At 61.1% G+C, this 56,508-nt stretch carries 51 protein-coding genes and 4 pseudogenes (1 of these 55 only partly in view); 37 read left to right on the top strand and 18 right to left on the bottom strand.

What is annotated here, in order from left to right:
* Positions 1-735: 735 nt before the first annotated feature.
* Positions 736-2,742, bottom strand: a pseudogene (locus Q7C33_RS24845) (type VI secretion system Vgr family protein); the annotation flags it as partial.
* 254 nt (positions 2,743-2,996) lie between these two features.
* Here Q7C33_RS24845 and Q7C33_RS24850 point away from each other — a divergent pair.
* Complete coding sequence (locus Q7C33_RS24850) at positions 2,997-3,497, top strand: DUF2165 family protein (protein WP_030140930.1); 501 nt, start codon at positions 2,997-2,999, stop codon at positions 3,495-3,497.
* A 75-nt stretch (positions 3,498-3,572) separates the two neighbouring features.
* Here the strand turns inward: Q7C33_RS24850 and putP are convergent, their stop codons facing one another.
* Positions 3,573-5,057 carry a sodium/proline symporter PutP gene (gene putP, locus Q7C33_RS24855; protein WP_030140931.1) on the bottom strand — a complete coding sequence of 495 codons (1,485 nt, stop codon included), beginning with the start codon at positions 5,055-5,057 and terminating at the stop codon, positions 3,573-3,575.
* 461 nt (positions 5,058-5,518) lie between these two features.
* Here putP and putA point away from each other — a divergent pair, with 461 nt between their 5' ends.
* Both putA and Q7C33_RS24865 read left to right on the top strand, forming a co-directional pair.
* Entirely contained in the window at positions 5,519-9,472 is a 3,954-nt protein-coding gene (gene putA, locus Q7C33_RS24860) for a trifunctional transcriptional regulator/proline dehydrogenase/L-glutamate gamma-semialdehyde dehydrogenase (protein ID WP_217861095.1), read from the top strand.
* A gap of 241 nt (positions 9,473-9,713) precedes the next feature.
* Positions 9,714-11,516, top strand: coding sequence for an acyl-CoA dehydrogenase (locus Q7C33_RS24865; RefSeq protein WP_407684304.1), 1,803 nt, complete (start codon positions 9,714-9,716; stop codon positions 11,514-11,516).
* 235 nt (positions 11,517-11,751) lie between these two features.
* Here Q7C33_RS24865 and Q7C33_RS24870 read toward each other — a convergent pair whose 3' ends face one another.
* Both Q7C33_RS24870 and Q7C33_RS24875 read right to left on the bottom strand, forming a co-directional pair.
* Positions 11,752-12,054: a cell division protein ZapA gene (locus Q7C33_RS24870; protein WP_030140934.1), complete on the bottom strand. Its 303-nt coding sequence runs from the start codon at positions 12,052-12,054 to the stop codon at positions 11,752-11,754.
* Complete coding sequence (locus Q7C33_RS24875; protein ID WP_030140935.1) at positions 12,051-12,281, bottom strand: hypothetical protein; 231 nt, start codon at positions 12,279-12,281, stop codon at positions 12,051-12,053. The genes Q7C33_RS24870 and Q7C33_RS24875 overlap by 4 nt, the downstream gene beginning before the upstream one ends.
* Before the next feature lie 320 nt (positions 12,282-12,601).
* On the opposite strand from Q7C33_RS24875, the pseudogene Q7C33_RS24880 reads away from it, so the two are divergent.
* From Q7C33_RS24880 to selO, 5 genes and pseudogenes are all read left to right on the top strand, one after another.
* Positions 12,602-13,258, top strand: a pseudogene (locus tag Q7C33_RS24880) (MCP four helix bundle domain-containing protein); the annotation flags it as partial.
* A gap of 303 nt (positions 13,259-13,561) precedes the next feature.
* Positions 13,562-14,161 (top strand): annotated as a pseudogene (locus tag Q7C33_RS24885) (methyl-accepting chemotaxis protein); the annotation flags it as partial.
* A gap of 348 nt (positions 14,162-14,509) precedes the next feature.
* Positions 14,510-16,252 (top strand): potassium/proton antiporter, encoded by a 1,743-nt coding sequence (locus Q7C33_RS24890; RefSeq protein WP_030140938.1) that lies wholly within the window; start codon positions 14,510-14,512, stop codon positions 16,250-16,252.
* A 35-nt stretch (positions 16,253-16,287) separates the two neighbouring features.
* Entirely contained in the window at positions 16,288-19,650 is a 3,363-nt protein-coding gene (gene mscK / locus Q7C33_RS24895) for a mechanosensitive channel MscK (RefSeq protein ID WP_323155250.1), read from the top strand.
* Positions 19,651-19,687: 37 nt separating this feature from the next.
* Positions 19,688-21,151, top strand: coding sequence for a protein adenylyltransferase SelO (gene selO / locus Q7C33_RS24900; RefSeq protein WP_198797424.1), 1,464 nt, complete (start codon positions 19,688-19,690; stop codon positions 21,149-21,151).
* 50 nt (positions 21,152-21,201) lie between these two features.
* Here selO and Q7C33_RS24905 read toward each other — a convergent pair whose 3' ends face one another.
* The 4 genes from Q7C33_RS24905 to Q7C33_RS24920 form a co-directional block, all read right to left on the bottom strand.
* On the bottom strand, positions 21,202-21,603 hold the full coding sequence (locus tag Q7C33_RS24905; RefSeq protein WP_030140941.1) for a helix-turn-helix domain-containing protein: 402 nt from the start codon (positions 21,601-21,603) through the stop codon (positions 21,202-21,204).
* Positions 21,600-21,896, bottom strand: a complete 297-nt coding sequence (locus Q7C33_RS24910) for a type II toxin-antitoxin system HigB family toxin (protein ID WP_030140942.1) — start codon at positions 21,894-21,896, stop codon at positions 21,600-21,602. Before Q7C33_RS24910 ends, Q7C33_RS24905 begins: the two co-directional genes overlap by 4 nt.
* Positions 21,897-22,062: 166 nt before the next feature.
* Positions 22,063-22,332, bottom strand: a complete 270-nt coding sequence (locus Q7C33_RS24915) for a hypothetical protein (protein ID WP_030140943.1) — start codon at positions 22,330-22,332, stop codon at positions 22,063-22,065.
* A 103-nt stretch (positions 22,333-22,435) separates the two neighbouring features.
* Positions 22,436-23,344 (bottom strand): LysR substrate-binding domain-containing protein, encoded by a 909-nt coding sequence (locus tag Q7C33_RS24920; protein ID WP_030140944.1) that lies wholly within the window; start codon positions 23,342-23,344, stop codon positions 22,436-22,438.
* Between the two features lie 202 nt (positions 23,345-23,546).
* Here Q7C33_RS24920 and ycaC point away from each other — a divergent pair, with 202 nt between their 5' ends.
* Positions 23,547-24,173 carry an isochorismate family cysteine hydrolase YcaC gene (ycaC, locus tag Q7C33_RS24925; protein ID WP_030140945.1) on the top strand — a complete coding sequence of 209 codons (627 nt, stop codon included), beginning with the start codon at positions 23,547-23,549 and terminating at the stop codon, positions 24,171-24,173.
* Positions 24,174-24,348: 175 nt separating this feature from the next.
* The gene (trxC, locus tag Q7C33_RS24930; protein WP_198797423.1) at positions 24,349-24,771 is read left to right on the top strand and encodes a thioredoxin TrxC; all 423 of its coding nucleotides are present in this window, start codon (positions 24,349-24,351) and stop codon (positions 24,769-24,771) included.
* Positions 24,772-24,892: 121 nt separating this feature from the next.
* Here trxC and Q7C33_RS24935 read toward each other — a convergent pair whose 3' ends face one another.
* Entirely contained in the window at positions 24,893-25,663 is a 771-nt protein-coding gene (locus Q7C33_RS24935; RefSeq protein WP_030140947.1) for a ParA family protein, read from the bottom strand.
* 348 nt (positions 25,664-26,011) lie between these two features.
* On the opposite strand from Q7C33_RS24935, the gene Q7C33_RS24940 reads away from it, so the two are divergent.
* The 21 genes from Q7C33_RS24940 (at position 26,012) to Q7C33_RS25040 (ending at position 44,643) form a co-directional block, all read left to right on the top strand.
* Positions 26,012-26,731 carry a beta-ketoacyl synthase chain length factor gene (locus Q7C33_RS24940; protein WP_030140948.1) on the top strand — a complete coding sequence of 240 codons (720 nt, stop codon included), beginning with the start codon at positions 26,012-26,014 and terminating at the stop codon, positions 26,729-26,731.
* Positions 26,707-27,516, top strand: a complete 810-nt coding sequence (locus Q7C33_RS24945; protein ID WP_030140949.1) for a lysophospholipid acyltransferase family protein — start codon at positions 26,707-26,709, stop codon at positions 27,514-27,516. Before Q7C33_RS24940 ends, Q7C33_RS24945 begins: the two co-directional genes overlap by 25 nt.
* The gene (locus Q7C33_RS24950; protein WP_030140950.1) at positions 27,497-27,754 is read left to right on the top strand and encodes a phosphopantetheine-binding protein; all 258 of its coding nucleotides are present in this window, start codon (positions 27,497-27,499) and stop codon (positions 27,752-27,754) included. The genes Q7C33_RS24945 and Q7C33_RS24950 overlap by 20 nt, the downstream gene beginning before the upstream one ends.
* Positions 27,755-27,762: 8 nt before the next feature.
* Positions 27,763-28,017 carry an acyl carrier protein gene (locus tag Q7C33_RS24955; RefSeq protein ID WP_030140951.1) on the top strand — a complete coding sequence of 85 codons (255 nt, stop codon included), beginning with the start codon at positions 27,763-27,765 and terminating at the stop codon, positions 28,015-28,017.
* Positions 28,014-28,559: a hypothetical protein gene (locus Q7C33_RS24960; protein WP_407684305.1), complete on the top strand. Its 546-nt coding sequence runs from the start codon at positions 28,014-28,016 to the stop codon at positions 28,557-28,559. Before Q7C33_RS24955 ends, Q7C33_RS24960 begins: the two co-directional genes overlap by 4 nt.
* Positions 28,556-30,235 carry an AMP-binding protein gene (locus Q7C33_RS24965; RefSeq protein ID WP_407684306.1) on the top strand — a complete coding sequence of 560 codons (1,680 nt, stop codon included), beginning with the start codon at positions 28,556-28,558 and terminating at the stop codon, positions 30,233-30,235. Before Q7C33_RS24960 ends, Q7C33_RS24965 begins: the two co-directional genes overlap by 4 nt.
* A gap of 191 nt (positions 30,236-30,426) precedes the next feature.
* A complete protein-coding gene (locus Q7C33_RS24970) occupies positions 30,427-31,161 on the top strand; it encodes a glycosyltransferase family 2 protein (protein WP_407684307.1) in 735 nt (244 codons plus the stop codon).
* Positions 31,158-32,096: an LpxL/LpxP family acyltransferase gene (locus Q7C33_RS24975; RefSeq protein WP_407684308.1), complete on the top strand. Its 939-nt coding sequence runs from the start codon at positions 31,158-31,160 to the stop codon at positions 32,094-32,096. The genes Q7C33_RS24970 and Q7C33_RS24975 overlap by 4 nt, the downstream gene beginning before the upstream one ends.
* On the top strand, positions 32,077-33,621 hold the full coding sequence (locus Q7C33_RS24980) for an HAL/PAL/TAL family ammonia-lyase (RefSeq protein ID WP_407684309.1): 1,545 nt from the start codon (positions 32,077-32,079) through the stop codon (positions 33,619-33,621). The genes Q7C33_RS24975 and Q7C33_RS24980 overlap by 20 nt, the downstream gene beginning before the upstream one ends.
* Entirely contained in the window at positions 33,614-34,039 is a 426-nt protein-coding gene (locus tag Q7C33_RS24985; RefSeq protein ID WP_186706050.1) for an acyl-CoA thioesterase, read from the top strand. The genes Q7C33_RS24980 and Q7C33_RS24985 overlap by 8 nt, the downstream gene beginning before the upstream one ends.
* The gene (locus Q7C33_RS24990; RefSeq protein ID WP_198797420.1) at positions 34,036-34,629 is read left to right on the top strand and encodes an outer membrane lipoprotein carrier protein LolA; all 594 of its coding nucleotides are present in this window, start codon (positions 34,036-34,038) and stop codon (positions 34,627-34,629) included. Before Q7C33_RS24985 ends, Q7C33_RS24990 begins: the two co-directional genes overlap by 4 nt.
* Positions 34,613-36,952 (top strand): MMPL family transporter, encoded by a 2,340-nt coding sequence (locus tag Q7C33_RS24995; protein ID WP_407684310.1) that lies wholly within the window; start codon positions 34,613-34,615, stop codon positions 36,950-36,952. The genes Q7C33_RS24990 and Q7C33_RS24995 overlap by 17 nt, the downstream gene beginning before the upstream one ends.
* Positions 36,949-38,106, top strand: a complete 1,158-nt coding sequence (locus Q7C33_RS25000) for a sodium:proton antiporter (RefSeq protein WP_030140960.1) — start codon at positions 36,949-36,951, stop codon at positions 38,104-38,106. Before Q7C33_RS24995 ends, Q7C33_RS25000 begins: the two co-directional genes overlap by 4 nt.
* On the top strand, positions 38,093-39,352 hold the full coding sequence (locus Q7C33_RS25005) for an NAD(P)/FAD-dependent oxidoreductase (protein WP_407684311.1): 1,260 nt from the start codon (positions 38,093-38,095) through the stop codon (positions 39,350-39,352). Before Q7C33_RS25000 ends, Q7C33_RS25005 begins: the two co-directional genes overlap by 14 nt.
* Complete coding sequence (locus Q7C33_RS25010) at positions 39,349-40,077, top strand: class I SAM-dependent methyltransferase (RefSeq protein WP_198797417.1); 729 nt, start codon at positions 39,349-39,351, stop codon at positions 40,075-40,077. The genes Q7C33_RS25005 and Q7C33_RS25010 overlap by 4 nt, the downstream gene beginning before the upstream one ends.
* A complete protein-coding gene (locus Q7C33_RS25015) occupies positions 40,074-40,556 on the top strand; it encodes a DUF3261 domain-containing protein (protein WP_334598697.1) in 483 nt (160 codons plus the stop codon). The genes Q7C33_RS25010 and Q7C33_RS25015 overlap by 4 nt, the downstream gene beginning before the upstream one ends.
* Positions 40,553-41,749: a beta-ketoacyl-[acyl-carrier-protein] synthase family protein gene (locus tag Q7C33_RS25020; RefSeq protein ID WP_198797415.1), complete on the top strand. Its 1,197-nt coding sequence runs from the start codon at positions 40,553-40,555 to the stop codon at positions 41,747-41,749. The genes Q7C33_RS25015 and Q7C33_RS25020 overlap by 4 nt, the downstream gene beginning before the upstream one ends.
* Entirely contained in the window at positions 41,746-42,213 is a 468-nt protein-coding gene (locus Q7C33_RS25025) for a hotdog family protein (RefSeq protein WP_030140965.1), read from the top strand. The genes Q7C33_RS25020 and Q7C33_RS25025 overlap by 4 nt, the downstream gene beginning before the upstream one ends.
* On the top strand, positions 42,210-42,938 hold the full coding sequence (gene fabG, locus Q7C33_RS25030; RefSeq protein WP_030140966.1) for a 3-oxoacyl-ACP reductase FabG: 729 nt from the start codon (positions 42,210-42,212) through the stop codon (positions 42,936-42,938). Before Q7C33_RS25025 ends, fabG begins: the two co-directional genes overlap by 4 nt.
* Entirely contained in the window at positions 42,938-44,164 is a 1,227-nt protein-coding gene (locus Q7C33_RS25035; RefSeq protein ID WP_334598696.1) for a beta-ketoacyl-ACP synthase, read from the top strand. The genes fabG and Q7C33_RS25035 overlap by 1 nt, the downstream gene beginning before the upstream one ends.
* 32 nt (positions 44,165-44,196) lie before the next feature.
* Entirely contained in the window at positions 44,197-44,643 is a 447-nt protein-coding gene (locus Q7C33_RS25040; protein WP_030140968.1) for a hypothetical protein, read from the top strand.
* A 93-nt stretch (positions 44,644-44,736) separates the two neighbouring features.
* On the opposite strand, the gene Q7C33_RS25045 is transcribed toward Q7C33_RS25040, so the two are convergent.
* A complete protein-coding gene (locus Q7C33_RS25045) occupies positions 44,737-45,615 on the bottom strand; it encodes a LysR family transcriptional regulator (RefSeq protein ID WP_030140969.1) in 879 nt (292 codons plus the stop codon).
* A gap of 85 nt (positions 45,616-45,700) precedes the next feature.
* On the opposite strand from Q7C33_RS25045, the gene Q7C33_RS25050 reads away from it, so the two are divergent.
* Together Q7C33_RS25050 and queC are read left to right on the top strand one after the other, a co-directional pair.
* Positions 45,701-46,630, top strand: coding sequence for a DMT family transporter (locus tag Q7C33_RS25050; protein WP_407684312.1), 930 nt, complete (start codon positions 45,701-45,703; stop codon positions 46,628-46,630).
* A gap of 87 nt (positions 46,631-46,717) precedes the next feature.
* Complete coding sequence (gene queC, locus Q7C33_RS25055) at positions 46,718-47,422, top strand: 7-cyano-7-deazaguanine synthase QueC (protein ID WP_030140971.1); 705 nt, start codon at positions 46,718-46,720, stop codon at positions 47,420-47,422.
* Positions 47,423-47,455: 33 nt separating this feature from the next.
* On the opposite strand, the gene Q7C33_RS25060 is transcribed toward queC, so the two are convergent.
* Together Q7C33_RS25060 and Q7C33_RS25065 are read right to left on the bottom strand one after the other, a co-directional pair.
* Positions 47,456-48,334 (bottom strand): queuosine precursor transporter, encoded by an 879-nt coding sequence (locus tag Q7C33_RS25060; protein ID WP_217861082.1) that lies wholly within the window; start codon positions 48,332-48,334, stop codon positions 47,456-47,458.
* Complete coding sequence (locus Q7C33_RS25065; RefSeq protein ID WP_258648751.1) at positions 48,324-48,923, bottom strand: helix-turn-helix transcriptional regulator; 600 nt, start codon at positions 48,921-48,923, stop codon at positions 48,324-48,326. The genes Q7C33_RS25060 and Q7C33_RS25065 overlap by 11 nt, the downstream gene beginning before the upstream one ends.
* 443 nt (positions 48,924-49,366) lie before the next feature.
* Between Q7C33_RS25065 and Q7C33_RS25070 the strand changes: the two are divergent.
* Both Q7C33_RS25070 and Q7C33_RS25075 read left to right on the top strand, forming a co-directional pair.
* Positions 49,367-49,612: pseudogene (locus tag Q7C33_RS25070) on the top strand (DUF6124 family protein); the annotation flags it as partial.
* 26 nt (positions 49,613-49,638) lie between these two features.
* Positions 49,639-49,890, top strand: a complete 252-nt coding sequence (locus Q7C33_RS25075) for a hypothetical protein (protein ID WP_030140975.1) — start codon at positions 49,639-49,641, stop codon at positions 49,888-49,890.
* 84 nt (positions 49,891-49,974) lie between these two features.
* Here Q7C33_RS25075 and Q7C33_RS25080 read toward each other — a convergent pair whose 3' ends face one another.
* Positions 49,975-50,493: a hypothetical protein gene (locus tag Q7C33_RS25080; protein ID WP_217861079.1), complete on the bottom strand. Its 519-nt coding sequence runs from the start codon at positions 50,491-50,493 to the stop codon at positions 49,975-49,977.
* Between the two features lie 389 nt (positions 50,494-50,882).
* Here Q7C33_RS25080 and Q7C33_RS25085 point away from each other — a divergent pair, with 389 nt between their 5' ends.
* On the top strand, positions 50,883-51,863 hold the full coding sequence (locus tag Q7C33_RS25085; RefSeq protein ID WP_407684313.1) for an alpha/beta fold hydrolase: 981 nt from the start codon (positions 50,883-50,885) through the stop codon (positions 51,861-51,863).
* A 101-nt stretch (positions 51,864-51,964) separates the two neighbouring features.
* On the opposite strand, the gene Q7C33_RS25090 is transcribed toward Q7C33_RS25085, so the two are convergent.
* From Q7C33_RS25090 to Q7C33_RS25100, 3 genes are read right to left on the bottom strand one after another with little or no spacing between them, the layout of a single operon-like run.
* Positions 51,965-52,252, bottom strand: a complete 288-nt coding sequence (locus Q7C33_RS25090) for an addiction module antidote protein (RefSeq protein ID WP_030140978.1) — start codon at positions 52,250-52,252, stop codon at positions 51,965-51,967.
* Complete coding sequence (locus Q7C33_RS25095) at positions 52,249-52,554, bottom strand: type II toxin-antitoxin system RelE/ParE family toxin (RefSeq protein ID WP_030140979.1); 306 nt, start codon at positions 52,552-52,554, stop codon at positions 52,249-52,251. Before Q7C33_RS25095 ends, Q7C33_RS25090 begins: the two co-directional genes overlap by 4 nt.
* Before the next feature lie 58 nt (positions 52,555-52,612).
* The gene (locus tag Q7C33_RS25100; protein WP_407684314.1) at positions 52,613-53,530 is read right to left on the bottom strand and encodes a LysR family transcriptional regulator; all 918 of its coding nucleotides are present in this window, start codon (positions 53,528-53,530) and stop codon (positions 52,613-52,615) included.
* 152 nt (positions 53,531-53,682) lie between these two features.
* On the opposite strand from Q7C33_RS25100, the gene Q7C33_RS25105 reads away from it, so the two are divergent.
* Positions 53,683-54,927 carry an MFS transporter gene (locus Q7C33_RS25105; RefSeq protein WP_442095326.1) on the top strand — a complete coding sequence of 415 codons (1,245 nt, stop codon included), beginning with the start codon at positions 53,683-53,685 and terminating at the stop codon, positions 54,925-54,927.
* Between the two features lie 189 nt (positions 54,928-55,116).
* On the opposite strand, the gene gspM is transcribed toward Q7C33_RS25105, so the two are convergent.
* The gene (gene gspM, locus Q7C33_RS25110; RefSeq protein WP_323155267.1) at positions 55,117-55,572 is read right to left on the bottom strand and encodes a type II secretion system protein GspM; all 456 of its coding nucleotides are present in this window, start codon (positions 55,570-55,572) and stop codon (positions 55,117-55,119) included.
* Positions 55,572-56,508: the 3' portion of a type II secretion system protein GspL gene (gene gspL, locus Q7C33_RS25115; RefSeq protein ID WP_323155268.1), read on the bottom strand. 167 nt of this gene lie beyond the right edge of the window; 937 of the gene's 1,104 nt are visible here — the last part of the coding sequence; its start codon lies off the right edge, out of view; its stop codon occupies positions 55,572-55,574. The genes gspM and gspL overlap by 1 nt, the downstream gene beginning before the upstream one ends.

A 56,508-nucleotide genomic window follows, 5' to 3' on the forward strand; every position in this document is an offset into this window, starting at 1 on the left:
CCACCCCCCAGCCTTGATGTACTTACTGGCCCGACTCACCCCCTCGATATGCGTTGCATACCCCGGAATCCCACCCGCCACCCCAGCCTTGCTCCAGTGATGCACCAGGCTGCGATTGGAAATCCCCAGCGCACTCTTGAGCTTTGGATGGCTGGGAATGCCCGTGCCCTTGCGCACCAACGGCCCGAGGCTGTTGTCGATTTGGCCCATCAGGCGTTTGCGTTCGGCGAAGAAGTCGGCGCCTTGCAACTTCCCGTGTTTGTCAAAGGTGCGCTGGTGCAGTTGTTCCAGCTCCACCATGTTGCTTTTCAAGCTGCCCAGGTGCTGGCCGAACATGGCTGCGCCGATGCCCACCGAGGTGGACCCTTTGGCGAGGAACGATTCGATTTCACCGTGGTGCTGCGCCATGAAATCCGCTTCGGCGTCGCTCATGGGCGCCAGCGCTTCGTTGACCTTCTGGGCGGCCTCCATCAGCAGCGCTTCTTCACGGGTGCATTGGGTGTTTTGTGGGTCGCTCAGGACGATGAGCTGACCGGGTTTGACCGCGTCGCCCAGTTGCGGATTCAAGCGGTTGAAGTTGGACGGGAGCGAGACACCTGACTCCATGAACAACCACCGCTCCAGTTCCGAGCGGGGCATGGCCCGTTCGACGATGTGGAAACCCGGTTCTACGCTTTTTGCCGAGTCCGGCGCTGGGGCCTGGCGCTTGGACTGCCCACCGGGCGGCGACAGGTCGCAGGCGCCATCCTTGCAGCACTCGCACTCCTCGCAGAACGGTGCGGGGCTTTTCAAGCTTTGGATCTGGGCGTGAGAGAGGCGCGGGGCTGGGGCCGCGGCGAGTTTTTCCGGGGCACCCGGCGCGACGGGGGTGGCGCCCGTTGCCACCATCGGCGCTCCGCCGACCTGGATCGGCACGCTGCTGAAGATTCCGCCCGGGCCGATGTTGATCCAGTGCCCGCCGGCCTGGACGGTCGCGCTGGCACCCGCCTCCAGCACGACTTGCTGACCAGCGCTGACACTGAATCCCCCGGCGGCGTTGAGGGCCTGGTTGGCGACGCGGATGTGCCGATCGCCGGTCACCATCAGGTGATCGTCCTGGCGAACTTCAACCTGGCGTCGACCTTCAGTGATGCGCTGCTCGCCGCCCTTGAGTTCGTGCCGGGACAAACCACTGACAACGATGCTGCGCTCATGATCGACCTGCACACGCTGGTCATGCAGCACATGCTGGGTCCAGTTGCGCTGCGCCCGCAGGTAGATTTCCTCGGCGCCCTTGCGGTCTTCGATGCGCAATTCGTTGTAGCCACCGCCGCCGGGGCTGCTCTGGCTGCGCAGAATGCTTCGGGTCTTGTCCGCCGGCAGGTCGAGGGGCACCGGGTTGGCACCGTTCGGCAAGCAGCCCACCACCAACGGTTTGTCGACGTCGCCGTCCATGAACCCGACAAGGACCTCCATCCCTACCCGAGGGATCATCACACTGCCATAGCGATCGTGCGCCCAACCGGTCGCCACGCGTAGCCAACAACTGGAATGCTCGTCGCGCTCGCCGTCACGGTCCCAGACCAGTTGCACCTTGACCCGCCCGAACTCATCGCAATGGATCTCGCTGTCCACCGGCCCCGTCACCACCGCCGGCTGGAAACCGTTGACGGACGGCTTCTTGTGCTGCAACGGCGGACGAAAGAAAACCTCCCACGGCGTTGCGAGGAAGGCGTTGCGGTAGCCTTGGAACTCATCCCGGCCGGCGGAGGCGGTTTCTTCCAGCACTTGCGGTTGTCGACCATGGTGATCGACCTGCGTCAGCAACCACAGGTCGTTCCATTGCGTGCGCGGGTGCTCTTTGATGCGCATGAAATGCCCACTGACAAAAGCGCTGTCATCGCAGTCGCCCTCTGCCAGGTGCCCGTCGGCGCCATGCCGTTCGAGGGTCCGCCGGACCGAATGCTTGCCATCGTCGCGGTCGGTGAACTGACCTGGGTAGTGATAGTTTTCCAGCGTCGGAAGTCTCTGGCTGTCAAGATTGGCCTGCAATAGCAGGCCAGGCTTGCGAAAGTCATAGTCGCGCAATGTCACGGCCGTGGTACCGGTCTGGAGCCGCACCGCCAAGCGCTTGATGGCCGGCTCGACGGCGGCCATGCCACTGCCAGGCAGATACAACGTGGATTCGGGCAAGCGCGAGAACACCGTCTGGTCATCACCGAACACCAGCAGATGGCCGTCAGGGCTGTGGCGGAAGTGGTAATGAATGCCGACTTCGGCGCAAAGACGCTCAATGAAAACCAGGTCGCTTTCGCCGTACTGCACGCAATATTCACGCTCGGGATATTGTCCGCCAAGGCTGAACTGGAAGGCATCGGCCAGGATGCCGTGGTCCTTCAGAACGAGGGCCACGATATCCGGCACGCTCAGGTGCTGGAAAATCCGTTGGTTGATGCGATGACGCAAGTACGCCAGGCGAGGCACCAGCGTGATTTGATAGCGGGTCAGCCGCTTGCCCGAGTCGCCTTGGGCCACAGCATAGACCTGGCCGTGAATGCCACCGCCCCGGTCATCGAAGCCCAGGAAAGCCTGGCGATGAAGCAGTTCCTCCAGCGGCAGGTCAGGCCGCTCGCTGACCAGCTCCAACTCGAAGCAGTAAGGCTGGCTGATGGCTTCCTTGCCTTTGAACTCAAGCACCTTGAGGTCGTTTGGCCCGCTGTCGAGCGTCAGCGTGAAACGCGGTAGGTTGGCAGGCGCGAACATCCGATGTGCCTCTGCGAAATAAAGGCGGGCGATTGTGCATGACTCATTGAGCGAGTTGACCGGATGTCATGAAAAACAGATTTCCCCTACATCCAAGAGGCTAAAAGCTGCGGAGCGCGTTGCAATTTCTGATAGACACGCCTGCCTAAAGTCTTCGTACGAAAGAATCAGCGGCTTCTTACAAGACAGCGGGCCTTGTATCGCGCAAAGCCGTGATAACGTCCCTCCGTCGTAAAAAGCCAAGGACGCACCCCATGACAATCCGCTACACGAAAATCGCAATGATCCTGGCACTTGCCGCTTTCGCCTTCCTGACTGTGTTCAACAATGTCACGGACTACAGCTCCAACTTCAATTTCGTCCAGCATGTGCTGAGCATGGACACCACCTTTCCCGACAATGCCGCCCGGTATCGCACCATCGACGAGCCCTGGATGTGGCACGGTGCTTATTGGCTGATCATCCTCGGCGAAGCGATGACCACGGTGTTGCTGGCCTACGGCGCGCTGAAACTCTGGCGGGCACGCAGGGCGGATGGCCTGGCTTTCAATCAAGCCAAGGGGTGCGCCGTCGTCGGGCTCACGGTGGGATTCTTCGTCTGGTTTTTCGGCTTCATGGTCGTCGGCGGCGAGTGGTTCCTGATGTGGCAATCCGAGACCTGGAATGGCCAGGATGCTGCGTTCAGGTTCTACATGGCGCTGTTGGGCGTGCTGATCTTTCTCAACCAACCCGATACCTCGGACCGTCAGCCATAAAAAACGGCCCGTTTCCAATGGAGACGGGCCGTTTTTCAGTGCCTTGGGCGAACCATTACAGGCTCGCCAAGAGCCTTACTGATTCAAGCGGAAATCTTTCTCGGCCGCTTCGAAGCGCTGCAGCATGCCGGTGGTAGGCGTGCCCATCTTGCTGACGAAATAGATGGCCAGGCTGGCGAAGATAAAGCCCGGGATAATTTCGTACAGGCCCAGCAGCTCGAAATGCTTCCAGACGACGACGGTGATTGCACCGACCAGAATACCGGCCAGGGCACCGTTGCGCGTCATGTTCTTCCAGATCACGGAGATCAGGACCACCGGACCGAAGGCCGCACCGAAACCAGCCCAGGCGTAGCTCACCAGGCCCAGTACGCGGTTTTGTGGATTGGCGGCCAGGGCGATGGCGATCAGCGCCACCAACAGCACCATGGCGCGACCGACCCAGACCAACTCGACTTGGGAGGCACTCTTGCGCAAGAAGGTCTTGTAGAAGTCTTCGGTCAGTGCGCTGGAGCACACCAGCAACTGGCAGCTCAGGGTGCTCATGACGGCAGCCAGGATGGCGGACAGCAGCACGCCGGCAACCCATGGGTTGAACAGGATTTTCGCCAGTTCGATGAACACGCGCTCAGGGTTTTCGGTCACAGGACCGGCCAGTTCAGGATGCGCCGAGAAATACGCGATACCGAAGAAGCCGACGGCCACGGTGCCGCCCAGACACAGGATCATCCAGGTCATGGAGATGCGACGCGCCTTGGCGATCGACTTGACCGAGTCTGCCGCCATGAAGCGCGCCAGGATGTGCGGTTGGCCGAAGTAGCCCAGGCCCCAGCCCATCAGCGAGATGATCCCGATGAAGGTGGTGTTTTTCAGCATGTCGAACGAAGTCGGATCTTTCGCTTCGATGGCCAGGAAAGTGGTATCAACGCCGCCAGTGGCCAGCAGCACGATGATCGGGGTGAGGATCAAGGCGAAGATCATCAGCGTGGCTTGTACGGTATCCGTCCAGCTCACCGCCAGGAAACCACCGATGAAGGTGTAGGCAATGGTCGCAGCGGCACCGGCCCACAACGCGGTCTCGTAGGACAGGCCGAAGGTGCTTTCGAACAAACGGGCACCGGCCACGATGCCGGACGCGCAATAGATGGTGAAGAACACCAGGATCACCACCGCAGAGATGATCCGCAGCAGGCCGCTGGTATCTTCAAAACGGCTGGAGAAATAGTCCGGCAGCGTCAGCGCATCACCGTTGTGCTCGGTCTGGACCCGCAGGCGACCGGCGACGAACAGCCAGTTCAGGTAGGCACCGATGATCAGGCCGATGGCGATCCAGCTTTCCGACAGGCCGGACATGTAGATTGCGCCAGGCAAACCCATCAACAACCAGCCGCTCATGTCGGAAGCGCCGGCAGAAAGCGCCGTCACGACACTGCCAAGGCTGCGACCGCCGAGGATGTAATCGGAAAGGTTGTTGGTGGAGCGATAAGCCATCAGGCCGATCAGGACCATGGCTGCGATATAGATCACGAAGGTGATCAGGGTAGGATTGCTAACACTCATGAGTTACGCCCTGGCTTTGTTTTTATGGTGCGGTGGCAGTTGAAAGCGCCGACAACGCGAACGTTGTACTGACGTTTTGTGGACCCGCGAATTTATGACTGATGTTTCCCCAGGAAAGCCATCAGCCGATGCACCCCGACCCGAGCCGGTTGCACCTTGGCCGCGAATGCTATTCAACAAATCAAATTAGGTGCAACCAGTTTCGTTGAAATAAGTTGCACCCAGTCGGAATCTCCTTACAAACGTCGCGCTTTGCTCTCTTTTGGTGCAAAAACGCTTCACCTTTCAAACCAAGACGCACCAAGCAAGTGCAGGCATAGAGTCGCGCCCTATGCTTCCTGATGAGCTGCTCATTATTTCAACAAAAAACCGGTTGCACCCGGTTGCACCTCATTCATCCCACAGCTAATCTTGCCGCCAGCTGATGCCACGCGGTACGTGGCAAACATGAGGATAAAAATATGGCTACCACCACCCTTGGGGTCAAACTCGACGACCCGACCCGCGAACGCCTCAAGGCGGCCGCAACCTCGATTGATCGCACGCCGCACTGGCTGATCAAACAGGCGATTTTCAATTACCTGGAAAAACTCGAGGGTGGTGCAACCCTGACCGAGCTGAACGGTTCCCCTCGCGCCGACAGCGATGACGCTGGCGACGTGCAGGTCGACCACGCTCACCAATGCTTCCTCGAATTTGCCGAGAGCATCCTGCCGCAATCGGTCTTGCGCGCTTCCATCACCGCCGCTTACCGTCGCCCGGAGCCGGAAGTGGTGCCGATGCTGATCGAGCAGGCCCGCCTGCCGGCCGAGATGGCCGAAGCCACCAACAAGCTGGCGGCTTCCATTGCAGAAAAACTGCGTAACCAGAAAAGTGCCGGCGGTCGTGCCGGTATTGTTCAGGGCTTGCTGCAGGAATTTTCCCTGTCGTCCCAGGAAGGCGTGGCCCTGATGTGCCTGGCCGAGGCGCTGCTGCGCATTCCGGACAAAGGCACCCGCGATGCGCTGATTCGCGACAAGATCAGTACCGGCAATTGGCAGCCGCACTTGGGTAACAGCCCATCGCTGTTCGTCAACGCCGCCACCTGGGGCCTGCTGCTGACCGGCAAGCTGGTCGCCACCCATAATGAAGCGGGCCTGACCTCTTCCCTGAGCCGCATCATCGGCAAGAGTGGCGAGCCGATGATCCGCAAGGGCGTCGACATGGCCATGCGCCTGATGGGCGAGCAGTTCGTCACCGGCGAAACCATCGCCGAGGCCCTGGCCAACGCGAGCAAGTTCGAAGCCAAGGGCTTCCGCTATTCCTACGACATGCTCGGTGAAGCCGCACTCACCGAACATGACGCCCAGAAGTACCTGGCCTCGTACGAACAAGCCATCCACTCCATCGGCAAAGCGTCCCACGGTCGTGGGATCTATGAAGGCCCGGGCATTTCCATCAAGCTCTCGGCCCTGCACCCGCGCTACAGCCGCGCCCAGTACGAACGTGTGATGGACGAGCTGTACCCGCGCCTGCTGTCGCTGACCCTGCTGGCCAAGCAATACGACATCGGCCTCAACATCGATGCCGAAGAGGCCGACCGCCTCGAACTGTCCCTGGACCTGCTGGAGCGCCTGTGCTTCGAGCCGCAACTGACCGGCTGGAACGGCATCGGCTTCGTGATCCAGGCGTACCAGAAGCGTTGCCCGTACGTGATCGATTATGTGATCGACCTCGCTCGTCGCAGCCGCCACCGCCTGATGATTCGCCTGGTAAAAGGCGCGTACTGGGACAGCGAGATCAAGCGCGCCCAGGTCGAAGGCCTGGAGGGCTACCCGGTCTACACCCGCAAGGTGTACACCGACGTTTCCTACATCGCTTGCGCCCGCAAGTTGCTGTCGGTACCGGAAGTCATCTACCCGCAATTCGCCACGCACAATGCCCACACTTTGTCGGCCATCTACCATATCGCTGGTCAGAACTATTACCCGGGCCAGTACGAATTCCAGTGCCTGCACGGCATGGGTGAACCGCTGTACGAACAGGTTGTAGGCAAGGTTTCCGAGGGCAAGCTGAACCGTCCGTGCCGCGTGTACGCTCCGGTCGGCACCCACGAAACGCTGCTGGCCTACTTGGTGCGTCGCCTGCTGGAAAATGGCGCCAACACCTCGTTCGTCAACCGCATCGCCGACCAGTCGATTTCCATCCAGGAACTGGTGGCCGATCCGGTGGCAAGCATCGAACAGATGGCAACACTGGAAGGCGGCTTCGGCCTGCCGCATCCGCGCATCCCGTTGCCGCGCGACCTGTACGGCAGCGAACGCGCCAACTCCAGCGGCATCGACCTGGCCAACGAACATCGCCTGGCCTCGTTGTCCTGCGCCCTGCTCGCCACCGCCCATAACGACTGGAAAGCCGCGCCGATACTCGGTTGCGCCGCCAGCGAAGAAACCCCGGCAGCGGTGCTGAACCCGTCCGATCACCGCGATGTGGTCGGCCATGTGCAGGAAGCCACGGTCGAGGACGTGGACAACGCGATCCAGTGCGCCCTCAACGCCGCACCGATCTGGCAGGCCACGCCGCCGGCCGAACGTGCCGCGATCCTGGAGCGTGCCGCCGACCTGATGGAAGGCGAGATCCAGCCGCTGATGGGCCTGCTGGCCCGCGAGGCTGGCAAGACCTTCGCCAACGCCATCGCCGAAGTGCGTGAAGCCGTGGACTTCCTGCGCTACTACGCGGTGCAGGCCCGCAACGATTTCACCAACGATGCCCACCGCCCACTGGGCCCGGTGGTCTGCATCAGCCCGTGGAACTTCCCGCTGGCAATTTTCAGCGGCCAAGTCGCCGCCGCACTGGCCGCCGGCAACCCGGTCCTGGCCAAGCCCGCCGAACAGACCCCATTGGTCGCGGCCCAGGCTGTGCGCCTGATGCTCGAAGCCGGTATTCCGGAAGGCGTCCTGCAACTGCTGCCGGGCCGCGGCGAAACCGTCGGTGCCCGCCTGGTGGGTGATGATCGCGTCAAAGGCGTGATGTTCACCGGCTCCACCGAAGTCGCTCGCCTGCTGCAACGCAACATCGCCGGACGCCTGGACAACCAGGGCCGTCCGATCCCGCTGATCGCCGAAACCGGCGGCCAGAACGCGATGATCGTCGACTCCTCGGCCCTGACCGAACAAGTGGTCATCGACGTGGTGTCTTCGGCCTTCGACAGCGCCGGCCAGCGTTGCTCGGCCCTGCGTGTGTTGTGCCTGCAGGAAGATTCCGCCGACCGCGTCATCGAAATGCTCAAGGGCGCCATGGCCGAATCGCGCCTCGGCAACCCGGAGCGCCTGTCCGTTGATATCGGCCCGGTAATCGACGCCGAGGCCAAGGCCGGCATCGAGAAACACATCCAGGCCATGCGCGACAAAGGTCGCACCGTGTACCAGATGGCGATTGCCGACAGCGACGAATGCAAGCGCGGCACCTTCGTGATGCCGACGCTGATCGAGCTGGAAAGCTTCGATGAGCTGCAGCGCGAGATCTTCGGCCCGGTGCTGCACGTGGTTCGCTACAAGCGCAAGGAACTGGACCAATTGATCAACCAGATCAACGCTTCCGGCTACGGCCTGACGTTGGGCGTGCACACCCGCATCGACGAGACCATCGCCAAGGTCATCGACAATGTGCATGCCGGTAACGTCTACGTGAACCGCAACATCGTCGGCGCCGTGGTCGGTGTGCAGCCGTTCGGTGGCGAAGGCCTGTCGGGCACCGGTCCGAAGGCCGGCGGTCCGCTGTACCTGTACCGCCTGCTGTCGACCCGTCCTACCGATGCGATCCAGCAATCCTTCGTCCGTGGCGATGCTTTGGCCGCGCCGGACCTGCGTTTGCGCGACGCCATGAGCAAGCCGCTGACCGCCCTGCAAACCTGGGCCGACAGCCAGAAGCTCGCCGAACTGAGCGCCCTGTGCGTGCAGTTCGCCGCCCAATCGCAAAGCGGCATCACCCGCCAGCTCACCGGCCCGACCGGCGAACGCAACAGCTACGCCATCCTGCCGCGCGAGCATGTGCTGTGCCTGGCGGACGTGGAAGGCGACCTGCTCACGCAACTGGCGGCCGTCCTGGCCGTGGGCGGCTCGGCCGTATGGCCGGAAACCGATACCAGCAAGGCCGTGTTCGCACGCTTGCCGAAGGACATCCAGGCGCGCATCCAGCGCGTTGCCGATTGGACCAAGGACGACGTGCTGTTCGACGCAGTCCTGCATCACGGCGATTCGGATCAACTGCGCGGTGTCTGCCAGCAGGTCGCCAAGCGCGCCGGGGCGATCGTCGGGGTGCATGGCTTGTCTCAAGGTGAAACCAACATCGCGTTGGAGCGCCTGGTGATCGAACGCGCGCTGAGCGTCAACACTGCTGCGGCGGGTGGTAACGCCAGCCTGATGACCATCGGCTAAACGCTGTAAGCCAGGCACCTGCAATAGGTGCCTGGTAACCGAATCCCCTGTGGGAGCGAGCTTGCTCGCGATAGCGGTGGGTCAGTCAGGAATGTTGGACTGGTACACCGCTATCGCGAGCAAGCTCGCTCCCACTTGGGATTAGTGTCGCCCGCACCTCTGCATCACTAGCATCAATCATCCTGTTCAGCCTCCATTCCCAGACCTAGACTCGGCCCATTCCAAGAAAAGGTAGGCCGCCATGTCCGAGACGCTGCTCAGTTCCCGCAATCTGGCTTTCGAGCTGTATGAAGTCCTTGATGCCGAGGGCCTGACCCAGCGCGAACGGTTTGCCGAGCACAACCGCGAAACCTTCGACGCGGCCATCGGCACGGCGCGCAGCATCGCCGAAAAATACTTCGCACCCCACAACCGCAAGAACGACGAAAACGAACCACGCTACGAAAACGGCCAGGCCATCCTGATCCCGGAAGTGAAGCCAGCGGTGGATGCCTTCCTCGAGGCAGGTTTCCTCAATGCCGCGCGCAGCTTCGAGGCCGGCGGCATGCAATTGCCGACGTTGTTGTCCCAGGCTTGCTTTGCGCATTTCCAGGCGGCCAACGCCGCTTCGACGTCTTATCCGTTCCTGACCATGGGCGCCGCGAACCTGATCGAAAGCTTCGGCAGCGAGGAGCAGAAACAACGCTTCCTGCAGCCGATGATCGACGGTCGCTTCTTCGGCACCATGGCCCTGACCGAACCTCACGCGGGCTCATCACTGTCGGATATTCGTACACGCGCAGAGCCGGCGTCCGACGGCACCTATCGGCTCAAGGGCAACAAGATTTTTATCTCCGGCGGCGACCATCCGCTATCGGAAAACATCGTCCACATGGTCTTGGCGAAACTGCCCGATGCGCCACCCGGCGTGAAGGGCATCTCGCTGTTTATCGTGCCCAAGTTCCTGGTCAACGACGACGGCAGCCTCGGGCTGCGTAACGACGTGCTCTTGACCGGGTTGTTTCACAAGATGGGCTGGCGTGGCACCACGTCCACAGCGCTGAACTTCGGCGACAACGGCGAATGTGTCGGTTACCTCGTAGGAAAACCGCACCACGGCCTGAGCTACATGTTCCAGATGATGAACGAGGCGCGGATTGGCGTCGGCATGGGCGCGGTGATGCTGGGTTACGCCGGCTATTTATATTCCCTTGAGTACGCCCGCGAACGCCCGCAGGGCCGGGTGCCCGACAGCAAGGACCCGACCACCGCGCCGGTGCCGATCATCCAGCACGCCGACGTGCGCCGCATGTTGCTGACGCAAAAGGCGTATGTGGAAGGTTCGTTCGACCTCGGCCTGTACGCGGCCCGGCTGTTCGACGACACCACCACGCTGGAAAGCGAAGCCGAGCGCCGGCGCGCCCATGAATTGCTCGACCTGCTCACGCCGATCGTCAAGTCATGGCCGTCGGAGTTCTGCCTGAAGGCCAACGAACTGGCAATCCAGATCCTCGGCGGCCACGGTTATACCCGCGAATACCCGGTGGAGCAGTATTACCGCGACAACCGCCTGAACCCGATCCATGAGGGCACCCACGGCATCCAGTCCCTGGACTTGCTGGGACGCAAACTGGCGCAGAACGGCGGCGCCGGGCTCAAGCAACTGATTCGGCTGGTGGCCGACACCACCGAGCGCGCCCAAGCGTACGAATCGTTAACGCCCTTGCGTCAGCCGCTGGAAGCCTTGGTAGCGCGCCTGCAAACAGTCACCCTCGGCCTGCTGACCGACCTGGCCCAAGGCAAGGTCAACAGCAGCCTCGCCAATTCGGCGCTGTACTTGAAGGTATTCGGGCACATGGTGATCGGCTGGCGCTGGCTGGAACAGGCGATTCGTGCCGAGGATGGCTTGGCCAAGGGGAACGCGGCGGATGTCGATTTCTATAAAGGCAAGTTGCAGGCAGCGCGCTATTTCCTGACTTGGGAAGTGCCGGGTTGCCAACATGAACTGGCAATTCTTGAGGCGCGGGATGATACGTGTCTGGGGATGCGGGATGAGTGGTTCTGAGCCGGGTCTTGTGGCGCGGCTGATATCCAATCGCGAGCAAGCTCGCTCCCACAGAGGCTGCGACTGAACACAAAATCGGCGTACCCCGCCGGTTCACTGTGGGAGCGAGCTTGCTCGCGAAAGGGGTACGTCAGTTGCCAATGATTTGCCTGACCCACCGCTTTCGCGAGCAAGTCGGATCGCCGCACCGCCGCTCCCACAACGAGATCACCACCATCCTTGGCCTTCATAATCTTCAAGCCTGCTGAATCGTCTTGGCAATCACCTCGACCGTCGCGCTGACCTGCTCCTGGCACCGATCAAGCTCCGCTCGGTGCTGCTTCTGCATTTCGATCTGCTGCGAACACAGGTTCATGGCCGCCAGCACCAGCAGGCGGTCGCCGATCAATGTCGGGTATTTGCGCTTGGTGTCGGCCAGGGCTGCCTTGAGCATCGAAGCGGCGTCCAGCAACGCCTGCTCCTGCCCGGCCGGCGCCTTGATCGAATAGTCCTCCCCCAGGATCGAGACGACCGTCACTCCGTCGGCGACGTGCTTCATGCGCCAACCGTTGCGCTGCTGGCGCGTTCGATCAGGGTCTGGATGCGGGCAGCGGTGCTGCCATGCAATTCTTCCTGCTCCATCAGGTTCAGTTGCAGGCTTTCGTTTTCATCCTTGGCCTTGGCCAGTTCGGCGCTCAGGGTTTCGTTCAGGCCGGTGAGGTGACGGTTCTGTTGCACCAGGTCGGTGACCAGTTGCTCCAGTTGGCTCAGGGATGCTTCCAACATATTGATTTCCAGGCTTTTTCAAGGGGCGCGTACGATAAAGAAAAGTCACCGCGGATGCCACGACTTAGGCTGCGGTGCTTCGCTCGCGAGTTTTAGAGACTATGAGCCAGGAATCTGGTTCCTACCCTTCGTCGCCCCGTCGCGCAGCCGTGCGACAAAAACACGCACCGCCCTCAAGACTTGGATAGCCAGACCGATAATTCAGTGAAACCAGTCACAGTCCCGCACGGACGCGCATCTTCACGGTACCTCCAATGTCCTTACGTAATATGAACATCGCGCCGCGGGCGTTCCTGGGGTTTGCCTTGATCGGCGCCCTGATGCTGGCCCTGGGCGTGTTTGCCTTGAGCCAGATGAGCAAGATCCGCACGTCCGGCGAAAACATCGTCGAAAACAGCGTGCCGAGCATCAAGGCCCTGAACGAATTCACCCAACTGACCCTGCGCCTGCGCGTGCTGTCGTATCGCTTGCTGACCAACCGCGAAGCGGACACCCAGCAAAAAACCTTCGATTTGTTCGAGCAACGCAACCAGCAGATCCGCACGGCTCAAAGTAACTATGAAAAGCTCATCAGCGCTCCGGAAGAACGGGCCGCCTATGATCAATACGTGCAGTTGCTGAATCAGTACCGTCAACTTGAAGAACGCATGAAGACCCTTTCACGCAATAACCAGGTCGACGAACTGCGGACCCTGCTCGGTAACGACCTGCAGACCAATTCGGAAGCCGTCAACGCGGTCCTGGCTCGCCTGACCGAGATCAACGACCTGCAAGCAGAAGCCTTCAATAAAAGCGCGGCGCAGCAGTACTCGACGGCTTTCACCTGGGTCGTGACAATGTTGATCGTCGCCACTGGCCTGACCCTGCTCTTCGCCTGGCTGCTGACCAACAGCATCACCAAGCCGATCGCCAACGCGTTGGACGCCGCCGAGGAAATCGCCAAGGGCAACCTGACCCGGCCGATCACCGTCGACGGCAGCGACGAAGCCGGCCGCCTGCTGCGCGCCATGGCGACCATGCAGGACAAGCTGCGTGACACCTTGCAGCGCATTTCCGGCTCGGCCACGCAATTGGCTTCCGCCGCCGAAGAGCTCAACAGCGTCACCGACGAAAGCGCCCGTGGCCTGACCCAGCAGAACAACGAAATCGAACAAGCCGCCACCGCGGTCAACGAAATGACCAGCGCCGTGGAAGAAGTTGCCCGCAACGCGGTCAGCACCTCGGAAGCGTCGAGGAACGCCACGACTTCGGCAGGCGACGGCCGTGATCTGGTACAGGAAACCGTCGGTGCCATCGAACGCATGAGCGCCGATGTACAGAGCACCGCCACGCTGATCGGCAACCTGGCCGATGAATCCCGCGACATCGGCAAGGTGCTCGACGTCATCCGAGGCCTGGCCGACCAGACCAACCTGCTCGCCCTGAACGCCGCCATCGAAGCCGCCCGTGCCGGTGAAGCCGGTCGTGGTTTCGCCGTGGTCGCCGACGAAGTCCGCGCCCTCGCCCACCGCACCCAGCAGTCGACCAGCGAGATCGAACGCATGATCGGCAGCATCCAGAGCGGCACCGAACAGGCCGTGGATTCGATGCGCAACAGCACCGAACGCGCCGAATCGACGCTGAACATCGCCCGCGGTGCCGGCATGTCCCTCGACACCATCAACAGCGCCATCGTCGAGATCAACGAACGCAACCTGGTGATCGCCAGCGCCGCCGAAGAACAGGCCCAAGTGGCCCGCGAAGTGGACCGCAACCTGGTGAACATCCGCGACCTGTCGGTGCAATCGGCCACCGGCGCAAACCAGACCAGCGCCGCGAGCGCCGAACTGTCGCGCCTGGCGGTGGATTTGAACAGCATGGTTGGGCGGTTCAGCCTTTAACCCGCGTAAGGGATGATAGTGAGCAATCATCTGCCTGGCTTTTGTGGCGAGGGAGCTTGCTCCCGTTGGGCCGCGTAGCGGCCCTTGTCTCTCATCGCCGACAACCCTTGTGGCGAGGGGATTTATCCCCGCTCGAGTGCAAAGCGCTCGCCTTCCGACTGCATGGCAGTACAGCAGTGGGGCTGCTTCGCAGCCCAGCGGGGATAAATCCCCTCGCCACAAGGCTGTGCCCAGCCCCCCTAGCCCCAAACCTTTTTTGACAGCATCACATTTCAACAGGTTAGAATCGCTGGCACGCAGACTGCATGGTCAGTTTGTGCCTGTCCCTTGATTCCCGGAGTACTGCCTTTGACCGCGACGACCATCAACAGCCTGTTCTTGATCGGCGCGTTGCTGGTGGGTGCGAGCATCCTGGTGAGTTCTCTTTCGTCCCGCCTGGGCATCCCGATCCTGGTGATCATCCTGGCCGTGGGTATGGTCGCCGGTGTCGACGGCGCCGGTATTCTTTTCGACAACTACGCAACGGCCTATCTGGTCGGCAACCTGGCACTGGCGGTCATCCTGCTGGACGGTGGCTTGCGCACGCGGGTCTCGAGTTTTCGCGTGGCGTTGTGGCCGGCGTTGTCGCTGGCGACGGTGGGTGTTTTGATCACCACGGGGCTGACCGGCATGGCGGCGGCGTGGCTGTTCAACCTCAACTTGATCCAGGGCTTGCTGATCGGCGCGATTGTCGGCTCCACCGACGCCGCGGCGGTGTTCTCGCTGCTCGGCGGCAAAGGCTTGAACGAGCGGGTCAGCGCCACGCTGGAAATCGAGTCCGGCAGCAACGACCCCATGGCGGTGTTCCTGACCGTGACGCTGATCGGCATGCTTGCCAGCGGTGAAACCGGCCTGCACTGGAGCCTGCTCGGGCATCTGGTGCGCGAGTTCGGTATTGGTGCGCTGCTCGGCCTGGGCGGCGGTTGGTTGATGTTGCAGTTGGTCAATCGCATCAACCTGGCCAACGGTCTCTACCCGATCCTGGTCATCAGCGGCGGCCTGGCCGTGTTCGCGCTGACCAACGCCCTGCACGGCAGTGGTTTCCTGGCGGTGTACCTCTGCGGCCTGGTGCTGGGCAATCGCCCGGTGCGCAGCCGCCACGGCATCCTTCACATGCTCGATGGCATGGCCTGGCTGGCGCAGATCGGCATGTTCCTGGTCCTGGGCCTGCTGGTCACGCCCCATGACCTGCTGCCCATCGCCCTGCCCGCCCTCGGCCTGGCCTTGTGGATGATCCTGTTCGCTCGCCCGCTGTCGGTCATGGTCGGGCTGTTGCCGTTCAAGGCGTTCCACGGTCGTGAAAAAGCCTTCATTTCCTGGGTCGGCCTGCGTGGCGCGGTGCCGATCATTCTTGCGGTGTTCCCCCTGATGGCCGGTTTGCCCCACGCGCAGCTTTATTTCAACCTGGCCTTCTTTATCGTGCTGGTCTCGCTGCTGGTGCAGGGGACGAGCCTGCCGTGGGTCGCCAAGCTGTTGCATGTGACCGTCCCGCCGGAACCCTTGCCGATTTCCCGGGCGGCGCTGGAAGTCCATGTCACCAGCGAGTGGGAACTGTTCATTTATCGCCTCGGTGCCGAGAAATGGTGCATCGGTTCACCTTTGCGCGACCTGAAAATGCCCGACGGAACGCGCATCGCGGCCCTGTTTCGTGGTCAGCAGTTGCTCCATCCGTCGGGTAGTACGGTGTTGGAAGTCGATGATTTGCTGTGTGTTATCGGCCATGAACACGACTTGCCAGCCCTTGGAAAACTGTTCAGCCAGGCACCGCAACGAGGTCTGGATTTGCGCTTCTTCGGCGACTTCGTGCTCGAAGGAGACGCCCAGTTGGCCGCGGTCGCAGCCCTCTACGGGTTGAAGCTGGACGGCATCGATCCGGACATGACCCTGGGCCGTTTCATTGCCCAGAAAGTTGGCGGTGCGCCAGTAGTCGGCGACCAGGTGGACTGGAACAACACCCTGTGGACCGTCGCGGTCATGGACGGGAACAAGATCGGCAAAGTGGGCGTCAGATTCCCCGAAGGAAGTCGCCCGGGTCCCGGCTTGTTCCTCTAAACTGCTCCCCATTCTCACTTGCTTGACCGGTCTCTATGCCTACCCTGCGCTCCTTTCTTGCCGTCGCCCTGCTGGGCCTGAGTCTTTCCATCTGCACGGTGCACGCCGCTGAACCGCCCACCAGCGCCTCAGTCCAGGCGAGCCTGGACAAGATCGCCGATCGCAAACTGCCGGAGGCCGACCAGAAGGCCCTGCAGGCCGTCTTGCAGAACACCCTGGCCCAGCTCAGCAACAAAGCCGACTACGAACAGAAACTGGTTGCCCTCAAGCAACAGTTGGCCAGCGCACCCAAGCAGAACATCGAAAACCAGCGCGAGCTGACACGACTCAAGAACTCTAATGCGGTGCCGGTGGCGCAGCGCTACGCCAACCTGCCGATTCCCCAGCTCGAACAGATGCTGACGGAGCGCTCCACCCAGCAGAGCGACCTGCAAAAAGCCCTGGCCGATGCCAACAGCCTGGTCATCACCGCCCAGACCCGCCCCGAGCGCGCCCAGGCGGAAATCGCCAGCAGCCAGACCCGGATCCAGCAGATCAACGCCACCCTCAAGAGCGGCAGGGATGCGGGCAAAGCCTTGAGCGCCGAGCAGCGCGACCAACTCAACGCCGAGCTGGCGGCACTCAACGCGCTGATCCCCTTGCGTCGCCAGGAACTGGCCGGCAACAGCCAGTTGCAAGACCTGGGCAACAGCCAGCACGACCTGCTGAGCGAAAAGATTGATCGCATGGAGCAGGAAATCCAGGACCTGCAAAACCTGATCAACCAGAAACGCCTGGCCCAGTCCCAGGAGACGGTGACGCAGCAGTCCATCGAAGCGCAGAAGGCCGGCGGCAGCAGCCTGCTGGCGACCGAAAGCACAAACAACCTGAAACTCTCCGACTACCTGCTCAAAAGCACCGATCGGCTCAACGAAGTCACCCAGCAGAACCTGCAGACCAAGCAATTGCTGGACAGCGTCACCCAGACCGATGCCGCGCTGGACGAGCAGATCAGCGTGCTCAAGGGCAGCCTGCTGCTCTCCAAGATTCTCTACAAACAGCGCCAGACCTTGCCGCGCTTGAAGCTCGACCAGAACCTGGCCGACCAGATCGCCGACATTCGCCTGTACCAGTTCGAAGTCAGCCAGCAACGGGAGCTGCTGAACAACCCTGGGGCTTACGTCGACAGCCTGCTGGCGTCCCAACCGTCCGAGCAAGCCACTCCGCAACTGCGCAAGGCCTTGCTTGAACTGGCCCTGACCCGGGTCGACCTGCTGGACCGCCTGAACCGCGAATTGAGCGCGGTGCTCAACGAATCCATCACGTTGCAGCTCAACCAGAAACAATTGCTCAGCACTGCCCAGAGCCTGCGGGCCACCCTTGAAGAACAGATGTTCTGGATCCCCAGCAACAAACCGCTGGATTTCGAATGGATGCGCGGCGTGCCGGCTCGCCTGGAAAAACAGGTCGACTCGCTGCCCTGGGCCTCGAGCCTGAGTGAACTGGCCGATGGCCTGACCCAGCGGCCCTTGCTGTTCCTGCCCCTGGTGCTGCTGATCGGCGTGCTGCTGTGGCGGCGCAAGAATCTGTATGCGCGCCTGAACAAAGTCCACCAGGATGTCGGCCACTTCAAGCGCGACAGCCAATGGCACACGCCCCAGGCGATCCTGATCAACATCCTGTTGGCGATGCCGGTGGCGCTGGCGCTGGCTTTGTGCGGCTACGCCTTGCAGATCGACGCCCGCGGCCAGAACACCAACCTCGGCGCGGCCCTGCTGCAGATCGGGCAGGCTTGGCTGGTGTTCTACACCGCCTATCGAATCCTCTCCCCGGGCGGCGTGGCGGAACTGCATTTCCGGTGGGAAAAACCCCAGGTCGAATTCCTCCAGGGCTGGATCCGTCGGCTCGGGCTGGTGGTCCTGGCCTTGGTGGCCGTGGTGGCGGTGGCGGAATTGCAGCCCTCGGCCTTGGCCGATGACGTGCTCGGCATGCCGGTGGTGCTGACCTGCTACGCCTCGATGGCCTGGCTGCTCAGCCGACTGCTGCTCAGCAGCCCGACGCACCAGAACACCTCGCTGTTCCGCAAGGCCGTCGGCGTGCTGTTCACCGCGTTGCCGATCGCGTTGTTCGTCGCCGTCTGCTTCGGCTATTACTACACCGCGCTGAAACTCAGTGATCGCTTGATCAACACGCTGTACTTGCTGATGTTCTGGCTGGTGATCGAGGCCACCTTCGTGCGCGGTCTCTCGGTTGCGGCGCGGCGCCTGGCCTACCAGCGCGCCCTGGCCAAGCGCCAGGCGGCCAAGGAGGCCGGCGATGGCGAAGCGGTGGTCGAGGAGCCGACCCTGGACATCGAAAAGGTCAACGAGCAATCCCTGCGCCTGATCCGTCTCGCCTTGCTGGGCGGCTTCATGGCCGCCCTGTACTGGGTCTGGTCGGACCTGATCAGTGTGTTCTCGTACCTGGACAACATCACCCTCTACGAATACACCAGCGGCACCGGCGTCAACATGAGCATGGTGCCCATCAGCATCGGCGACATGCTCGGCGCGCTGATCATCATCGGCATCACCTTCGCCCTGGCGCGCAACCTGCCGGGCCTGCTGGAAGTGTTCGTGCTGTCGAAGCTGAACCTGGCCCAGGGCAGCGCCTACGCAACCACCACGCTGCTGTCCTACGTGATCGCCGGCGTCGGTTTCGTCACCACGCTGTCCACCCTCGGCGTGAGCTGGGACAAGTTGCAATGGCTGGTGGCCGCGCTGTCGGTGGGCCTGGGCTTCGGCATGCAGGAGATTTTCGCGAATTTCATCTCCGGCATCATGATCCTGTTCGAGCGTCCGGTGCGTATCGGCGACACCATCACCATCGGCAACCTGTCGGGCACGGTGAGCAAGATCCGCATCCGTGCGACGACCATCACCGACTTCGACCGCAAGGACATCATCGTCCCGAACAAGACGTTCATCACCGGGCAGTTGATCAACTGGTCGCTCACCGACACCGTCACCCGGGTCACCTTGAAACTCGGCGTGGACTACGGATCGGACCTCGACCGGGTCCGCGAGCTGCTGCTCAAGGCCGCGCGTGACAATCCGCGCGTCCTGAAGGAGCCGGAGCCGATCGTGTATTTCCTGAACTTCGGTGAAAGCACCCTGGACCATGAGCTGCGCATGCACGTGCGCGACCTCGGCGACCGTAACCCGGTGCTGGACGAGATCAACCGTTTCATCAATCGGGAATTCAAGAAGGAGCACATCAACATCTCCTTCCGGCAGATGGAAATCTATCTGAAGAATCTGCAAGGCCAGGAATACAAACTGGTGCCTGCCGAGCCCGACAAAAAGACCATTACACCCGTGCCTTCGGCGGTCGCCAGCATCAAGCCGGTGCCCGAGCCGCCGCAGGACGCGCTCGACTGATAACGGGGAGCCTGCGGGCGTCCCGCCGGAGACGGCCATGAAAACGCTGGAAACGCTGACCTTCGATAACCGTTTCGCCTGCCTGGGCGACGGTTTCTCGGCCCACGTGCTGCCCGAACCCATCGACAACCCGCGCCTGGTGGTTGCCAGCCCGGCGGCCATGGCGTTGCTGGACCTGGAGCCGGTAGAAGCCGAGACACCGCTGTTCGCAGAGATCTTCGGCGGCCATAAGCTCTGGGCTGAAACCGAGCCGCGGGCGATGGTGTATTCGGGGCATCAGTTCGGTCACTACAACCCGCAATTGGGCGATGGCCGTGGGTTGCTGCTGGGCGAGGTGTACAACGAGGCCGGCGAGCATTGGGACCTGCACCTCAAGGGCGCCGGCCAGACGCCGTTTTCGCGAATGGGCGACGGACGCGCGGTGCTGCGCTCCTCGATCCGCGAATTCCTCGCCTCCGAAGCCCTGCATGCACTGGGGATCCCTACGACGCGCGCGTTGTGCGTGATCGGCTCGGACACGCCGGTGTGGCGGGAAAAACAGGAGCGTGCCGCCATGGTGCTGCGCCTGGCGCCGAGCCATGTGCGCTTCGGGCATTTCGAATATTTCTACTACACCAAGAAGCCGGAGCTGCAGGCCACCCTGGCCGAGCATGTACTGAACCTGCACTTCGCCGAATGCAGGGAGCAGCCGGAACCGTACCTGGCGATGTACCGTGAAATCGTCGAGCGCAACGCCGAGCTGATTGCCAAGTGGCAGGCCTATGGTTTCTGCCACGGCGTGATGAACACCGACAACATGTCGATCCTGGGCATCACCTTCGACTTCGGGCCGTTCGCCTTCCTCGACGATTTCGACGCCAACTTCATCTGCAACCACTCCGATGACCAGGGTCGCTACTCGTTCAGCAACCAAGTGCCCATCGGCCAGTGGAACCTCAGCGCCCTGGCCCAGGCCCTGACGCCTTTCATCAGCGTCGAAGCCCTGCGCGAGACCCTCGGCTTGTACTTGCCGCTGTACCAGGCCCATTACCTGGACCTGATGCGCCGCCGCCTCGGCCTGACCGTCGCCGAAGAGGAGGACCAGAAACTGGTGGAACGCCTGCTGCAACTGATGCAGAACAGCGGCGTCGACTACAGCCTGTTCTTCCGCCGCCTGGGCGAGCAATCGCCGGAGCAAGCCGTCGCCACCTTGCGCGATGACTTCGTCGACCTGAAGGGTTTCGATGCCTGGGCCGAGTTGTATGTCGCCCGGGTCAACCGGGAAGGCCCCGTCGATCAAGACCAGCGCCGCGCTCGCATGCATGCGGTCAATCCGCTGTACGTGCTGCGCAATTACCTGGCACAAAAAGCCATCGACGCCGCCGAGTCAGGCGACTACGAAGAAGTCCGCCGCCTGCACACCGTGCTGAGCAACCCGTTTGAAGAACAACCGGGGATGGACAGCTACGCCGAGCGGCCGCCGGAATGGGGCAAGCATCTGGAGATCAGTTGCTCGTCGTAACCCTGTGGCGAGGGAGCTTGCTCCCTTGCCACAGTGAGTGCGCCAAGCTTTCAAATAAAGGTCTCAACCGATACGCCAAAGCGCTCCGACAACCAGCGAATCTGCCTTAAATTCAGCTGGCGTTTGCCACTCAATATCTCCGACACCACCGACTGGGCGCCTATACCCGGCAAATCGCTCTGGCTCAAACCGTGCTCACGCATCAGATAACGAAGGGTTTCAACGCCAGTTGCCTTGGGCATCGGCCGGTGTTGATGGTCCCAGGCCTCGATCCATTCACCGATGATGTCAACCAGGCTCATCAGTGGATGGGCTTCATCTTCGCCAACCAATTCCAACAGTTCATCGAGCGCTCCGACCAAGCGGTCGTAATCGTCTTCGTCCCTGGGCTTGCGCAACAGGGGCGACACAAACTCCCAATGAGCGGCGACTTGTTCAATCAGTGCACTCATCCCTTCTCCTCCTTCCATTTGCCTCTATCGTATTCCCGATGGTCGAGCACGCATTTGATATAGAGGCGTTGGGGTCGATATCGAATCACCGCTATCAGCCGCAACTTGTTTCCTCCGATGTCAAACACGTGTAGCGGACCGACCTTATCAGTTGCCGGAAATATGGATTTCATCGCCGCGTAATCCGCCGGGCTGTTGCGCTTGATCAGCCGATACCATTGATCCAGCGCATTGGCAGAATGCGGCCATTTCTCCTTGGCCTCCCAAATGCGCTTCTCAGTGATCACATGCATGCAACATCCTTATCGCATTTTGCTATAGGGGAGTTAAACACAAAACTGGCGCATCGCAAATTGCGATAACGCCAGTCAGATAGACGGGTTGATTTGCAGAATTTCAGCCTAGTCGCCGAAGGCTCTGATCATTTGGAAGAAATGTGAGCAGGTATGAGCCATGTGCTTACCCCGCCTTATCATTCCCCTGTTCGGGCGTCTCGATCCCTGATTCCGCTTCTTCGCCAGCCGGCTCTTTCGGCGGCTTCTCCTCCGGATAACCGGGCATGCCGCGGGCGTCTTCCGGGGTCAATTCATCGCGATCATGGCGACTGTCGGTGGCATAGGCCGGGGCCGCGTTGGGGTCTTCGTCGCGGCCGGCGGTGCCGAGGACAAAGCCGTCGTCATTGGGGTTGTCCAGTGCCTGGGGGGTGGTTGGGTCTTGAGGGTTGCTCATGGGACCTCCTGGTTGTGAACAGGTATGACTTTTGAGGGCGCCGCGCGCCTACAGTGCGGCGCATCTGATGAATGGCAACCCGGAGAAGGCAACGTCCAGCGCCCTACGCCATATCGCTGTGACTGAATTCCTCGGCCAGGAAATCAATCAACGTACGCACCGACGGCAGCAACCCGCGCCGTGAAGCAAAGATCGCATGGACAATGCCGCACTTCGGCGTCCAGCCCGGTACCAGCTCCACCAGCCGTCCGGCAGCAATGTCCTCGCGCACCACCACGCTGGGCAAATGGGCGACGCCAATGCCTGCCAGCACCGCATGCCGCAGCGCCAACAGGTCATCAGTGACCATGCGCGGCTCATGGCGGATCAATGCGCGGGCGCCGTCCGGGCCGAACAATTCCCACTGGTATTCCCGCTGCGCACCGCCCCAATGCACGCTCGGCAAGCCGTTGAGGTCCGCCGGGGACGTCGGTGAAGACAGATGCTGCACAAATGCCGGGCTGCCCACCAGGCATTGAGTGCTGTTGCTCAGCACTTTCATGACCATGTCGGTGTTTTCCAGCGGCGGAAAGCGCACCCGCAGAGCGATATCGAAACCTTCATGGATCAGGTCGACCCGGCGGTTGGTGCTCTCGATGAACAGCTCCACCCGCGGATATTTGAGCATGTAGCGAGTCAGCATCGGCCCGACCCAGCTGTTGAGCAGCGCTGTCGGACAGCTGATGCGCACCAGCCCCTGGGGTTCGGAGCGGTTGCGCTCGATCACTTCGGCGGCGCTCTCGGCCTCGACCCGCATGGCCAGGCAACGCTGGTAATAGGCCTGGCCGATCTCGGTCAACGTGCAATGGCGGCTGGTGCGATGAAGCAAACGCACCCCCAGCCGCTCCTCCAATAGGGCGATACGCCGGCTCAGCTTGGATTTGGGCATGTCCAGCGCCCGGCCCGCCGCAGCGAATCCACGGTGCTCAACCACTTGGGTGAAGTAGTACAGCGTGTTGAGGTCTTCGATGATCGTTCTCCAAATAGAACGCTAAGGCTGATTTTCGCAGTCTAGCGCATCAAAGGTGCCAGTTTTAATCTACACACATCGAAACGCAACACGGATTGAAACCGGCGCTTCGGCCAGATGAGTCACCGATCAATCGCTGCACCGGCATTAAAAACCTTAACCACGCCGAAACCTTCGGCAACCAAAACTTAATGAGGGCTACGCCATGACTACTTCCTACAACCGTCTCGACAAAGATAACGCCGCCGTTCTGCTGGTCGATCACCAGGCTGGCCTGCTGTCGCTGGTACGCGACATCGACCCGGACCGTTTCAAGAACAACGTGCTGGCCCTGGCTGACCTGGCGAAGTACTTCCAACTGCCGACCATCCTCACCACCAGCTTCGAAACCGGCCCCAACGGCCCGCTGATGCCAGAACTCAAGACCTTGTTCCCGGACGCTCCGTACATCGCTCGCCCTGGTCAGATCAACGCTTGGGACAACGAAGACTTCGTCAAGGCAATCAAGGCCACCGGCAAGAAACAACTGATCATCGCTGGCGTCGTGACTGAAGTCTGCGTCGCCTTCCCGGCCCTGTCGGCCCTGGCCGAAGGTTTCGAAGTATTCGTGGTCACCGACGCTTCCGGCACGTTCAACGAACTGACCCGTCAATCGGCCTGGGACCGCATGTCGTCGTCGGGTGCACAGCTGATGACCTGGTTCGGCCTGGCCTGCGAACTGCACCGCGACTGGCGCAACGACGTGGAAGGCCTGGCGACCCTGTTCTCCAACCACATCCCGGACTACCGCAACCTGATGACCAGCTACAACACGCTGACCAACGGCAAATAATCAGCAACACCAATACCCCTGTGGGAGCGAGCTTGCTCGCGATAGCGCCCTGACAGTCGATGCAATATTGGCTGACACACCGCCATCGCGAGCAAGCTCGCTCCCACAAGGTTTTGTGGCGGCTTCTATATAGTGTTCAATCCATGCCTAATGATTTTCCGTGGAGACTGACCCGATGCTGATCCCCTGCCCCCACTGCAACGGACTCAACCGCATCCCCGCCGAACGCCTCGGCGACCAGCCCAAGTGCGGTCGCTGCAAGGCGCAATTGCTGTTGAACACACCCTTCGAACTCAAGCAAGGCGACTACGCCAGCCAGATCAAGGGCGACCTGCCGTTGCTGGTGGACGTCTGGGCGGACTGGTGCGGACCGTGCAAATCCTTCGCGCCGGTGTTCGAACAGGCCGCCGCGCAGTTGGCGGGCAAATGCCGGTTGGCCAAGCTCGACAGCGAGGCCAATCAGCAGTTGTCGGCGCAGCTGGGGATCCGTTCGATTCCCAGCTTGATTCTGTTCAAGGATGGCCGGGAGGTTGCGCGCCAGAGCGGGGCGTTTCCGTTGCCGCAGTTGATGAGTTGGCTGCGCAGCCAGGGGATTTGAAGCCATGGGATAAGCGTGGGAGCGGGCTTGCTCGCGAATGCGGCGTGTCAGTCGACATTTATGTGCCTGAAACACCGCATTCGCGAGCAAGCCCGCTCCCACATGGGATTTGCATGATCAGTCAGGCGCTTTCCAGCAGGCTATGCAACTCCACGAACTGCTGGGTCAGTTTATGCCGCGGGTCCAGGTGGATCAGTGGCAGGCTGGCCTGGTGCGATTCACGCATGCGCACCGAACTGCTCAGGTACACCGGCAACACCGGCAGGCCTTCGGCGATCAGCTCATCGAGAATCTGTTGCGGCAGGCTGGCGCGGGCCTGGAACTGGTTGACGACAATTCCTTCCACTTCCAACGCTTCGTTATGGTCGTCCTTGAGTTCCTCGATTTCCGCCATCAGGCCATACAGCGCCTGGCGCGAAAAACTGTCGCAGTCGAAGGGGATCAATACGCGATCAGCGGCGATCAACGCTGAAACTGCATAGAAATTCAACGCTGGCGGGGTGTCCAGGTAAATCCGGTCGTAATCCTCGTCCAGCTCTTCGAGCAGCTTGCGCAGCTTGTTGATCTTGTGTTTCGCCTCGAGCTTGGGCTGCAGGTCCGTCAGCTCCGCCGTGGCGGTGATGACGTGCAGGTTGTCGAAAGGCGTTTCGTAGATATCGACCTTGTTCTTTTTCGAAAAGGGCCCCGATGAGAGGGTCTGCTTGAAAAAGTCGGCGATGCCCATGGGAATATCATCGCCCGTCAGGCCGGTCAGGTATTGAGTGGAGTTGGCCTGGGCGTCCAGGTCGACCAATAGCGTGCGATAACCCTCGCTGGCGCTCACGGCCGCCAGATTGCAGGCGATGCTGGACTTGCCCACGCCACCCTTCTGATTGAACACCACACGCCGCATGTCAAAACCTCCGTGCATCAAAGATGACCGAGTGTAGTTGCCCAAGACACCGCTTCGCTACCTTGCACACGGATGGATTACCGCATTGGTGGCTTTTTCAGACAACCAAGCGTCAATTACCCCAGCGATTGCCGGAAGGAACTGACAGACACAATCGCAACAATGTGCGTGCCGGAGCCGAACCTGACCAACCGACGGATTACCCCGGACAAAATGTAACCAGTATTTGCTACAAGCCAACCGCACCGGGATAATGCGCGCCACTTGGGTCGCAAGGCCATGCAGGGTTGGACGCGGGTCAAACCACTGAACCGTGACAATAAAAGCCCGCAGGGGTGGGATGAGTTTGTGATCAATTTCAATATCGCCCAATGGCGCGCATGGGCCCCTGGGCTCGAAAGCGTGGACGATTGGCAGGCATGGAGCCGACAACCGGTCGCGCTGGCCGCCAGCGACGCGGCCCCTGACGTGTCGTTCCTGCCCGCCATGCAGCGCCGCCGCCTGAGCCGCCTGGCGCGCATGGCCTTCAGTGTCGCCTGGCCACTGGCCGAGGGGCGACCGGACCTACCGTTGGTCTTTATTTCTCGTCACGGCGAAACCCCGCGCACTTTTGAGATTCTCAAGGACCTGGCCGCCGACCAGCCCTTGTCCCCGACCCAATTCAGTTTGTCGGTGCACAACGCAGTCATTGGCCTGTGGTCGATCATGCGCGGCGAAACCAGCGAGATGACCGCCCTGGCAGCCACGGGTGACGGCCTGGAGCACGGCATGCTGGAAGCCGTCGCGCTATTGAATGAAGGTGCGCCAGCGGTGCTGCTGGTCATCACCGAAGAACAACCACCCCAGGTCTATGCCCCCTGGGTCGACGACGTACCGTTTCCCTATGCGGTGGGACTGTTGCTGACTTGCGGTGACGACTGGCAACTGGACCTGTCCAGCGCACCAGCACCAATGGCCGGCAGCGACTGGCCCCACGCCCTGGATCTATTGCGTACGCTGCTGAGCAACGACACCACCTGCCAACATGCCTGGAAGAATCGTCTATGGACCTGGCAACGCAACCGGTGACCGGTAAACATCGCGACGCCTACTACTGGCGCCTGTTCGCGACCGCTGCAAGCTTCGCCCTCTTCGGGTTGGGCGGGCTGTGCCTGCGGTTGCTGGTGTTTCCCCTGCTCAATGCGTTGCCCGCCGATCCACAGACTCGTCGCCAGCGGGCTCGCCGCACGGTTGGACGCCTGTTCTGGTTCTTTATCCGGTTCATGGCCCGTACCGGTGTGCTCACCTATCAGATCGACGGCGCGGAGAAACTCGGCCGCCCGGGGCAAATGATCATCGCCAATCATCCCTCGTTGATCGACGTGGTCTTCCTGATCGGGCTGGTTCGCGACGCCAACTGCGTGGTCAAGCAAAGCCTGTGGGACAACCCTTTCACCCATGGCCCGCTGCGCTCGACCCAATACATCAGCAACGACGGCAGCATGGACATGCTCGACGCCGCCAGCGACGCCCTGCGGGACGGCCAATGCCTGATTGTCTTCCCCGAGGGCACGCGCACCCAGCCAGGCCATGCGCCGGCCTTTCATCGCGGCGCCGCGGCCATCGCCCTGCGAGGGGCCAAGGTCCTCACACCGGTCACGATCAAGGTCAGCCCCACCACGCTGACCAAGGCCGAACCGTGGTATCGCATCCCCCATCGCCGCGTGCACTTCAGTTTTCACGTTGGGGCCGATATAGACCCACAGGCTTTCGCCGCGCTGGGCCCTGCACCGCAGGCGTCACGCCGGCTCAACGATTTTCTGCATCACTATTTCATCAAGGAGCTCGCCGAAGATGAGCGATCTGCACCGTGACATCAAACAGCTGATCATCGACGCCCTCGGCCTGGAGGACATCGGTATCGACGACATCGGCGACGATCAGACCCTGTTCGGCGAAGGTCTGGGCCTGGACTCAGTGGATGCCCTGGAGCTCGGCCTGGCGATCCAGAAAAAATATGGCATCAAGATCGACGCCGATGCCAAGGACACCCGTAACCATTTCAGCAACGTGGCAAGCCTTGCGGCCTTCGTCACTGCAAAAAGCGCCTGAGACCGACCATGCAAACTCGTGACGATATCTTCAACACCCTGCGCGATGCCCTGGTCGAGCTCTTCGAACTGGACCCTGAGCGTGTAACGCTGGAATCGAACCTGTACCAGGACCTGGAAATCGACAGCATTGATGCGGTGGACCTGATCGACCACATCAAGCGCCAGACCGGCAAGAAAATCGCCGCCGAAGAATTCAAGTCGGTGCGCACGGTCAACGACGTGGTCGAGGCGGTCTATCGACTGGTCCAACCGGCCGCATGAGCCGGCTGATTGGCCTTGGCCTGCTGCTCGCGGGCCTGTTGTACCCTTTTGCAGTGTATTTCGGCATGGAGCACTTCGCGCCATGGCAATTCGGGCTGCTATTGGGCTGCCTGTGGCTGGCCCGGGCATTGCTCGGCAAGGGCGGGACCGGCAGTCGTTGGATGGCGGTCACGGCGATCATCTTCTGCGTATTGCTTGCAGTGTTCGACAGCCCGCTCCTGCTGCGCTGGTACCCGGTGTTGATCAGCACGTTCATGCTTGGCCTGTTCACCCTGAGCCTGAAATATGGCCCACCGATGGTCGAACGCCTGGCCCGCCTGCGCGAACCGCAGTTGCCGGCCAAGGCAGTGGTGTATACCCGCCAGGTCACGGTGGCCTGGTGTGTGTTTTTCCTGTGTAACGGTTTGCTCGCTGCCGCCCTGACCCTCTGGGCGCCGCTGAGCTGGTGGATGTTGTACACCGGCCTGATTTCCTACGGATTGATGGGGCTGATGTTTGCCATTGAATGGCTCATACGACAACGGGTAAGAGGCCGCCCATGAATTGGATGACACTTGAGCAGATGTTGCTCGAGGCCCTGCCGGACCGCGCTGTAGCCGTGGAACCGGCGTTGAATCACGCACAACTGCGCGATGACGCGCTGTGCCTGGCCGCCGGCCTGCGGGCCCGAGGCGTGCGGCATATTGCGGTGCACCTCGAAGATGCCGCCGACCTGGCGACCGCGCTGCTCGCTGCCTGGCGCGCCGGGGTGCGCGTGCTGCTGCCCGCCGACCTGCAGGCGCAGACGCGCCAGCGCTGGTCGGCTGACGTCGATCTGTGGCTGACCGACCTGCCCGGCGACACCCAAGCAGGTGACCTCCGGCAGGCTCCGCTGGAAGCGGCCGAGCTGGACCTTGATCACTGCTGGCTGAGCCTGTGCACTTCCGGCTCCAGTGGCGAGCCCAAGCGCATCGAGAAAACCCTGCGTCAGTTGAGCAACGAAGTCCAGGCACTGGAACGGCTATGGGGTGCGGACCTCGGTCCGGCCTGCGTGATCGGCAGCGTCGCCGCCCAACACATCTACGGGTTGTTGTTCCGGGTCCTCTGGCCGCTGTGCGCCGGACGCCCTTTTGTTCGTCGTCAGCTGCCCTTCCCGGAAGACATGCAGCGCGCCAGTCGCGAGCACCCGGCGTTCGCCTGGGTCGCCAGCCCCGCGTTGCTCAAGCGCATGGGTGACAATCTCGACTGGCCGGCCCTGAGCAGTGTGCGCCGGGTCTTTTCCTCCGGCGGTGCCTTGCCTGCCGAGGCGGCGCAGAGCCTCGAACAGCGCCTGGGACAATGGCCGACGGAAATTTTCGGCAGCTCGGAAACCGGTGGCATCGCCTGGCGCCAGGGCGGCGACTTGTGGCACCCCTTCGCCGACGTCGAGCTGAGCCAGGACAGCGACGGCGCCTTGCTGATTGCCTCGCCTTATCTGCCGGCCGGTCATGTGGAACATACCGCCGACGCGGTGCGGATCGCCGCAGACGGGCGTTTTGAATTGCTCGGTCGCTTGGATCGCATCGTCAAGCTCGAAGAGAAACGCATCTCACTGCCGATGCTGGAACAGGCGCTGACGGCCCACGAATGGGTCAGCGAAGCCCGGCTAGGCGTCGTGCAGGAAAATCGTGCCTCCCTCGGTGCCCTGCTGGTGCTCAGCGAAACCGGCCTGCTCGCCCTGCGCAATCTGGGCCGGCGGGCCGTGACCCAAGCCTTGCGCCAACACCTGAGCGGGCATTGTGAAACCTTGGCCCTGCCCCGACGCTGGCGTTGGCTGCGACAGCTGCCGCTGAACGCACAAGGCAAGCTGCCCCAGGCCGACGTCGAAGCCGTGCTGACGGCGCCGCGCCCGAAAGCTCCCGAGGTGCTTGAACAGATTGAAACCGACGGCGAATGGAACCTACGCCTGACGGTGCCGCCCGACCTTGCCTATTTCAGCGGTCACTTTCCCACGGCGCCGGTCTTGCCCGGCGTGGTGCAAGTGGACTGGGCCATGAACCTGGGCCGCCAATTGCTGGACCTGCCGCCACGCTTCGTTGGCATGGAAGTGCTCAAGTTCCAGCAACTGGTGCGCCCCGGCGATGAAATCCAGCTGCACCTGCGCTTCGACCGTGAGCGCGGCAAGTTGTATTTCGCCTATCGCAATGACACGGCGGCCTGTTCAAGTGGGCGGATTGTGTTGGGGATGGCCGATGAATAATGCACGTGTAGCCGCCACTCCCCTGTGGCGAGGGGATTTAGCGAAACGTCGCACCGCCCCGCTCCAGTGCGAAGCGCTCGCCATCAATCTGTGGCGCAGCACAGAATTTGGGGTCGCTGCGCAACCCAGCGGGGATAAATCCCCTCGCCACAGGAAGGTTGTGCACAGTGAAACCGTGGAGGGAGCAGAATATGCATAACCCCTGCGCCGTCATCCCGGTCTACAACCACGAAACCGCCATCGCGACGGTGGTCCAGACGCTGCTCGGAAACGGCTTGCCCTGCGTGCTGGTGGACGACGCCAGCAGCCCGGCCTGCGCGGCGGTGCTCGAACAATTGGCTGAAAACGAACGGGTTCACCTGGTCCGGCTGGCAGTCAACCAGGGCAAGGGCGGGGCGGTGATGACCGGGCTGCGGGAAGCTTCGCGCCTGGGTTTCAGCCACGCCTTGCAGGTCGACGCCGACGGGCAGCACGACCTTGGTGATGTGCGCACCTTCATCGAACAATCCCGAGCCCACCCGGACGCGCTGATCTGCGGCTACCCGCTGTACGACGCCAGCGTACCGAAAGGCCGCCTGTACGCGCGCTACCTGACCCACGTCATGGTCTGGATCAACAGCCTGTCCCTGCAAATCCGCGACTCAATGTGCGGTTTCCGCTTCTATCCCCTGGCGCCGACGCTGGCACTGATCGACTCGGCAAACATCGGCAAGCGCATGGATTTCGATTCCGACATCCTCGTGCGCCTGGCCTGGCGCAACCAGCCGATGCGCTGGCTGCAGACTCGTGTGCATTACCCGTTGGACGGCGTTTCGCACTTTCGCCTGTTCCACGACAACGTGCTGATCTCCCGCATGCACACCCGGTTGTTCTTCGGCATGCTGGTGCGCTTGCCAATGATTCTCTGGCAACGGTGGCGCCGATGAGCACAGACAAACAGCACTGGGCGGATCGCCAGGAACGCGGCAGTTTCTGGCTGATGAAACTCACCGCGGTTGCCGCCAAGGTGTTGGGCCGTCGGCTGCTGACCCCGGTGCTGTACGGCATCGTCCTGTACTTCTTCGTGTTCGGTCGCAGCGCTCGACACGCGGCCTGGCAATACCAGCAGCGCCTCGCCGATTGGAGCGACCGCCCCGAACTGCGTCCGTCCCACCGGCGCGTCTTCGGCCAGTTCATGGCTTTTGCCGATTCCCTGCTGGACAAGCTTGACGTCTGGAATGGCAAGCTGAGCATCGAGCAGATCGAAATCGTCGACACGGCCTTGCTGCGCAATCACCTGCGCGACGCACGCGGGCAGATGCTGGTGGGCGCGCACCTGGGCAACCTGGAAATGTGCCGGGCCCTGGCCGAGCTGGGCGAAAAGGTCACCATGAACGTGCTGGTGCACACCAAGCACGCCGAGCAGTTCAACCGTCTGTTGGGCGAGGCCGGCGCCACGCACCTGCGACTGATCCAGGTCAGCGAGCTGGATCCGGTGATCATGCTGCAACTGAGCGAACGCCTGGAGCGCGGCGAGTGGCTGGCGATCGCGGGCGACCGCGTCCCGCTGCATGGCGGGCGCAGCGTGACCGTGGACTTCATGGGCTACCCGGCCGCCTTCCCGCAAGGCCCCTGGCTGCTGGCCGGGCTGCTGAAATGCCCGGTCAACCTGCTGATGTGTCTCAAGCACGAGGGACGTTATCGCGTCACCCTCGAACCCTTCGCCGATGCGGTGACATGGAAGCGCAACGACCGCGAGCAAGTGATCGCCCACTGGGCCGCTCGCTATGCAGAGCGCCTGGCGCAGTATTGCCTCCAAGGCCCGCAACAGTGGTTCAACTTTTACCCTTTCTGGAAGACCGATGACGATGCCCACTCTTGAGCCGGTAACCTTCGGCGAACGCCCCCTGCGCATTGAAGATGTATTGGCCCTGGCCAACCGTCAGGCACCGACGCAGTTGCAGGATGACCCGGCGTTCCGCCAGCGCATCGCCAAGGGTGCGCAATTCCTCGATTCCCTGCTGGACAAGGAAGGCGTCATCTACGGCGTGACCACCGGCTACGGTGATTCCTGCGTGGTGGCCGTGCCGTTGCACCACGTCGAAGCCCTGCCTCGTCACCTGTACACCTTCCACGGCTGCGGCCTCGGCAAACTGCTCGACGCCCAGGCGACCCGGGCCGTGCTGGCGGCGCGTTTGCAGTCGCTGTGCCACGGCGTATCGGGGGTGCGAGTGGAGCTGCTGGAACGACTCCAGGCCTTTCTCGAACACGACATCCTGCCGCTGATTCCGGAAGAAGGCTCGGTGGGCGCCAGCGGCGACCTGACGCCGCTGTCCTACGTCGCCGCCACGTTGTCCGGTGAACGGGAAGTCATGTTCCGTGGCGAACGCCGCCTGGCCGCCGACGTGCATCGCGAACTGGGCTGGACGCCGCTGGTGCTGCGGCCCAAGGAAGCCTTGGCGTTGATGAACGGCACCGCCGTGATGACCGGCCTCGCCTGCCTGGCCTTCGCCCGCGCCGACTATCTGCTGCAACTGGCGACCCGCATCACCGCGCTGAACGTCGTCGCCCTGCAAGGCAATCCGGAACACTTCGACGAGCGCCTGTTCGCCGCCAAGCCACACCCGGGGCAAATGCAAGTCGCCGCGTGGCTGCGCAAGGACCTGGCGATCGACGCGCCGACCGCGCCGCTGCACCGCCTGCAGGATCGCTATTCGCTGCGCTGCGCGCCCCATGTGCTCGGGGTCTTGGCTGACAGCCTGGGCTGGCTGCGCGGGTTCATCGAAACCGAACTCAACAGCGCCAACGACAACCCGATCATCGACGCCGAAGCCGAGCGCGTGCTCCATGGCGGACACTTCTACGGCGGGCATATCGCCTTCGCCATGGACAGCCTGAAGAACCTGGTGGCCAACATCGCCGACCTGCTGGACCGTCAGCTCGCCCTGCTGGTGGACGAGCGCTACAACCACGGCCTGCCGAGCAACCTGTCCGGCGCCAGTGCCGAGCGGGCGATGCTCAATCATGGTTTCAAGGCCGTGCAGATCGGCACCAGCGCCTGGACCGCCGAAGCCCTGAAAAACACCATGCCGGCCAGCGTGTTCTCGCGCTCCACCGAGTGCCATAACCAGGACAAGGTGAGCATGGGCACCATCGCCGCCCGGGACGCCATCCGCGTGCTGGAACTGACCGAGCAAGTCGCCGCCGCCACCTTGCTGGCCGCCAACCAGGGCGTGTGGCTGCGCAGCCGCGCCGAAGACGCGCGACCGCTGCCGCCGGCCCTCGCCGCCATGCACCAACAACTGGCCGAGGACTTCCCGCCGGTCATCGAAGACCGCGCCCTGGAAGGCGAACTGCGCCTGTGCCTGCAACGCATCGCCGAACAACACTGGAGGCTGCATGCGTAGCCAAGGCGTTCTGCATGTCGACACCCAGATCGTGGTGCCGTTTTTCGATGTCGATTCGATGAACGTGGTCTGGCATGGCCACTACGTCAAATACCTCGAAGTGGCGCGCTGCGCCTTGCTTGACCTGATCGGCCATAACTACAACGACATGCTCGAATCGGGGCATGCGTGGCCGGTGATCGACTTGCAGTTGCGCTACGTACGCGGTGCCGTGTTCGGCCAGGCCCTGACCGTGCGTGCCAGTCTGGTGGAGTGGGAAAACCGGCTGAAGATCAACTACCTGATCAGTGACGCCGCAACCGGCGAACGCTTCACCCGTGCCAGCTCCGTGCAAGTGGCGGTGGACATGGCCACTCGCGAGATGCTGCTGGCTTCGCCACGGGTGTTTGTCGAAGCGGTCGAGAGGAAACTGTCATGAAGCGCCTGTTCACCTGGCTGCTGCTGTGCAGCCTGTCGCCGCTGGCCCAGGCGTTCGATCTTCAGCAGTTGAGCGACCAACTGGCCCGCCCGGACGTGATCCACGGCCAGTTCATCCAGGAAAAACACCTGCGCGCCCTGCCCCAGCCCCTCACCAGCAAGGGCCGCTTCGTGCTGGCGAAAAACCACGGCCTGCTGTGGTTGCTGCAGACGCCGTTGCAACAGGATTACCGCATCACCGCCCAGGGCATCGCGCGACGGGACGGCAATGCCTGGCAGATGCTGCCGAACAAGAGTGCCGGCGCCGAGCAGAACCGGTTGTTCCTGGCGGTACTGCAGGGTGACAGCAGCGGCCTGCAGCGCGACTTCGAACTGAGCCTGTCGGGCGAGGCGCAACAGTGGAAACTCACCCTGACCCCGCGCTCGGTACTGCTCAAGCAGGTCTTCAACCAGATCAACATTGACGGTGGCGAGCTGGTCCAGCGTATTGAACTGCTGGAAACCCAGGGCGACAGCACCGTGCTGCGCATGCAGGACACCACCAGCACGCAACCCTTGAGCGAAGCGGAGCAACATGACTTTGCCGAGTGAACGCAGGCTGCCGCGGCTGTTCCTGATCCTGCTGCTGGCGGTGCTGGCGCTTGCCGGATGGCAATGGCGCAACGGTGCGCCGCTGTCGGCGAACCTGATGGAACTGGTGCCAGGCACATCGCCGGATGCGCTGGAACTCACCGCTGAACAACGCATGCAAGCACCGCTCAATCGCGAGCTGTTGGTGCTGGTTGGCCACGCCGACCGCCAGCAAGCCATCGCCCTGGCGCAAACCCTCGGCGAGCAATGGCAAGCCAGCGGCCTGTTCGACAAGGTCCAATGGACGCTCCAGGCCGACCTGCCGGCGCTGCGCAAGCAATTGCTCGATGGCCGACTGGCCATGCTGTCGGCAACGGACCGGCAACAGTTGATCGAACAACCACAGGCCTTTATCCAGCAACGGGTACAGGCCCTGTTCGACCCGTTCAGCGGCTTCAGCCTGGTGCCAAGCCAGGACGACTGGCTCGGCCTGACCGGGCGTATCCAGAACAGCCAGCCCCAACGCGGCGCCATACAACTGGACGTCGGTAGCGGTGCGCTGGTCGCCGAAGCCGACGGCAAGCACTGGGTCATGCTGCGGGCGCGTACCCAGGGCAATGCGTTCGACATGAACCTGCCGTTGCAAGTGGCCGAACGGGTGCAACGCAGCCGCGAACACGCGAGCCAGGCCCAGGGCCAACTCTTGGCGGCCAGCGGCTTGCTCTACGCTGCCAGCGGACAACAACAGGCGTCGCGGGAAATCACCTGGGTCGGCGGCGGCGCAACAGTCGGTATCCTATTGCTACTGTTGCTGGCCTTCCGACGCTTTGCCGTGTGGCTGGCGTTCGTGCCGGTGCTGGTGGGCATGTTGTTCGGCGCGGTGGCCTGCGTGGCGCTGTTCGGACGCATGCACGTCATGACCCTGGTGCTGGGTTCGAGCCTGATCGGCGTAGCAGTGGATTACCCGCTGCACTACCTGTCCAAGAGCTGGAGCCTCAAGCCGTGGCGTAGCTGGCCGGCCCTGCGCGTGACCTTGCCAGGGCTGAGCCTGAGCCTCGCGACCACTTGCATCGGTTACCTGGCGTTGGCCTGGACGCCGTTCCCGGCCCTGACCCAGATCGCGATTTTTTCCGCCGCCGGGCTGCTGGGCGCCTACCTGACGGCGGTCTGCCTGTTGCCGGCGCTGCTGGGTAAGACAGACCTGCGCCCCGCCCAGTGGCCGCTGCAGTTCTGCGAAAACCTGCTCAAGTGCCGCGAAGCGCTACTGGGCCGCGTGCGCACACCCGTCCTGCTGACGCTGTTGTTGATCTTCTGCGCGGGCGGTCTCTGGCAACTGACCACGAAAAACGACATCCGCCAGTGGATCGGCACGCCCCAGCACCTGACCGACGAAGCCCGCGACGTCGCTCGCATCACCGGTTTCCAGCCCACCAGCCAGTTCTTCCTGATTCGCGCCGATGACCAAGCGCAACTCTTGGAGCGCCAGACCGCCCTCAATGAGCGGCTCGACCAACTGATCGGCCTGGAAAAACTCCAGGGCTATCTGTCACTCAATCAACTGGTCAGCCCGCCCGCCGAACAATTAAAGGTCCGCGAGGCCCTGGGCCGGTTGCCGGCGTTCTGGCAACCGTTGCTGGACGTGGGCGTGCCCGTCGCCGCGCTGCAAGCGGAGGTGAAGCAATTGCAGGCCCTGCCAGTGACCGACATCGACGCTGCGCTGACCGGCCCGCTGGCAGAACCCTATCGCACGCTCTGGCTAGGCCCGACGGCGCAAGGCGTGGCGGCGGTGGTCAGCCTGCAGGGCTTGAACGATGCCGCATTGCTGCGGGTGCAGGCGGTGGACCTGCCCGGGGTCCAATTGGTGGATCGCCTGGGTGACCTGAACCGGGTGTTTGCCGCCACGCAGGTCAGCGCCGCCGAACTGAAGCTGGCCTCCTGCGTGTTGATCGTCCTGGTGCTGATCTGGCCATTCGGCGTCGGCGGCGCCTTGCGCATCGTCGCCCTGCCGCTGCTGGCCGCGCTGTGCAGCCTGGCGAGCCTGGGCTGGCTGGGCCAGCCGCTGACGCTGTTCAGCCTGTTCGGCCTGTTGCTGGTGACGGCCATCGGTGTCGATTACGCCATCCTGATGCGTGAACAGATTGGCGGAGCCGCTGTGAGTCTGCTGGGCACGCTGCTGGCGGCGATCACCACCTGGCTGTCGTTCGGCCTGCTGGCGCTGTCGAGCACGCCGGCGGTAAGTAATTTCGGCCTGGCGGTCAGCCTCGGTTTGGCGTTCAGCTTCCTGCTCGCGCCATGGGCCGGGCAACAGGCCCATGCGAACCGCGCTGCGGAGCCGGTGCAATGATGACGCTGCTGTTCTGGCTCATGGCCCTGGCGCTGTTTGCCTTGGCGACGGTGGCCGGGCGCCGCTTCGGGCTGATCCCGATTGTCAGCCAGTTGCTGCTGGCAACGTTCGGCCTGCCCTTGCTGATGTATTTCTGGATCGAACCGGGCTGGCACCTCAACGGCGCGCAACTGGTCTCGCCCGTATGGTTGAAGAATCTCTACAGCCTCGCCTTCGCCTTATTGTTGGGGCACATCCTCAGCGATGTGATCGACCTGCGCCTGGACCGCCAAAGCCTCAAGATCGCCTTGCCAAGCTTTGGCGTACCGTTCGCCTGCGGCTTGGCCACCGCGACCTGGCTGCTGCCACCCCAGCCATGGATCAGCTCGCTGGCGGTGGGGCTGTTGTTTTCGATCACGGCGATACCGGTGCTGTACCTGTATTTGCGCCACATCGCCTACCCACCCGACGCCACTCGCCGATTGGTACAGACTGCGATCCTGATCGACCTGATTTGCTGGAGCCTGTTCGCCCTCGCCCAGGGCAGCCTGCACCTGGGCAGCCTGTTGCTGCCGCTGGCCGGCGCTTGCGTGCCATTGCTGCTGCGACTGGTGGGCCTGCGCCAACCGTTGCTGCACAGCGGCCTGTTCTTTGCCCTGCTGGTGGTGGCCGAGCATTACCGGCTCAATGCGCTCATCGCCGGCATCGGCTACCTGCTGTGCATGGCCGCGCTCAAGGTGCCGCTGGTATTGCCCCTCGGCGCCGAATGGATGCAAAGGTTGCAAACCTACCTGGCCATCCCCTTGATCCTGACGTTCGGTATCGTGCAGATCAACGTGCACAGCGCCATGGACAGCCTCGGCTGGGTCCAGCTCGTGGCGTTGCTGCTGTTGCCGATAGCCAGCAAACTGTTGGGCAACTGGCTGGGGCTGGGTTGGGCCGGCGCCTCGTTCGCCGGCGCCAGTCGCTGGCGAGAAAGTGTCTTGCTGAATATTCGCGGCTTGAGTGAAATCGTCTTCCTCAACCTGCTGCTGCAACAAAACCTCATCAGCCCGGCACTGTATTTCGCCCTGATGCTGATGGGGTTGATCGCCACATTATTGCCGGCCGTGGCCGGTTTTCACCGTATACCCTCGATTGCCGTCTCGGCCAGGAGCCCCCGTGTCAACAGTTGAAATGGAACGTCGACAAGTTGTCGTCATCGGAGCGGGGCCTTCCGGCGCCATCGCCGCCGCGCTGCTCAAGCGCAAGGGCCACGATGTGCTGGTCATCGAGCGCCAGTATTTCCCGCGGTTCTCCATCGGCGAAAGCCTGTTGTCCCATTGCCTGGACTTCGTCGAAGAAGCCGGCATGCTCGACGCGGTCAACGCCGCCGGGTTCCAGCGCAAGAACGGCGCCGCGTTCGCCTGGGGCGAGCGCTACAGCGCCTTCGATTTCGGCGACACCTTCAGCGAAGGCAAGCCCACCACATTCCAGGTCCAACGCGCCGACTTCGACAAGTTGCTCGCCGACCAGGCGGCCCTGCAAGGCGTGGAGATCCGCTACGGCCAGGCCATCGCCGACGTTGATTTCTCCCTCGCCAAGCCGCAATTGGGCGTGCAACGCGAGGACGGCAGCGAGTACCGGGTCGAGGCGGATTTCGTCCTCGACGCCAGCGGTTATGGCCGAGTCTTGCCGCGCCTGCTGGACCTTGAGGCACCGTCGAATTTCCCGGTGCGCCAGGCGGTGTTCACCCACATCGAGGATCGCATCGACAGCCCGACCTTCGATCGCGAAAAAATCCTCATCACCACCCATCCGACGAAGCGCGACGTATGGTTCTGGACCATCCCCTTCAGCGGCGGGCGTTGCTCGGTGGGCGTGGTCGCGGCCGCGGAACACTTCGAGGGCCGCACCGATGACCTCGACGCCTGCCTGCGCGGCTTCATCGACGAAACCCCGAGCCTGGCCGGTGTGCTGGACAATGCCGTGTGGGACACCCCGGCGCGGACCATCGGTGGCTACTCGGCCAACGTCAAGTCCTTGCACGGCCCCGGCTTCGCCCTGCTGGGCAACGCTGCGGAATTCCTCGACCCGGTGTTCTCATCCGGCGTGACCATCGCCATGCGTTCGGCGAGCATGGCCGCCGACGTGCTGCATCGGCAGTTGCAAGGCGAGCCGGTGGATTGGCAGAGCGAATTCGCCGAGCCATTGAAACGCGGCGTCGATACCTTCCGCTGTTACGTCGAAGGCTGGTACGCCGGCACCTTCCAGGACGTGATCTTCTACACCGAAGGCTCCGACGACATCCGCCGCATGATCAGTTCGATCCTCGCCGGCTACGCCTGGGATCAACGCAACCCATTCGTCAGCGAACCCAAGCGGCGCCTGCGCATGCTCTCGGAAATCTGCGCGAGTCCGGCGCCGAGTCAGCAAACATGAGCTACCTGAGCGACAGCTACGTCGAGGAAACCCGCTTCGGTTTCTGGTTCCTGCGCAGCCACACCTGGCAACACCATGTGCTGCGCGTGGCGATCAACGACCTGCGCGGCCTGTTCAGCGCTGCGCCGCCATCCAATCCAGTGTTGCTGGACGCCGGTTGCGGCCAGGGCAAGTCATTCCAGTACCTGCGCCAGGCATTCGCGCCGCAACGCCTGATTGGCGTGGACGCCGATCCCCAGAGCCTGGACCTGAGCGCCGAGGAAGCGGCTCGCCAAGGCATGGCGGTCGAGCTGATCGGCAGTGACTGCGCGACCTTGGCGGTGCCCGATGCGAGCGTTGACTTGCTGTTCTGCCACCAGACCTTTCATCATTTGGTGGAACAGGAAAAAGCCCTCGCCGAGTTCTATCGCGTGCTCAAGCCCGGCGGTTATTTGATGTTCGCCGAATCCACCGAGGCCTACATCGACACCTGGGTAATCCGCTGGCTGTTCCGTCATCCGATGCACGTGCAGAAAAGCGCCGCGCAGTACCTGGCGATGATCCGCGACCAAGGGTTCCAATTCGAAGACCGCAACGTCTCCTACCCGTACCTGTGGTGGAGCCGCGCCAAGGACTTCGGCCTGCTGGAACGCTGGGGCCTGCGTCGGCCCAAGCCGTTTGGCGAGCGCGAGGAAACCCTGGTCAACGTGGTGGCGCGCAAGCCGCTCGAGGGGGCCACGGGATGATCCGCTGCCTGTTGATCGGCTGCCTGCTGTTGCTCAGCGCCTGCGCCAGCCGCGCGCCGCTGCCCGAACGCACGCCGACCCTGGCGCTGCCACTGCAATTGCACATCGAGCGGCAACTGGCCGGCCAGCGCCAGGATTGGCTGTTGGTGATCCAGCGTGAAAACACCGGCATCCGCTGGTCGATGATGGACCCGCTGGGCATTCCCGTCGCCCGCCAGCGCCTGGCCGATGGCCAGTGGCGGGCAGACGGCCTGCTGCCGCCCAATGCCGAGGCCAGGGAACTGTTCGCGGCGCTGTTGTTCGCCCTGACCCCGGAAACGGAGCTGGCCGGCAACTACCCCATCGCCCGGCAACACGGCGTCGAACGGGCGCTCGAGAGCCGCTGGCAGGTGCGTTACCAGCAACCGCTGGAGTTTGAGCTGCGCTTGCCCGAAGGCCCGCATTACCGCATCACGCCGTTGACCGAGAGTGCCCAATGACTGCTTATCTGAATGCCCTCGGGGTGATCTGCGCCCTGGGCCGGGACAAACAGAACGTCGCGCGCAACCTGTTCGCCGGCGACTGCTCGGGCGTGCGCAGCGAGGCCGGCTGGGTCGCCGAACGGGCATTGCCGGTGGCTTCGGTGGCGGGTGAACTCGCCCAGATCCCGGAAACCCTGGCGGCCCAACGCAGCCGCAACAATCAGCTGTTGCTGGAAGCTGGATTGCAGATTCGTCCCGAGATCGACCGGGCCATCCAGGCTTACGGCCGCGCGCGCATCGGCATCGTCCTGGGCACCAGCACCTCGGGCATCGACGAGGCCAGCCAGGGCATCGCCCATTACCTGCGCGAGCAGCGGTTCCCCGAAGGCTACGATTACCAGCAGCAGGAGCTCAGCGCGCCGGCCAATTTCCTCTCCGACTGGCTTGGCCTGAGCGGCCCTTCCTACGTGATCTCGACCGCTTGCACCTCCAGCGCACGGGCCTTGATGAGCGCCCGTCGCCTGCTGGACCTGGGGTTGTGCGACGCCGTGCTGTGCGGTGGCGTCGACAGCCTGTGCAAACTGACCCTTAACGGTTTCTCTGCGCTGGAAGCGGTGTCGAACGAGCGCTGCAATCCGTTTTCGGTGAACCGCAGCGGCATCAACATCGGCGAGGCGGCGGTGTTGTTTCTCATGAGCAAGACGCCAGGCGACGGTCACTCGATCGCGCTGCTCGGTGACGGCGCCAGCTCCGACGCGCACCACATTTCCGCGCCGGAACCCAGCGGTCGCGGCGCCCGCCAGGCGATGGAAAAAGCCTTGCGCTGCGCCGGCCTGGACGCCAGCCAGATCGACTACCTGAACCTGCACGGCACGGCCACGCAGCATAACGACGCCATGGAAAGCCATGCGGTGGCCGGACTGTTTCCAGCGGGCGTGCCCTGCTCGTCCACCAAGCCGATGACCGGCCACACCCTCGGCGCGGCAGGCGCACTGGAGGCTGCGTTCTGCTGGTTGGCCCTGAGCGCGGACAATCCCAGCCATGCCTTGCCACCCCATGTCTGGGACGGCCAGCCCGATCCCGAACTGCCGGCACTGAACTGGATCGATAGCCGCGCCCGCCTGAACCCGACCCACCCCCGTCGCCTGATGAGCAACTCGTTTGCCTTCGGCGGCAACAACGTCAGCCTGATTATCGGAGACGCCCAATGATTGACTGGCCGCTCGCCGAACTGCTGCCCCACGCAGGGGACATGATCCTTATCGACCGGATCGTGACCTTCGATGACGAGCAGATCCATACCGTCGCCACGGTCAAGCCAGGCGGTTTGTTCAACCTGGACGACGGCGCGCTGCCGGCCTGGGTCGGCATCGAGCTGATGGCCCAGAGCGTCGCGGCGTTCGCCGGTTGCCACGCCCGCCAGCGCGGCGATGCCGTGGAGCTGGGCTTCCTGCTCGGGACCCGCAAGTTCGAATGCAACGTCGAACATTTCCCGGTGGGCACCGAACTGGCCATCCACGGCGTTCGCTCCCTGGAAGACGACAACGGCATGGGTGTGTTCGAATGCCACATCCACGCGCCGGGCATCCACGCCACCGCGCGGCTGAACGTATTCCGTCCACCCCATGCCGCCCAGTACCTCAATGAAACCTCTGCAACAGGAACCCAGCCATGACTGAATCCGTACTGGTTACCGGCTCCAGCCGTGGCATCGGCCGCGCCATCGCCTTGCGCCTGGCCCAGGCCGGGCACGATATCGTCTTGCATTGCCGCAGCGGTCGCGCCGAGGCCGAAGCGGTCCAGGCAGAAGTCCTGGCCTTGGGCCGCAACGCCCGTGTCTTGCAATTCGACGTGTCCGACCGCGCCGCCTGCAAAGCCGCTCTCGAGGCGGATGTGGAAACCCACGGCGCCTATTACGGCGTGGTGCTCAACGCCGGCCTGACCCGCGACGGCGCCTTCCCGGCCCTGAGCGAAGACGACTGGGACAGCGTGCTGCGTACCAACCTCGACGGTTTCTATAACGTGCTGCATCCGGTGATGATGCCGATGATCCGCCGTCGCGCCGCTGGACGAATCGTCTGTATCACGTCGGTGTCCGGCCTGATCGGCAACCGTGGACAAGTCAACTACAGCGCCTCGAAAGCCGGCCTGATCGGCGCGGCCAAGGCATTGGCCATCGAACTGGGCAAGCGCAAGATCACCGTGAACTGCGTCGCGCCGGGCTTGATCGACACCGCCATGCTCGATGAAAACGTACCCGTGGAAGAATTGATGAAGATGATCCCCGCCCAGCGCATGGGCACTCCGGAAGAAGTCGCCGGCGCGGTCAATTTCCTGATGTCCGCCGAAGCCGGCTACATCACCCGACAGGTCCTGGCCGTCAACGGAGGCTTGTGCTGATGAAGCGCGTCGTCGTCACCGGCATGGCCGGCATCACCTCCATCGGCAGTGACTGGAAAACCATCGCCGCCAACTTCGCCGCCAACCGTAGCGGCATCCGGCGCATGGATGAGTGGGACCGCTTCACCGAACTGAACACACGCCTGGCCGGCCCGATCGACGATTTCCAGGTCCCGGCCCACTGGACGCGCAAGCAACTGCGCAGCATGGGCCGGGTCTCGCGCCTGGCCGTGGCCTCGGCGGAACAGGCCCTGGCCGACGCCGGCCTGCTGGGCGATCCGTCGATCAAGGATGGCCGCATGGGCGTGTCCTGCGGTTCGTCCACCGGCAGCACCGATGAGATCAAGGCCTTCGGCAACATGCTGCTCAACAGCGTGGCCGAAGGGCTGAACGCCAATTCCTATGTGCGGATGATGCCGCACACCACGGCGGCCAACATCAGCATCTTCTTCGGCCTGACTGGACGGCTGATCCCTACGTCCAGCGCCTGCACCAGCGGCAGCCATGGCATCGGCTATGCCTACGAGGCCATCAAGTTCGGCCGCCTGCCGCTGATGCTCGCTGGCGGCGCCGAAGAACTGTGCCCGACCGAAGCAATGGTCTTCGACGCGCTCTACGCCACCAGCCTGAAAAACGATGCGCCGCAGACCAGTCCACGCCCTTACGACAAGGGACGCGATGGATTGGTGATCGGTGAAGGCGCCGGCATGCTGGTGCTCGAAGAACTGGAACACGCCCTGGCCCGTGGCGCGCACATCCATGCCGAGATCGTTGGTTTTGGCAGCAACGCCGACGGCCAGCACGCCACCCGCCCCGAATTGAGCACCATGCGCCGGGCCATGGAACTGGCCCTTGAGGATGCCGGCCTCGAGCCATCCGCCATCGGCTACGTCAACGGTCACGGTACGGCCACCGAACAGGGCGACGTCGCCGAGACCCTGGCCACCAGCAGCCTGTTCGGCGAGCACATGCCCATCAGCTCGCAGAAAAGCTTCCTTGGCCACACCCTCGGTGCCTGCGGTGCGCTGGAGTCCTGGTTCAGCATCGAAATGCTGAACCGCGACCTCTATGTGCATACTTGCAACCTCGATGAGGTCGACCCTGAGTGCGGCAAACTCGACTATTTGCGCAACGAGTTCCGCGCGATGAGCAATGAATACGTGATGAACAACAACTTTGCCTTCGGTGGGGTCAACACTTCGCTGATCTTCCGCCGCTGGCATTGATTCCCGTAAATCCCCTGGTCAAGGAGACCATGATGCCGTTGAAGAAAATCGCTGTGACCGCCGCCCTGTTGCTCGGCACCCTGCCAAGCCTCAGCCAGGCCCGTGATACCGCGCTGTTCCTGCCGTTCGATAAAGTCGTCGCCGAAGCCATCCGCACCGGCAAGATCGACGGCAGCGTGAAGTTCTACCTGGCCGGCAACAAACCGGCCGGCAACGTCACCGTGGTCAGCCCAGGCGCGGTGACCAACAAGAAAACCAACGCCTTCAACAAGTCCGACGAAGTGGCCTGCGAATGGGTGCTGCAATCGGCACTGATCAGCCTGCACCAAGCCGCCAAGAACGCCGGCGCCAACGCCGTCACCAACATCGTCAGCTTCTACAAGAGCAACGAACGCAAGGACCCGACTACCTATGAGTGCCACGCCGGGGCAATCATGGCCGGGGTTGCGTTGAAAGGGGATTTGGCGAAGGTGCAGTAGTCGCCAACCACCCATCCTGTGGGAGCGAGCCTGACAATTTCCCCGTGGCGAGGGAGCTTGCTCCCGCTGGGCTGCGCAGCGGCCCCCAGCAACCTAGCTAACCACGCCCCCTTCAAACTCCCTCTCCAACATCGCCAAAAACGCCTCCCTGGCAGGATGCCGACCCGCGTTTTCATGCCAATAAAACAGATTGTCTACCCCTGCCAATTCCGGAAATTCGTACCCCGTCCAACCCGCCCCCTGGCGATACTGCTCATAGATCCCCCTGGGAACCAGCGAAACACCCGCCCCAGCGCTGACACAGCCCACGATAGCGCCATAGCTGGCGATGCTGATGATCGGCTGCACCTGACCGTGACGCAGCAACCACTGCTCCAGTGCCAGGCGGTACGGACAACCGACAGGCCACATGAAAATCGCCTTGCCTTGCAAATCCGCCGCACTGCGCAGCGGGCCAAGGGAAGCGGCAGCAATGAGCACCAGATCCTCACGGTACATCACCGCTCGCTTCAGCCCGGGCCGCTCCACGTCAACCGCGACAATCGCGGCGTCGAGCCGGCGGTGCCGGATATCGTCCAGCAACTGAGCCCAGGTCCCCGTGCTCAGTTCCAGCGACACCTGCGGGTACTGCGCGTGATATTTAGCCAACAACTGGGGCAGGCGCCCGGTGGCGCTGGACTCGATCGCCCCAATACGCAACGGTCCACTGGGAGCGTTGGAGGGTGCGATTGCGCGGCGAGCCTCTTCCGTCAGGCTGAGGATTCTCGTCGCATATTCCAGGAATATCTGTCCCGCCGGGCTGACTCGCACCCCACGTCCGTCGCGGAAAAACAACGACGTGCCGAGCTCCCGCTCCAGCGACTTGAGGCGTGCAGTAATGTTGGACGGAACGCAGTGCAGCGTTTCAGCGGCGCGCGCAAGGCTGCCGGTGTCGCAGACCGCTTTCACCATGCGCAGTTGGGACAGTTCCATAGCTCACCCAAAGTGAATGATTGACTGAGTTTAAGTCACTTGTGGTGATAAGCCGCGTTTTCGATACTCCGAGACATGCACTTGGATGAAGACGCCGCTGATGCTCAACAAAGGTTCGGAACGATCGGGCGTAAAGGTGACCCTGGCAGCAACGTTCGTCATTGTGTGCTGGGCCTATTCCCCGATTGGCATTCGCATCGGTCTCCAGGCCTACGAACCCGGCCACCTGGCCTTGATTAGATTTCTCATCGCCTCGACGTTCATGGCCGTATTGGCCTCGGTCAAGGGCATCGGCCTGCCTCGAGTGAAGGACCTGCCATTGCTCGCCCTGCTGGGTTTTTTCGCCGTCAGCCTGCATCACATCGCCCTCAACTACGGGCAGCGAGGTGTCAGCGCTGGCGCCGCCAGTGTCCTGGCCCAATCCACACCATTGTTCAGTGCGCTACTGGCGCATTTCGCCTTCAAGAACAGCGTCAATGCGTGGCAGTGGATGTGCGTGCTGTTGGGGTTGGCGGGTGCTGCCGTAGTGGTCATGGGAGATCTTGGTTTGGGTCAGATAAACGCTCATGGGCTGCTGATCCTCCTGGCAGCATTATCCTGGAGCTTGTATTTCGCCCTGCAAAAACGCCATTGCCATCGTTACGACGGCTTGACCATGGTCTGTTACACCGTCTGGTCGGGCACCGCCCTGTTATTCGTATTCGCGCCTGGGCTGCTGGACGAGGCAAGACAAGCCCCCACTTCGGTGAATTTGGCCGTGCTGATGCTGGGCATCTTTCCCAGCGCGCTGGCGTACCTTGCCTGGGCCTACGTCCTGGCACACAGCGACGTGAGCCGAGCCTCCATGGCGCTTTACCTGACCCCTCCGACCGCCATGCTGATGGCCTCGATGATCCTCGCCGAACGTCCGTCGGCAATGGTCATCGTCGGGGCGGCCACCGTGCTGACCAGCGTCCTTGCACTCAACCTTGACCCTACGAGGCTGCAAGCAAAACTCGGAAAGCGGAACACCTAATTTCCGAAATTTCCCACACCAAAACCCTTGAACTTCGCGCTACGGTCACATCCCAACCACAAACCGGGAATGCCAAGGATGAACGAAGTGACCAAGAAAGCCGTGATCGTATTCAGCGGTGGTCAGGATTCCACCACCTGCCTGATCCACGCATTACCCCAGTACGACGAAATCCACTGCATTACTTTCGATTACGGCCAACGCCATCGCGCCGAGATTGAAGTGGCGAAGGACCTCGCCAAGCATTTTGGCGTGACGGCCCATAAGGTCCTGGACACCACGTTATTGAACGAGCTGGCGGTCAGTAGCCTGACTCGGGACAACATTCCGGTTCCGGCGGCGAACAGCAGCAAGGACGGCCCGCCTAATACATTCGTACCGGGTCGCAATATTCTGTTTCTGACGTTGGCGTCGATCTATGCCTATCAGGTGGGGGCTGAAGCGGTGATCACCGGTGTGTGCGAGACGGATTTTTCAGGGTATCCGGATTGTCGGGACAGTTTTGTCAAAGCCATGAACATCGCGATTGAAACCGGCATGGATTACAAACTGCGCATCGAGACACCGTTGATGTGGCTGAATAAAGCAGAGACTTGGGCCTTGGCGGATTATTACGACCAGCTGGAGTTGGTGATGAACCGTACGCTGACTTGTTATAACGGGGTTGTGGGCAGTGGATGTGGGGGATGTGATGCTTGCAGTCTTCGTGCAGGGGGGCTGAAGGCTTTTACTGAAAATAGAGAAAGGGTTATCAACGCGTTAACAAATAAAATAAACCAAAAAAATCTCTAAAAACCGGTGGCTGTCAAATTGACAGCCACCTTTTTAAGCAGGTTGAGCCTCGACAACGTACCTTTTGAATAGCGATCTGGCAGCATAAGCCGGGAATACATTAAAAACAGCAAAGCACATTTTTATGGCTATTTGCACGTAGACTATTTTCAGTATTTCGTCATTGGTCAATGACCCGTAAAACGCGATGAAGCAAAAAAGAAAGCTATCTATAACAACCGCAAAACAGGTACTGAGCAGCACTCGCAAAAACAAATATCTTGAACTTGTAAGCTTTTTTATTTTGCTAAGCAAATATGAATTTACATACTCTGAAATGACAAAAGAAACAGACGAGGCCAGCAAAACCGACGACACATGTGCCACAACCCTTTCATAGGATGAGTCAAGCTGCCAGCTTGATAGGCCGGGAAACCAGCTGGTCACACTTAATGCCACCAATATGAATACGTTACCTACACACACAAACCATATGGATTTCTTAGCCAGCCTGAGACCATAATATTCATTTAGTATATCAACGACAAGGAAGGTCAAAGGATACAAGAAAATGCCAAGCGTGATTACAACATCGAACTGCTCTATGTATATAAGCTTCGCTGCAGAAATATTGGCAAGCACATATAACGCAAACAGCATAAAGCTCAGAGCCAAGTAGACCAACCATGACCGCTCATGACGATCGCCCATCTCATAAGCGGACAATGTGGCGCCACCTGAGTAAAACTTTCTATAAATCTCTCTTACTTCTGCCTTGGTCAAATCATCCATAATTTCGCTTTTTACAAGCTTCGCCAGTTTGAGCTTTATTACCCTACCGGTGGAAATCACCATTACGATGGCTAAATTTTTACTATTTTCAAAGCCTACAAGCTTGTACTTACTATTCTCAGCCTCACGATTATCGACCATTAAACCGTTCCTCAACCACCTCTCCAATGACCAGAGTTGCGTCAGAGCTAGATAAATATCCAGTGACAATCTGAAACTGTTTTGTTGACTGCTTCCAGATCAATTTTTCTGCTGCGCTGCTTAAGTCACCTTTTCTCACGACCAACAAATCACCTGACTCATATGCACCTTCAATATCATTCTCCAAAAGTACTCCGATCAAATTACTGGCCGAACCGAAATAATAAGTCAATGGATACACTGTTACCAACTCCCCGATTTTCTTATTGAGACAATGAAGTATCTGACTTTCCTTTATTACAGGGACTGCTGCGGGATTCATGTTTCCATGCAGCGAAACGCTGCTCTCGATTATCTCTCGCTCTTCAAAATCTACAGACTCGATCTCTTTATACGATACGCCAAAAAAATCTGAAATTTTTCTAATAGTGGTTTGCTGTACATTCACAACCCTCCCTTCCAAGATGTTATAGATCGTGGTTCGGGTCAATCCGCTCGAATTGCACAAAGAAATCTGCGTCTCCCCACGACTCTTTATCAGATACTTAACGTTATTCTTCAGTATCTCCGCTTTTTCTTTTTTGTACATGAACTTACCAACATCAAAAAAATCGATAAACCTCATAGACAGTGTAGGCGACATTTACAAAACTGGACATCCTATCTCCTCCACCATAGGTAAACACCATTGATTCGCGACAAAAAAGCGTTAACTGATATTTCCGCAAAAGAAGAAACGTAAATCATAGGAAATATCCTACGGAAGAAAGCAACAGCCTGAGTACCAACCTAACCCCTCCACGCACCTTCTCGCCGCGCTGGGCGCTCACTTATTGACCAAGAATAATCATTTTACTAAGCATATGTTCATTATATTGATCAATATATAAAGAGCACGCATATAACACTTTCACTTTTCTCCAACCTACGTAAAGTGTTGCCTTCTTACTTCAATCACTGGATCTGTTCTATTAAAAGGAGCGCGTCATGGAGAAGGTAACCTCCCACACGACCCAAGGCCTCACCGGCGCCAGCAATTTCTTCACCATCCTCCCCAACATCGACACCCAGTCCTTGCTCTGCCACGCCAGCGAAACCCTCGCCTCCCTGAACGTCATGTCCACCGATCTTGCAGGCGAGCTGCAAGGTGCGCACCGCAGCATGGCGATGGCCCTCCAGCAACTGACGGAGCTGGGCGAGTTGCTGGTCAATCGCGCGCTGGAAAACCTCGATCCGCCCATAGGCTTGCCGGACGCTTCATCAACCAACCAACGCTAACTCATCAACCCAAGGAGGGTTTTGTCATGAAAAGGTACAGGCCAGTCACCGGCACCGATTGCACTATCGCTTCGTTATTGATCGACACAGAAGCCCCCCTGGACGTCTTGCACGAAACCGCGGCCGACCGCATTCGCGCCGCCACTCAGTTTCTTGAAAACCTGGCATTCGAAGGAGGTGCCTATAGCGAATTAGCTCGCGTGCTGGTGGTTTCATTGCGCGAAGGTTGCGATTTGCTGGATGTCGTCGGTCGACGTCTGCAGACGCAGGCGACTTGAAAAGAAAAGGCGCCTTACGGCGCCCTTCGAAACATCAACTCCTAACTCATAACTTCCTCTGATCCCTTTTCCTCGCCTCATTGATTACAGCCTCTGCGAATGCAGGTAATAAACCTCCGCCAACCTAAGCGCAGGCAAAAAGTCCTCCGCCGTCGGCCCCCCCTCCCGCACGATGATCATGAAACGTTTCTGTAGCGTATTAATGATCTCATCGCCATTGCTCAAGCGACTGCCGACCAGCGCAATGTCGCTGTTGTTTTTCCCGGCGCCGGTGATTATCCGTGCGGTGCTGCCATCGGCGTACACCACCTCATCGCCTTTCTGCGCGGCGCGTACTTTCCAGCCATTGTCCAAGGTGAACGTCAACGACGATGACACTTGCTGGATCGTTCCGCCGTCACGCGTCTGGCTGCCCTCGGTGGCCACTCGGTAGATGGCGATTGGCGGATGAGCTTCGACAAAGGCTTTTTGTCGACTCACGAATGCCGCGACGTCTTCGCCATAGCCCTCCAGTTGCCGGGGCTCCAAGTACAGGTCATCCAGATGACGAAGAGACTCTTGGGAGATTTCGTTGGTGTAAGGGGCATCCAAAGACGAGTGCATTTCCAGGGACCTTATTCATGGGCTTCAGCTGCGTTCCTTTGCGCCGGGAATGAGCGCTGAGCCGGACGATTTTCGGAATGATGAATAAGACGTTGCAGCGCTGGTGGATGGCAATCCCAACGGCGTGGTATCTGGAACGAATAGGAAGTGTCCTAACTAGAAATGCGCGTTTTCCTACAGTCGAAAGGAGCTTGGCGCAACGCCCGTCCTCCCGCCGTTCTTCTGTCCTCAATCGAAGCAGCACCTTTTGCCTGTTGTCGGAACTGTCAACTTTGACAGTAGCGACAGTGCTCGGGGTAGCTTCAGGCTCCCAGGCGTCGACGTTCGATCAAACCGTTCGACCTCATGAGCTGTGATTCGCAGTCCATAAAATTAACTTGGCTCCAAACATGGATGAAAAATTGATCAACACAATAGCCTGGTCGGGCCGCGCAGCCATGTCTTCCAAACACGCAACAGCGTCTTCGGCGGAACCAAACAGCGTCGTTGTCGACGGCGCGACATTTACCCACGCCTATGTGTCCGTGAACGGTATTCGCCTCCACTACCTCATGGGCGGTGATGGGACGCGCCCGATATTGTTGATGCATGGGTTCCTGGGCAGTTGGCGAAGCTGGGAGCCGTTGATGGGCGCATTGGTGCATGCCGGTTTTACCCCCCTCGTTCCTGATTATCGCGGCGCTGGCGAAACGGATATTTCAGTTGGTGGCTACGACAAAAAAAGCATGGCCCATGATCTGCACGAACTTGCCACCCTCTTGAACATCAAGCAGGTCGATATCATTGGTCATGACATGGGTTTGATCATTGCCTACGCCTACGGGGCGCTTTATCCGGATGAAACCGGGCACATCGTATTAATGGATGGGTTTATTCCGGGCATTCCTGGATGGGAATCTGCCTATAACGGGGATCCCGCAGCCGGCATTGCCAGCAAATGGCATTTTCGCTTCTTTGGCAAAACGGCCATTGGCATGATCAAAGGGCACGAAAAAACCTACCTGGATATGTTTTTTGATGACTTTGTATTCGAGGGCAACGATAAAGTGCCCGATGAAGTGCGACAGGCACTGGTAGACGACTACTCCCGGCCCGGCCGCATGGAAGCAGCATTCAAGCTTTATGCAGCCTGGGTAGAAAATGACGCGAATGACAACCTGGAGTTTGCCAAGAATAAACTGACGATTCCGCTGCTCACCATCGGCGGGGACCATTCAAGAGGAAAAACCCTGGCCGAGCAGGCCCTGCACATCGCAACGCAACCGCACCCATTGACATTGATCAATACCGGCCATTGGGTACTGGAGGAACAAACGCAGGCGACACGTGACGCAATCCTGGCATTTCTGATGATAAAAAATGACGGGTAATAGGTTTTCACAGGGTCTGATGGCGGGACATGAACAAAGAAGGGCGTCCCTTTGGGCGCCCTTCTTAATCAAATCTGCTGGTCGTTTTTCATGTTGCCTAATTAGGTACTGGCATGCAGTTTCAGCCCCAACGCTTTAACAACTTTCAAAATAGTACCGAACTCAGGGTTTCCTTCCCCTGACAAGGCGCGATAAAGGTTTTCCCGAGAGAGGCCCGCGTCACGGGCCACCTGGGTCATCCCACGAGCTCGTGCAATGGTCCCTAGGGCTTTAGCAATGAATGCGGGGTCATCTCCTGCCTCGTCCATGCATGCATCCAAATAGTTCGCCATGTCCTCTTCGGTCTTGAGGTACTCGGCAGAGTCCCAGCGAGTGAATTGTTCGGTCATGGGTTTTGCTCCTGCCAGGATTTTGCGATCAGCCTGGCTTGCTTGATATCACGTGCTTGACTGCTTTTGTCACCACCACACAGAAGGATGATCAATTGTCGGCCTTGCTGCATGAAATAAATTCGATAGCCCGGACCGTAATCGATACGGGCCTCACTCAACCCTTCTCCTAAAGCTTTGACGTCACCCAGATTCCCATCGGCCATACGATCGACTCGAACCTGAATACGCATCCTGGCACGGCTATCAGCCAGCTTCGAGAGCCAGCCGGAAAAGGTAGAGCTTCGAATGATCTCCGTCATGTCGCGCAGTGTAGCCCCTACGCTACACCCGCTCAAGTTTGGGTCACGTCATCCGTCTTCAACAGCCTTGGGAAGCGCAAGTAACGCCTTGATCACCATCGGTCAACAACGCCACAAACGCTGCCGCCATCGGCGAACGCTGATCCTTGCGCTGTACCAGCCACACCGCCGATACCGCCGCCGGGTCGAGCAGCGGTCGATAGACCACACCATCGATACGCATGCGCTGATAAGACGCCGGCAACACCGAGACGCCCAGCCCCGCTGCCACCAGGCCGATGATGGTCATGGCCTCTCCCGCTTCCTGGGCGAAGTGCGGGCTGAAGCCGGCGTCGCGGGCCAGGTTCAGGAGTTGCGCGTAGAGGCCGCTGCCGTAGCTTCGCGGAAAGAACACGAACGGCTCCTGGGCCAGCGCGGCAAGGAACAGGCCGTCTTCGTTGCCCTGGGCCAGCGGATGCTTGGCGCTGAGCACGGCCACCAGCGGTTCGCGGCTGAGTTCGATTTCGACCAGTGAATCGGGCAACGGCAACGGTCGCATGATGCCCACTTCGATCACTTCGTCCATCAATGCATCGGCCACTTGGGTGCTGCTCATTTCCCGCAGGTTCAGGTGCACGGCGGGAAAGCGTTGGCGAAAGGTAAAAATCGCTTGGGGGATAGTGGAGTTGAAGGGCGCCGAGGAGGTAAAGCCGATCTTCAGCTCGCCCAGTTCTCCCAACTGAGCACGGCGGGCCACATCGGCGGCCTTGTCGACCTGGGCCAATACCCGCCGCGCCTCTTCCAGGAAAAGCCGCCCGGCCTCACTCAGTTCGACCCGACGATTGGTGCGATCGAACAGCCGTGCGCCAATCTCTTGCTCCAGCGCCTGTATCTGCTGGCTCAAAGGCGGCTGGGAGATGCCCAGGGCGAGTGCGGCACGGCCGAAGTGCAGTTCTTCGGCGACGGCGATGAAGTAGCGCAGATGCCGCAGTTCCATGGAAACTCCAGTAGGTCGTTCAACGTCTTAAATAGGTCGAACAATATATTGGATAGAATCATTAGCCGGCTATATGCTTTTTTCATTGCCTGCCTGGCCGTGCTCCTCCGAGGTCCACCGTGAAAACTGCTGTCGCCCCACTCGCCCATGAAATCCCTCCCCGTGCGCAGGATGATGTCGTCGCCGAATTGAAGGACATCTACATCGAGAAGGGCACGCCGATGTTCATGCGCACGGTGCTGGCGCTGTTCTGCGGAGGTTTTGCGACGTTTGCCCTGCTCTATTGCGTGCAACCGATGATGCCGTTGTTGTCCCAGGAATTCTCCATCAACGCGGCGCAAAGCAGCCTGATCCTGTCGGTGGCGACCGGCCTGCTCGCCGTCGGCTTGTTGATCACCGGTCCGATTTCCGACCGCATCGGCCGCAAATCGGTGATGGTCGCGGCGCTGTTCGCTGCGTCGGTGTGCACGATTGCCAGCGCGATGATGCCGACCTGGCAAGGCGTACTGGTCCTGCGCGCGTTGGTGGGACTGTCCCTGAGCGGGTTGGCCGCGGTGGCGATGACGTATCTGAGCGAAGAAATCCATCCCAAGCACATTGGCCTCGCGATGGGGCTGTATATCGCCGGCAACGCCATCGGCGGCATGAGCGGGCGCCTGATCACCGGGGTGTTGATCGACTTTGTCAGCTGGCACACCGCGATGCTGGTGATAGGCGGCCTGTCGCTGATCGCGGCAGCGGTGTTCTGGCGGATCCTCCCCGAGTCGCGCAACTTCCGCCCCCGATCGCTGCATCCGCGCAGCTTGCTGGACGGGTTCATCATGCACTTTCGCGACGCTGGGTTGCCGCTGTTGTTTCTTGAAGCTTTCGTATTGATGGGCGCATTCGTGACGCTTTTCAATTACATCGGCTACCGCCTGCTGGCCGAGCCTTATCATCTGGATCAAGCCTTCGTCGGCTTGCTGTCGGTGGTTTACCTGTCGGGGATCTACAGCTCAGCGAAAGTCGGCGCACTGGCGGATAAACTCGGTCGCCGCAAAATGCTCTGGGCGACCATCGCACTCATGTTGACCGGCCTTGTGCTGACCATGGCCACGCCGCTGTGGCTGGTCATCCTGGGCATGCTGGTCTTCACCTTCGGTTTCTTCGGCGCCCACTCGGTCGCCAGCAGCTGGATCGGCCGCCGCGCGCTCACGGCCAAGGGGCAGGCTTCGTCACTTTATCTGTTCAGCTACTACGCCGGCTCCAGTGTTGCGGGCACGGCGGGCGGCGTGGCCTGGCACCTGGGCGGCTGGAACGGCGTCGGCCTGTTCATCGGCGGTTTGCTGGTGATCGCGTTGTGGGTGGCGGTGAAGCTGGCGAAACTGCCGTTGTTGCCGGGGAATGTGCGGGCTTAGCTATCGCTATCCACATCAGGGACAAAGTAAACACTTTGTGGCGAGGGGATTTATCCCCGCTGGGTTGCGAAGCAACCCCAAAACCAGACACCGCGGTGCCACAGATGAACCGTGCAAACCGGTTTACGACTGCTGCGCAGCCGAGCGGGGATAAATCCCCTCGCCACAAGAGCCCATACGCATGGTCGGTCACTGCCGAAAAACCACCTGTGCATGCAACCTTCCATTCTCCACTTCAAGGGTCAGCGAGCGCAGCCCCGCGCCCTCTCGTTCCTGTTGATCCAGCCAACGAAGCAAAGCGTGGGCATCCCCACTGACGACAAGTCGCAACGAATCGCCATCGACGTCCATTTGCGCCATGTCCAGCCCCGCCGCTGTCGCACTTTCATTGATGCGCACCGACAACGGCCGCGCGGCGGCAATCGTGTCCCGGTTAGGTTCGGCATGCTGGATCAGGGCGCTCAATTCAGCTTGTTGGCGGTGCTGTCGTTCGGCAACCTCCAGCCGTTGCCGGGTCGGTTGCCAAATCGCGATGTAGGCCAGCGCCACTGATAACAATCCGGCAAGCCCAAGCAACAGCCACTGTTCACGGCGCGATAGTGTTCCCCAGGCCTGTTGCAGGCCTCGCCATCCATTGAAGTTCATCAACCGTTCTCCAGCGTGAGAATGGCCTGCACGCGATTGTTCTGTTTGCTGGCGCCGTCCAGGGTGACTGGCAATCCGTTTTGCTCTCCGCGTTCACGCAGTTGTTCCAGTTCGACGAAACTGTTCACGGTCAGTTGGATTTTCCAACCTTCGCCTTCACGGAAGTCGATGCGCTGCACCTCGACGTTGCTGGCCCCAATGACCTGCTCCGCCAGACGCGCCAGACGCGCCACCTGGGTGTCCTGGCTATGCACACGACGACTCTGCATTGCCTGGAACTGCGCGGCCAGGTCGACGATCCGCTCCTGCCCGGGATACAGCGACCTGAATTGCTGTTCGCTTTGGGCATACAAACGCCGTGCTTCAGTATCAAGAAAGCGTATGCGGGCTTCGCTGAAGACCCAGGTGAGTAGCAAAAGGCCGAGCGCAACCGCCGAAGCCCCCCGCCATGGCAGCGGTCGGCGCCGGCGACGGAATTCACCCTGCAACAAGTCAATGGGACGGCCTCGCGCGTTCAGCAGCCATTCATCGATGCCCGGGCAATCGCGCTCCTCGTCCAGCCAGTGGATGTCCTCCGGCAGGCCGGGCTTGATGACTGCCAAGGCCCGTGCCGACAACGAGGCCCGCGCCGACAATCCTCCGCCCAACAGCCAACGCCCGAACCAGCGCACGCCGAATGCCTGGTCGCCGGCGGGCAGGTCGGCATCAACCTGCACCGTCCGCGTATCGATGCCCTGGCCGGCGAGCAGCGCCAGCAGCGCCTGGAACCGCGCCCGCTGCGTCACCATCATCGGATAGCGGTGCTGACGATCACGCGGGCCGATGCTGATGTGCAGCGCCTCCAGGTTTTCGCTCAGTTGTTCTTCGATGGCGAAGGCCAGGGCCTGGTGTCGAGGTTGACGTCGAGACGGCCACGGATCGCTGCGCAACCAGCTG

Source organism: Pseudomonas sp. BP11-1-1, from assembly GCF_052112105.1.
Lineage (GTDB): Bacteria > Pseudomonadota > Gammaproteobacteria > Pseudomonadales > Pseudomonadaceae > Aquipseudomonas > Aquipseudomonas alvandae.

Excerpts from the sequence above, each read along its gene's own strand:
- Q7C33_RS24850 (WP_030140930.1), top strand. The coding sequence starts at position 2,997 with ATGACAATCCGCTACACGAAAATCGCAATGATCCTGGCACTTGCCGCT.
- putP (WP_030140931.1), bottom strand. The coding sequence starts at position 5,057 with ATGAGTGTTAGCAATCCTACCCTGATCACCTTCGTGATCTATATCGCA.
- putA (WP_217861095.1), top strand. The coding sequence starts at position 5,519 with ATGGCTACCACCACCCTTGGGGTCAAACTCGACGACCCGACCCGCGAA.
- Q7C33_RS24865 (WP_407684304.1), top strand. The coding sequence starts at position 9,714 with ATGTCCGAGACGCTGCTCAGTTCCCGCAATCTGGCTTTCGAGCTGTAT.
- Q7C33_RS24870 (WP_030140934.1), bottom strand. The coding sequence starts at position 12,054 with ATGAAGCACGTCGCCGACGGAGTGACGGTCGTCTCGATCCTGGGGGAG.
- Q7C33_RS24875 (WP_030140935.1), bottom strand. The coding sequence starts at position 12,281 with ATGTTGGAAGCATCCCTGAGCCAACTGGAGCAACTGGTCACCGACCTG.
- mscK (WP_323155250.1), top strand. The coding sequence starts at position 16,288 with ATGCCTACCCTGCGCTCCTTTCTTGCCGTCGCCCTGCTGGGCCTGAGT.
- selO (WP_198797424.1), top strand. The coding sequence starts at position 19,688 with ATGAAAACGCTGGAAACGCTGACCTTCGATAACCGTTTCGCCTGCCTG.
- Q7C33_RS24905 (WP_030140941.1), bottom strand. The coding sequence starts at position 21,603 with ATGAGTGCACTGATTGAACAAGTCGCCGCTCATTGGGAGTTTGTGTCG.
- Q7C33_RS24910 (WP_030140942.1), bottom strand. The coding sequence starts at position 21,896 with ATGCATGTGATCACTGAGAAGCGCATTTGGGAGGCCAAGGAGAAATGG.
- Q7C33_RS24915 (WP_030140943.1), bottom strand. The coding sequence starts at position 22,332 with ATGAGCAACCCTCAAGACCCAACCACCCCCCAGGCACTGGACAACCCC.
- ycaC (WP_030140945.1), top strand. The coding sequence starts at position 23,547 with ATGACTACTTCCTACAACCGTCTCGACAAAGATAACGCCGCCGTTCTG.
- trxC (WP_198797423.1), top strand. The coding sequence starts at position 24,349 with ATGCTGATCCCCTGCCCCCACTGCAACGGACTCAACCGCATCCCCGCC.
- Q7C33_RS24935 (WP_030140947.1), bottom strand. The coding sequence starts at position 25,663 with ATGCGGCGTGTGGTGTTCAATCAGAAGGGTGGCGTGGGCAAGTCCAGC.
- Q7C33_RS24945 (WP_030140949.1), top strand. The coding sequence starts at position 26,707 with ATGGACCTGGCAACGCAACCGGTGACCGGTAAACATCGCGACGCCTAC.
- Q7C33_RS24950 (WP_030140950.1), top strand. The coding sequence starts at position 27,497 with ATGAGCGATCTGCACCGTGACATCAAACAGCTGATCATCGACGCCCTC.
- Q7C33_RS24955 (WP_030140951.1), top strand. The coding sequence starts at position 27,763 with ATGCAAACTCGTGACGATATCTTCAACACCCTGCGCGATGCCCTGGTC.
- Q7C33_RS24960 (WP_407684305.1), top strand. The coding sequence starts at position 28,014 with ATGAGCCGGCTGATTGGCCTTGGCCTGCTGCTCGCGGGCCTGTTGTAC.
- Q7C33_RS24965 (WP_407684306.1), top strand. The coding sequence starts at position 28,556 with ATGAATTGGATGACACTTGAGCAGATGTTGCTCGAGGCCCTGCCGGAC.
- Q7C33_RS24970 (WP_407684307.1), top strand. The coding sequence starts at position 30,427 with ATGCATAACCCCTGCGCCGTCATCCCGGTCTACAACCACGAAACCGCC.
- Q7C33_RS24975 (WP_407684308.1), top strand. The coding sequence starts at position 31,158 with ATGAGCACAGACAAACAGCACTGGGCGGATCGCCAGGAACGCGGCAGT.
- Q7C33_RS24980 (WP_407684309.1), top strand. The coding sequence starts at position 32,077 with ATGACGATGCCCACTCTTGAGCCGGTAACCTTCGGCGAACGCCCCCTG.
- Q7C33_RS24985 (WP_186706050.1), top strand. The coding sequence starts at position 33,614 with ATGCGTAGCCAAGGCGTTCTGCATGTCGACACCCAGATCGTGGTGCCG.
- Q7C33_RS24990 (WP_198797420.1), top strand. The coding sequence starts at position 34,036 with ATGAAGCGCCTGTTCACCTGGCTGCTGCTGTGCAGCCTGTCGCCGCTG.
- Q7C33_RS24995 (WP_407684310.1), top strand. The coding sequence starts at position 34,613 with ATGACTTTGCCGAGTGAACGCAGGCTGCCGCGGCTGTTCCTGATCCTG.
- Q7C33_RS25000 (WP_030140960.1), top strand. The coding sequence starts at position 36,949 with ATGATGACGCTGCTGTTCTGGCTCATGGCCCTGGCGCTGTTTGCCTTG.
- Q7C33_RS25010 (WP_198797417.1), top strand. The coding sequence starts at position 39,349 with ATGAGCTACCTGAGCGACAGCTACGTCGAGGAAACCCGCTTCGGTTTC.
- Q7C33_RS25015 (WP_334598697.1), top strand. The coding sequence starts at position 40,074 with ATGATCCGCTGCCTGTTGATCGGCTGCCTGCTGTTGCTCAGCGCCTGC.
- Q7C33_RS25020 (WP_198797415.1), top strand. The coding sequence starts at position 40,553 with ATGACTGCTTATCTGAATGCCCTCGGGGTGATCTGCGCCCTGGGCCGG.
- Q7C33_RS25025 (WP_030140965.1), top strand. The coding sequence starts at position 41,746 with ATGATTGACTGGCCGCTCGCCGAACTGCTGCCCCACGCAGGGGACATG.
- fabG (WP_030140966.1), top strand. The coding sequence starts at position 42,210 with ATGACTGAATCCGTACTGGTTACCGGCTCCAGCCGTGGCATCGGCCGC.
- Q7C33_RS25035 (WP_334598696.1), top strand. The coding sequence starts at position 42,938 with ATGAAGCGCGTCGTCGTCACCGGCATGGCCGGCATCACCTCCATCGGC.
- Q7C33_RS25040 (WP_030140968.1), top strand. The coding sequence starts at position 44,197 with ATGCCGTTGAAGAAAATCGCTGTGACCGCCGCCCTGTTGCTCGGCACC.
- Q7C33_RS25045 (WP_030140969.1), bottom strand. The coding sequence starts at position 45,615 with ATGGAACTGTCCCAACTGCGCATGGTGAAAGCGGTCTGCGACACCGGC.
- Q7C33_RS25050 (WP_407684312.1), top strand. The coding sequence starts at position 45,701 with ATGAAGACGCCGCTGATGCTCAACAAAGGTTCGGAACGATCGGGCGTA.
- Q7C33_RS25060 (WP_217861082.1), bottom strand. The coding sequence starts at position 48,334 with ATGGTCGATAATCGTGAGGCTGAGAATAGTAAGTACAAGCTTGTAGGC.
- Q7C33_RS25065 (WP_258648751.1), bottom strand. The coding sequence starts at position 48,923 with ATGTACAAAAAAGAAAAAGCGGAGATACTGAAGAATAACGTTAAGTAT.
- Q7C33_RS25075 (WP_030140975.1), top strand. The coding sequence starts at position 49,639 with ATGAAAAGGTACAGGCCAGTCACCGGCACCGATTGCACTATCGCTTCG.
- Q7C33_RS25080 (WP_217861079.1), bottom strand. The coding sequence starts at position 50,493 with ATGCACTCGTCTTTGGATGCCCCTTACACCAACGAAATCTCCCAAGAG.
- Q7C33_RS25085 (WP_407684313.1), top strand. The coding sequence starts at position 50,883 with ATGGATGAAAAATTGATCAACACAATAGCCTGGTCGGGCCGCGCAGCC.
- Q7C33_RS25090 (WP_030140978.1), bottom strand. The coding sequence starts at position 52,252 with ATGACCGAACAATTCACTCGCTGGGACTCTGCCGAGTACCTCAAGACC.
- Q7C33_RS25095 (WP_030140979.1), bottom strand. The coding sequence starts at position 52,554 with ATGACGGAGATCATTCGAAGCTCTACCTTTTCCGGCTGGCTCTCGAAG.
- Q7C33_RS25100 (WP_407684314.1), bottom strand. The coding sequence starts at position 53,530 with ATGGAACTGCGGCATCTGCGCTACTTCATCGCCGTCGCCGAAGAACTG.
- gspM (WP_323155267.1), bottom strand. The coding sequence starts at position 55,572 with ATGAACTTCAATGGATGGCGAGGCCTGCAACAGGCCTGGGGAACACTA.